Source organism: Rhizobium sp. C4 (assembly GCF_021026315.1).
Lineage (GTDB): Bacteria > Pseudomonadota > Alphaproteobacteria > Rhizobiales > Rhizobiaceae > Ensifer_A.
The window spans coordinates 103018-159435 of sequence record NZ_JAJNCX010000011.1; the positions used below are offsets into that span (position 1 = coordinate 103018).

Here is a 56418-nt window from a genome sequence, read left to right on the forward strand (position 1 = left end):
AATTACGGCCCCGGCGGCCATGTCACCAGCTGGCGAGACCTGATGTCGGCGGCGATCGTGGTCCGCTCCATGCTGGGCGTCTCGCCCTCTGCCTATGAGGAGGCCTGCGGCATCCTCGGACCGGAAAACGCCGCCACCGTGATTGCCTGCATTCTCGAACGCGCCGGGCATATCAACTCGGCCGGCGGATACTTGCGCGATCTCTCGCGCCGGGCCGAACGCGGCGAGTTCTCGCTGGGACCGATGCTGATGGCGCAGATGCGGGGCCAGGTGGGGGAGAAGGCGAGGGCGGGTTGATGAATCTTTCGATCCGTTTGTTCTCCCTTTGCAGGGAGGCATCGGTGCGGGAAACGAAGTCAATGGGCTCCTCGACATGATGCTGCATATTTGTCAGCCTTGTTGCCTGAATCTTTCTGAACAAGGTTTTCCAGTCGCAGCGCGGCCGAAGTGAGCGATGAGCGAACGAAGCATGGCGGAGGAACCCCGCGCTTCCCACAGCGCCGTAGGGTTTTCCGGAGCCCTGTGGGAAACCTGGTCTGTCGTCTCAGGCGTCGTCCAGTAGATTGAGATATTGGCGCAGGGCCAATTCGACGATGGCGCTAGGTGAACGTTTTTGTCTCAGCGCCTCGAACTTCATGGCAAGTAGCACGTCATCCGATATCTTGACCTGCAGCCGCTCAAGCCTGGCAGAAGTCGGCTCTTCTCCCGCTTCTACCTCGGACGCTGGGTCATTGGAGATCGGCGAGACCATGGGTGGGGCCTTCGCGGTATTGTTTTCGTCCGTTTTGGCTTTGGACGTCACAATAGCGGTGTCGATCGTTTGCGTTCCAAGCGACTGATCGATCAGTGCATCGAGGTCGGCCAGATTACGATTGGATCTTGGGATAGTCGGAGCCTTGGTCATTACGCTTCTCTCTCCGTCTTGAGCAACTCACTGATGTCAGAGATCAGATTTACGATATTGGCGCGCGCCTTCTCGACTTGTTCTGCCTTGGAGGGGTCTTTTGCAATGGTCGCGAGCGAGCCCGCATTGTTTGAGAATTGCTCGTAGACTTTGCGCGAGCGGATGAAGGTGCTGAAGGCCGGCAGATTGTTTTTGCGTATGAGGTGGACGGCATCCTTGAACGCGATGGTGTTGACATCGATGCCATCGACGCGGGTCAGAACCAGACGTAAGGGCGCGCGCTTCAAATTGGCCTGCGCCCATTCGAATAGCTTTACGGTCTCGTTCATTTCCATGACATTGGCTTTCGACGGCACGATCGTCACGTCGCTGGCAACGATTGCGGCTATCAGCATCTTGTTCATGGAACCCTGAACATCGACGAGAACAATCTCCGCCGTGCTTTCCTGGAGGAGCGCCTTCAACTCTTCGGGCGTTGAAGCTCGACTGACGCTGATAGCGTCCAGCAATGTTCCTGCGTCCCGGCATCGCTTAGCCCATTGCGAGCAGGACTGCTGTTCGTCGGCGTCGATGATAAGGACGTTCGTGCCCGCATGCGCGAGCTCGGATGCAATGAGTAGGCAGAGGGTGGACTTGCCCGCGCCGCCTTTTGAGTTTGCAAACGAGATGATGGTCATAGGTGGCTGCTTTCTATTATGCACATATATGTGTTCATAATAGAAAGCCTGACGCATTGGAAAGCTGCAGCTTCGGTCCGTCAACAACATGTTCTTCGCAAAGCGCCTCACTTTTGGAAGTGAGGTTGCTGCACGCAGTGTCGAACTGCCTGCAGCAATCTCCTTCATACCGCAGCCTGGTGGGCACAGCACATTGCTTAGCAAAGTGATGTGCTTCGCGACGGCTTTGGCTGCGGTCGGTGTTTTGCTTCGTGGAGCAATGCGCTTAGCTCAGCACATTGCTTCAAGAAGTGGTGTTCGTACGGCAAGCGAAATACTTCATGAAGTACTATAAGTTATTGAAAATAATATATAAAATTGAATTATCTGGCTGGCAGGATAGCAGTCTTCGTGATACGAAAACTGCCAGTGCCCGAAGCGGGCGAAGAGGTCATTCCGGCAGTCGCAAAGAGCGACCGGAATGACCAGACGAAGACGCGAGAGGATCATGATGGCAGGCGGACGACCGAAGCTTTCGCTGAGGACCAAGCGTGACCGGGTAGTCCATGTGCGGCTTTCTGAAGGTGAGTTGAGCGCGCTGACGTCATTTGCGACCTCTCATAACCTGACGACGAGCGAGGTTTTGCGCAGGTTGGTGCGTCAGGCCTCGGGTTTCGGTCCGACATTCGACGGCGATGCCGCAAAGGGAATTCGTGCCAATGTCGTGCAATTGCGCAAGGCGGGCGTGAACCTGAACCAGATCACGCGCGCGCTGAACTCTGGCCGGGCCCCTGGTTATGCGGATCTGACTGGTGGCGTCGAACGTCTCGCGCGGATCGTCGCCGGCCAGATCGACATGCTGGAAGGGCTGTGCGCGAGGGCCCGTGAGCGGGCATCTCAGAAGGTCGTGCGGGATGTTTGACCGAGCGGGCTTTCTCACGCTGCTGGATGAGATGGAAGAGAAGCGCAGGATCTCATCCGTGCCGATCCTTCGGCAGCAGTCAGAGATCGGCTTGGTCGGATTGAAGTCGCGGCAAAAGCCCGGTCCGAAGCCACGTGGTGGAAAGCCGCTTAGTTCAGGCAAGCCGCAGACGGGCGGCAAGCCCTTTACTGGCCGGCCGCCAGTGGGAGCGCGGGACGACGAATGGCGTAAACGTCGTGGCGGCCCCGGGGGCGGCGGAGCGGGTGGGGCAGGGGGTGCACCTGGTCCGACGCTGGCACCCTCTACCAAGAACAAGAACGCGCGACCGTATTCTTCGCCAGCGTCATCAGGGGCGGGGCCGGCTTTTGGTATCACGCCGGCTGCCAAGGCTGCACGTTTGGCAATCGCTTCCGGTTCACAACCGGCTGTCGTCAAGCTCGTGAGCTTTGCGGCGGGGGGCTCGCGGATCGGTGCCTTGTTGACCTATCAGAGCCGCGGCGGAGAGGTGCCCGCGGAGGACGAGGCGGGCTTCACGCATCAGGGGAACGCGTGGGTGCAGGAGATCGCTGACCAGTGGAGTGCGGAGGATGGAAGGCAGCCGTCCAAGGATGTGATGCGGCTATCGATTGCCCTGCCGGCTGATACGTTTCCGTCTGAGGTGACTGTAAGCGCATCGCTCAAACAGGCCTTGCCCGGTCATCGCATGGCATGGCGGATCTCGGAGGCGGGTGAGATTGCGGAAGACGGACGCCGTTTCGTCGACGTCGTGGTCAGTACAGCGCATCGTTCTGTGGGCCACGAGAAAGCTGGACGGATTTACGATAACCGCAAATCTCGGGATGGGCTTGAACGGTCGCTCAAGACAGCGTTCGGTGAGGATGCCCATGTTGATGTTCAAGGCTTTGCCCATGGCGTTGAAGGCGTGGCGCGTTATCTCGGCCAGATTCGCAAAGGCGGCCGTCACGACTTACGGGCCGCTCGTCTGGAGAGCGACGGTTGCTTTGCCGGCGATGTGGTTCTTAGCGGACCCAAGGCAGCGATCGAGGAGGCGCGCGCGTGGAAACGCGATCTGCGCTCGCAGGAACGTCGCGATGTCGCTCATATCGTTCTGAGCGCCAAGCCGGGGACGCCGAAGGAGGCGTTCGTGTCGGCCTCGAGGGCGATGCTGGCGCGCGAGTTTGCCGGCCACCAATATGTCTTCGCGCTACATGAGGACCGCGACCATCTGCATGTTCATGCGGTCGTCAAGATGCGAGCGGAGACGGGAGAGCGGATGCATCCGGGTATCCGCGACTTCAAAAGGTGGCGCGAGACGCTGGCTGAGGAAGCCCGTCAACGTGACATTCCCATGGATGCAGTCAGCCGTTTCGAGCGCGCCAATCCACCTGGCTACAAGATGAAGGATATCCGGCGCGTCGAGCGCGGTGAGGCATCCGAGACTATTCGCCGCCGGGTGGCAGCCGTGCGTGATGGCGAGATCCATGTTCCGACGCGCGAAGAGGGAAGGCGGCGTGCAGAGGCAACGGTGCGTGCCTGGTCGGATATGTCGAGAACCGCCTTCTCGTCCGACCTTCCTCTGGAGCCATTGCAACGACCGGGGATGGTGAGGCTCTATCGTGCTGAGCGTTCTGGCCCCCGGTCGTCATCGGCGCCATTGTTCACGCTGGATCGTGCATCCGCTGCGCAGGTTGTTGTCCGTGACGGTGGCTCGCTGCGCTTTCTTGATATCCCCTCGACTGAGATTCACCAGCTTATCCCATCGCGAAAGCATCCCGGCACTGTGTTTGTCGTTCCCCGCGATATTGCCAGCCGAGCAGAATTCATCAGCCCCATTCTACCGGCCGAAATCATCCGCTTCACTGAGCACGCGGCATTGGCTGCCGGCATTGAGAAACAAAACCCCGAAATCACATTCGCTTGGAATCAAAAGGACAACGATATGGCAGACCTCCGCCTCATGAAATCCAGCTTCAAGGACATGGATGAGAGCCTCGAAGCGATTGCTTCGAACCTGCCCAAGCAGAAGGCCGAGGAGTTCAAGGCCCTCAGGGACAAGGTCAAGACCAATCAGCGCGTCATGCTGGAGGCCCAGGAAGAGATCGAGAAGAAGCGCGGCAAGATCGAGGGTGAGACCTTCGTCAAACCGCAGCCGGTCGAGTTGCAGAACTTCGTTGCCGAAGAGCGCGGCGAGACGATGCGATACAGCCACCGCAAGTCGGAGGGCCGTGTCGGCGCGGTCGCCTTCACCGATCATGGTGACAAGGTCGAGATCTCGAACTGGAATGACCGGGAAATCGTGCTGGCTGCCATGCAGGTCGCCTCAACAAAATGGGGCTCGCTGACCATCACCGGCACGGATCGCTACAAGGCGCTGGCGATTGAGCTGGCAGCAGAGCATGGATTCAAGATCACCAATCCGGAGCTTCAATCGGCCTTGAATGCGGCTCGCGACCATATTGCGTTGCGGCCGGATAAGGCGGGCATTGCAGCTGGGGTCTCCGATGAACGACTGGTGGATGTTCAGCCGGCGCCTCGAATTGCAAGCGAAACGCCGAAACCCTTGGAGAATGCTTCGCCGCTCAAGCCCATCGATGATGGCTTGAAGATAAGGCCGGCAGAGCGCGAGCGTGAGGCGATGCTCGCAGCGATGAGGCAGGCGGAGGCGAAGTGGGGCGCTATCGCTGTCAACGGGACAGCGAGTGACAAGGCTCTTGCGGTGGAACTTGCAGCCGAGCACGGCCTGACACTGACTAACCCGGAGCTTCAGGACAAGCTGGCGGAGGCGCGCTTGAAGGTCGAGGAGCGCCGCCAGAAACAGGCAGAACGAGAGAGCAAGCGTCTTGGCTTTGTCGAAGGTGCCGCTGATCAACCCGAGTTGCGCAGGACCGAGGCAGAAATCGAGATCGGGCTTGCAGCGGTGCGGGAGCGCACGGAGACTGAAGCGAGCAGGGAGGTGCGTCAGGCCACCAGGTCATCGGCGACGAATGAGCGTCCCTTCGACGGTGGTGGCGAGGATCATGCATACCGCACGAGTTCAGAAGCGGCTGCGGCCGTTCGCGCTGAGCGTTCGGTCGAGCAGAGCGTTGATAAGCCGATGGCTGCTGATATCAACCAGTCGCAGGAGATTGCGCAGCAGCGCCATGCGCAGGAGGAATTGTTGGCGGAGAGACAGGCGAACAAGGACGTCGAAGTGAAAAAGCAAGCGGAGCGGCAAAAGCCGAAGCAGCGTCAGTGACTGTTGATTCCATTCCAATGGTACCGTTCCAGGAAGAACGCGATGGCTTTATTGGCCACTTCTTAGACGAAACGTAACGGTTTCCGGCTGGTATGGGCGATTGTGATGATTTCCACTGCCTCCGACTTAAGTCGGTAATGAATACGGTAGGGTAAACCAGAGACAGTCAGCGCCCGGGTGGGTCCGCCGTCCCATTCCGGCGCAATCTCAGGGAAGTCAGCCAGCATTTCCGCACTCTGGCGGATGCGCAAAACGACCCCTAACGCGATATGCAGGTTTGCCTCAAGGGCGATATGAGCTTGAATTTCCCGCAACCTTCTGGCAGCGCGGGGTGAGACTATCAGCTTCATTCGAGACCGAGAGCCTGCCAGATCTCGGTCGCAGGGATACCCTTGCCAGCATCAAGTTCGGCAATGCCCGCCTCAATTTCCTCTGCAAGCCATTCAGAATAGCCGGGTTCCGGCTTTTCTTCGGCCTTTGCCGTTTTGGTCCAGCGTTCAATTTCGGTGCGTTTTTCGATGCGCATGGCGTTTTGCACTCCTTAAGTCAATATAGCTATAGTGCCGTGATCAGGCAAGGTTGCCGAGTTCTAAGAGGTTGAGCGGTCGGGGGCGGACCGTCGGCAGACCTCCTGGGGCAATGGCAAGCTCGGCGCGTGCGGATAACCTATGACCTATTCCATGAAATTCGATGTCACATTTTCACAGGCTGCCTTCTCAGCTCGTACCTTTTCCCAAACCCGAACCTGTTTTTGAAGCAGCGCCTTCAACTCCGGATATGCGACCGCCGTTTCCAATCGCTGAAAAGCTACATAGGTGAATGCCAAACCCGCGGTAACACCGGTTATGGCAGCGTATAGCGCCAGCGCCGGGATGTTTCCTTTGGTCAAGAACAACTGAATGCCGGAACGAATGACCGCTTTGCGCCTCCTTATCGGCCGCTCCTGAAAGCAACTAGTTGACCGTACACGGAAGTTCTGCGCGAACATATGGACTGAATGACGGGGGCGGCGGTTCGAGCCCCTTCAAGACGAGGCTATGACCGCTTTGCGCCTTCATTCCAGACGTAGGGGGCGGCGAGAAGTTGCGCTGAAAGCTGACGTTCAATTTGTTGCTATTGGTCAAGTTTGGCATTTCGCGTAAGAACCTGCTCCGCGAACTGCGTGGATGCTCGCGCCTTGGCGCTCGCCAGTCGTCCGTCGGAAAGACGGCCCAGAGAGGTGGATGGGCGGGAGCTCCTAATCTTCGAGGACGCGCAACTTCGCCGCATCATGACTTCTGGCAGAACATCCAACGTGAATTACCTGCGAGCCAGATGTCGGCCTTTACGGCCGTGCATATTCCGAAATGTCGAAAACAGGACCCATCGCGATCCTGGCGTCCTCTTCGTCATGCGTCACCAGGAGCACAGGAATATGCTGCTCCGCCGCTTGCATGAAGACGAAATCGCGAATGTCGTCGCGCATGGTGGCATCGAGTTTTGAGAACGGCTCATCAAGGAGGAGAGCCCTGGGTTCGGAAAGCAGTGTCCGTAACAGTGCCACACGGGCGCGCTGACCGCCGGAGAGACTTGCAGGATCCCGGCCGGCGAAACCGTCCAGTCCTGACCTCGAGAGGGCGGCTTCTATTCTCTGCATTCTTTCGCGCCTTCCTCTGACGGTGGCGCTCAGGCCGAAGTTGAGATTGCCGCCGACGGTCAAGTGCGGAAACAGCATATCGTCCTGAAAGAGAATGCCGATTTTCCGCAGTTCTGGCGGCAGGCCGGATATCTCGGTCTCGCCGCATATCGCAGTTCCGGAGCCACGCAATGGTGGTTCGAGATGCCCGGCAATGAATGCAAGGAGGGATGATTTTCCAGAACCACTCGGTCCCATGATCGTGGTGACGGAGCCTGCTTCGACTTTCAGGTTCAAGTCAGCGACGAGCCTGCGGCCGGTGTCTGCAATCGAGATCGAGACGTCCTTGAGTTCAAGTGCGGTCATGCGCGGGCTCCTGCCATGCCCTTCTTTTTTGCGAAGACGAACGCCGGCACGGTCCGGGCAATGATGTAGACGACAAGCGGTAAGAGTGCCTGCAGCGTGCCGAACACCCCGATGACCCGTCTGTCTCCGCCGCTCGACAACGCAACGGCTTCCGTCGTCAAAGTATCAATCCGTCCCTCGCCGATCACCAGCGTCGGCAAATATTGCGCGACACTGACGGCGAAGCCTATGGCAAAGGCGGTGAGCACGGGTCTCATCATGATAGGCAGTTTCACATGCAGCAATATCTGCTTCGGTGTATGGCCAAGCGACGCCGCAGCCCTCGCGAATCTGGGATCGAGCGCCAGCCAGGGGTCTGTGAGCGCGAGCATGATATAGGGAAAGACGAAGAGCATGTGCGACCAGGCGACAGCCGGCATTGTACCCGCTAAATCGGACTGCAGGAACGCCACATGCAGGCCGAAGATGAAAGCCGCCTGAGGCAGAATGAGCGGTAGATAGATGAAAATTGTCAGGGCACGCATGCCTTTGCGACCTGAACGATCAAGCGTTTCCAGAACGGCAATCGCTGCGACGAGGGAAGCAAGGCTTGAAGATACGGCAATCCATAGTGTCGCCATGAAGGCCGAACTCCAGTCGCCCATGGATCGAGACCAGATGGCGAGCGACCAGCTTTCGGGTAGAGCGAAGGGGAAATTCCACCGCCAGGTCATGGACCAGACGAGAAGGCCCACCAACGACAAACCGCCTGTGAGCAGCATAACCGACCCGAAAGCCGAATGTGCTTTGGCGACGAAATTCAGCCAATGATGGCGGGCTCCGCACGCGAGCAGCCAGGTCGAAGAAAAGACGATCACACGTTCCGCCAGCCACCACAGAAGGATTGCTCCGATCACCAGCGCCGTCAGGAAGACGGCAGAGGCTGAAGCGGTCAGAAGCATTTCGCTGTCTGCCGCAGAATACCACCGGAGCGTCTGAACCGCGATGGTCGGCGGCGTTCCCGGCCCAAGGATCACGGAGACATCGACGACCGAAAGCGAAAAGGCAAGAACGGCATAAACGGCGAGCCGAATCTGCGGGTAGATCTGCGGGAACACCACCAAGACCCAGGCTGCTCCAGGACCGTAGCCGAGCGAGCGAGCGCTCGCGCGATAGAATTGGTGCGGCAACTGGTTGAGTGCCGCGCCGATCACAAGAATGAGAAAGGGCGTTTCCTTCACCACAAGGCCGAAAATGAGGGCCAGCCCCGCTGCATCGTTGACTATCGTTACATCGGGCGGGACGGAGAGGCCACTCAGTTCAGGGCTGACCAGGCGAAACAGCCAGCCCGAAGGGGCAATCAGGAAAGCAAGGCCGATCGCGATGGCTGCATGCGGACTTGCAAGCAAAGGCGTCGCAAATAGACTGTCGAAACGCGTCCAACTCCGCACTCGCGGATGCGCATGAAACGCAATGGCCGCGACCAGCGCAAGAAAAGTGGCCGAAAAGCCGACGAAAACGGTCACGCCGACGCTCGTCCCGAAGCCTGGCGTCGAGAAGAGATTGCGCCAGGCATCGAGATTGACATTCGTCGCGCCGATCGCCGGAAGATATCCGAACGCCGGCAGCACTGTCTGCCAGAGCCCGGCGAGGATCGGCAACAGGAAGCCGCCGCACAGCAGCGCCGCAACGACGATGGCCTGCTTTTGAGTACCCCTCCGCTTCATTTCACATAGCGCTTGGCCCACGCTTCCGTCAGCCTTGTCATCCAGGACGGATGTGGCTCCAGCAGGGTCTTCCCGAGCGCGTCGTTGCCGGGCAGTGAGGCCGACTTGGGCAAGTCGTCAAACGCCTTTCGTTGTGCATCGTCCAGCTTCGACCAATCCAGAACCGAATAGCTGCCCAATACGCGGATGTCCTGCATATGAGCCTGCGTGGAGGGCGCAAGCAGGAAATTCGCCAACACTTCCGCCGCCTCCTTGTGCGCGGCATTGAAGGGGATGGCCACGAAGCTCACATTACCGATCGAGCCTCCGGACAGGGCATAGGTGCGAACGCTCTTCGGCAGTCTGCCGTCTTCGACCGCCGATGCGGCGCTTGCCGGATCGAATGACATGGAAATGTCGATCGCACCATCGCCCAGAAGCTGGTCCTGCACAGCCTCATTCGCAGGAAAGTCTGCGCCTCCATGCCAGAGATTCGGTTTCAGCAGGTCATACCAGCGCCAAAGGGGGGCAACGGCAGCGTCAAAATTTGCGTCCGTTGCTGGAGACTGCAAGATCTGCGGATCGGGCGTCAAGGCGATCAGAGCCTGCTTGAGGAAAGTGGCTCCCATGAAGTTGCTGACGGCGGGATGCGTAAAGCGACCGGGATGCGCCTTCGCCCAGTCGACAAACGCCTCAATGGTCTTTGGAGGGTCGGAGACCTTGGCGCTATCGTAGTTGAAGACGAATTTAGCAAGCCTCCAGGGCGATTCGTAGCCGTCCACCGGCACGGTGAAATCGACCACGTTTGCGGAGCCCGGCGTCAGATCGAGAAACCTTGCATTGGGCAGCGTCTGTGCGAAGGGACCGTAGAGAAGTCCCTTTTCCTTCATCGACAGGAAGTTCGGTCCGTTGATCCAGATCAGATCGACGGAGCCATTCTCGGTTTTGCCTGCCTGCTTTTCAGCAATCACGCGGTTCACCGCCTCAGCCGTATCGGAAAGCTTCACCTGCTTGACCTTCACGCCGTAGAGCTTTTCAGTCTCCTGACCTACCCAGGCGATAAAGGCGTTCGTCCGCTCATCCCCGCCCCAGGCATTCCAGTAGACCGTTTGGCCCTTCGCCTTTGCCAGCGTTGCGTTCCAGTCATCGGCCGCAAAGCCATGCTGCGCGGCCAAAGCGAGCGCTGCCGCAAGAAGGAGTGGTCGTTTCATGAAGGCTCCCTTAGAGAATTTTGATCTTCCCGTGTTGGTCGAGTGCCGGCTGCGTTCCTTACATTCTTTTCCGGCTCTTTCTCAGAAAAGACGACCCAGCCCTGCCGCCAGCGCGTCACGGTCGTCACCATGCAGATCGCCGCGTAGCTCCAGGCGATCGCGGCAAAATGGTCGGGCCAGATGCACATGGCCGCAAAGGCAGCAATTGTCTCCGCACCTTCGGCCAGGCCTCCGAGATAATAGATGCCCTTCTGGGGATAGGCATCCGCCGAAATGCCGCGTTTCGCGGCGATCGTGGCAAAGGCCAGGAAGCTTGATCCGGTGCCCATGAAAGCGGCGACAAGTGCGCTCGCCGCCAAGGCATTCTGCTCCGGATTGGCAAGCGCGAAGCCGAATGGAATGGTCGCGTAGAAAAAGAAGTCAAAGGCTATGTCGATATAGGCCCCGCGATCCGTCGGCCCTGACGTCCGCGCGACCGCGCCATCCAGCCCGTCGAAGATCCGATTGATCAGGATGACAGCCAGCGCGGCACCGTAATGACCGAAGGCTAGCAGCGGCGCGGCGGCAAGCCCCACGAGGAAGCCGACCACCGTGATATTGTCTGCGGAAACCCGCGATCTTACGAGCAGGTTTGCAAGCGGTTGCAGGAACCTCTTCTGGGTTGGCAGGATGTAGCTATCGATCATGACGAAGCGCCCCGCATGAAACGATGATAGATGTCCAATATGGCCAACAGCCGCCGGGACACATGCGCCCGCCGCCATTCGCCGGCCACCATCTTGTTCGCTTCCGCGAATGTCGGATAGGCGTGTATGGTTCCGAGGATCTTGTTGAGGCCGAGGCCGTGCTTCATCGCCAACACGAATTCCGCGATGATATCGCCGGCATGCTCGCCGACAATCGTCACGCCGAGGATCCGGTCGTGGCCCGGCGCGGTCAGAACCTTGATGAAACCGTGTCCCGCGCTCTCGGCGATGGCGCGATCAAGATCGTCGATGGCGAAACGGGTGACCTCGTAAGCGATGCCCTGTTGCCGGGCCTCCTGTTCATTGATCCCGACGCGAGCAACCTCGGGATCGGTAAAGGTCGTCCAGGGGATTACTCTATAATCCGCCTTGAACCTCTTGAAGGTACCGAAGAGCGCGTTAACCGTCGCAAACCACGCCTGATGCGCAGCGGTATGGGTAAACTGGTAAGGGCCCGCGACATCGCCCGCCGCCAGAATATTGGGCAGGATCGTTTCCAGATAGGCGTTGGTCGTGACAGTGCGCTCGGTGGGGATGGCAAGCTCTTCGAGACCAAATCCCGTCAAGCGCGCGCTGCGTCCGACCGCGCAGACGAGTTCATCGAAGGGGATATGCATCTCCCGCTTTCCGTCGCTTACAAGGATGTGTTTCTGGTCGCCATCCCTGCCGCAGGCTAGCGCCTTGTGCGATGTCAGAACCCGAACGCCGTCTGCCTCAAGCGCGTTGCGGACATAGTCGGAGACGTCCGAATCCTCCCGCACCAGAAGGCGATCGGCCATCTCGATCTGGGTCACCTCAGAACCAAGTCGCGCAAAGCTTTGCGCAAGCTCGCAACCGATGGGTCCGCCGCCAAGGACGACGAGCCGCCTCGGCGGTTCGCTCAAATTCGCAAATCGGTCCCAAAGCGTATCGGAGGTGACATAGCCCGAATCCTCTATGCCAGGCAGCGGCGGCACGAAGGGGCGCGCTCCTGTGGCTATGATAATCGAACGGGTGGTCAAATGCCGATCGGTTCCATCGGCCAGTCGAACGGAGACGGTCCAGGGGTCCTTGATGCGCGCATAGCCCGAAAGGACCTCGACGCCGAGACCTTCATATCGCTCGACGCTGTCATGCGGTGCAATTTGCGCGATGACATCTCGAATGCGCTGCATGACCGAAGGAAATGAAAAATGCGGTTCCGAGCCTGAAAGCCCGAACCGGTCGGCCTTGCGTATCTGTGCGGCGAGCTTCGCGCTCCTGATGAGCGCCTTGGACGGTACGCAGCCGTAGTTCAGACAATCGCCGCCCATCTTGTTGGCTTCGACCAGCGTCACCTTTGCCTTCACAGCCGCCGCAATATACGCGCTGACGAGTCCTGCCGAACCTGCACCAATGACGATGAGGTTGCGGTCAAATCGCTTCGGGCGGGACCAGCGCGCGTAGACGTTTTTCCGTCTTTGCCAATCAACGAAGATCTTCGCAAACCACGGAAAAAGGCCGATCAGGACGAAGGATCCGATCAAAGCGGGCGAGAGAATTCCTTTAAGACTATCGATCTTTGCGATCTGTGTTCCCGCATTCACAAAGACCGCCGTCGCGGCCAACATTCCCACCTGACTGACCCAGTAGAAGGTCTTGGCCTTGATCGGCGTCAGGCCCATTGTGAGGTTGACCAGAAAGAACGGAACGATTGGCAGCAACCGCAGCGTGAACAGATAGAAGGCCCCGTCCTTCCGGAAACCCTCATTGATCGCGACAAGACGGTTCGAAAAGCGCTCCTGCACCGCATCGCGGAGCAAGAGCCGGGCGGCGAGAAAGGCGAGCGTCGCACCGAGGCTCGACGCAAATGAGACAAGCGCAAGCCCCTTCCAGAAACCGAAAAGCGCGCCTGCTGCCAAAGTCGCGACGGTCGCGAGGGGTACGGAAAGCGAGGCAATCACCACATACAAGACGAAAAAGACAAGCGCCGAACCTATCGGGCGGGCCGTTACCCATTCGGTCAATGGCTGAAGGTTTGCCTTCAAGTCGCCAATGTCGGGAAGAGCATGGCCCGCTAGAGCATAGACAGCCAGCAGAACAACGGCCAGCACGATGAAAACCAGCGCTCGTTTCAAGAGCCAAACTCCTATTTTTGTTCGGTTACTTGGCCATTTGTCGGCGCATCTGAGCCTTTCTTACAGTCACCGCTCGCTGTCCGTTTCGGAAGGCCTGGAGAGGTCGTCCGGAACGGAACAGTAATGCCTCGACAATTGGCGCAGATCCGCGGCCTGACGCGAAAAGCGACGGCAGGCGGGACACATGGCAAGATGCGTTCCCAGCCGCATCCGCTCCACGAGCGTCAGCTTCCGGTCCAGGGAATCCGAAGCAAGCTTCGTCGCGCTCCAGCAGTTCAGCATGCCCGCTTCTCCCCTTGGAACCAGTGTTTCTCGAGACAATTGCGCAGCCGAAGCCGCGCGCGGTGAAGAAGCACGTTGAGGTTAGAGACAGAAACGCCTGCATCAACGCATATGTCCGCAGTCGCCATGTCCATGAACTCCCGCATCATGAAGACCTTGCCCTGCTGCGCGGGAAGATGATTGAGGCATGCATCGAAGACACGCCAGAAATCGCGCCCAAGGACGTTATCCTCGGGAGTACCCCAATCGGTCGGCCTGTTTTGCGCCTTCCATATGCCGCGCCTGTCGAACAGGGTATCCACATCATCTGCCTCGCCATCGAACGAGACCAAGGGCGCAAGCTGGGCAAGCTTCTGTCTCTGTCTGATCGTGTCGATGATCTTGTTTTTAAGGATGGCAAAGACCCAGGTCTTGATGGCAGCCTGACCGGCAAAGGTCGAAACGTTCTTGAGCGCTCCGGCCAAGGCCTCCTGAACGGCATCCTCCGCAACAACAGGATCAGAGAGTTGCAGGATCGCAAATTTGAGCATTTGCCCTCGCAGTTCCCTTAGGAACTCTGGATTATCGAAGGCAGGTTCCGGCTTCGTCATTATTGCCCCGTGCGGATGAGATGAAAAGGATTGGCTGGCAAGGTGTCACAGAAACCTAGTCGCGTCGTTCAAGTTCTCGTGAAAGCGCGAGACCTGCGCCATGGTGAGCGGTATGTTCCTGCGGAATCGACCTTCCCCTTTACCTCGATCGGCGCTCCCGTAAATGTGATCATACTTTGAGGCGATTGATGAAGTTTCGATCGATGCGGTCCTTCCAACGCCATGCCCATCTTCCCTCAGCGCTCAGCGCACCCCAGGAGGCGATTGCAGTTCCGGGTCCGCTCGCCAGAATGTAGAGGGATCTCTTCCTCGGGAAGTAGGGTTGCAGGCTTTCGCCTTTTGATGCCGCGATCAGGTTTCGTGCCAGCACGGGTCCGGCGCGAACTGCGTGAACGCCCGATTTCTCCATGGTCACATCCGTTCTTGCCGCGACATCGCCCACCGCAAACACGTTGGGATGGGAAGCACTCCTGTGCGCGGCGTCGACCAGAACAAAACCGTGTTCATCGAGCGACAGCCTGGACAGTTCGAGCCATGAAGCGGGGCGGGCACCCGTCGCGGCAATCACATAGTCGGCGTCCAAGGTTTGGCCATTCGATAGGTGCACACCATTCGCGCTGCCGGCCGCGCGCTCCTGGATGACCATGATCCCGCTTCGAGCGAGCGCATGTGTGGCCAGCCTGCGTGCTCTCGCACCATGGCTGGAAAGGACGCTGGAGCGGCCGGCAATAAGGAAAACCTCTGCCGTGACTGAAGCTGAGTCGAGCGCCCGTTTCGTTGCGAGCGCCAGTTCGACCCCGGCCGCGCCGCCGCCGACAACGACGAGGCGAACCTGTGCTTCGGCCTTCGCGCGGTCAAGCAGTTGATGCCACTGAGCCACGAAGCCATCAATCGGCTTGGGGAGCAGAAGCTTGTCTGAAAGGCTGGCAAGCCATCCAGCATTGATCTCGCTACCGATGTCGAGAGACATCAAATCATAACCCAAATCCCGTCCGTCAGCAAAGCACACCATGTTGCGATCGGCATCGATGGCAGCGACAGGCTCAAGGATCAGTCGAACACCCGCCTTCGCGGCAAGGGGCCGGATATCGATCCTGCAGTCATCTTCTGCATAGCGGCCTGATATCAGCCCCGGCAACATTCCCGAATAATACTGCCAAGGCGAAGGCGTCGCCATTACGACCTCAAGATCATCGCGGCGCTTCTTCGCAAGCTCCTCCATGACAATCAGATGAGCATGTCCACCACCCACCAGAAAAATCCGCGTCATGGTTCGCTCGATGGCTCTGTCAGATCAGCCACGCTGCCAACCGCAGCTAAACCAAAAACTCGAATGACATTTCTCCTGGAATATTCCATCGCCATGGTGCCGTAGCTCTTAAACAGGTGAACTTACCAACGCTAGTCGTCCGCAAACGCCAAATCTTACACCCTTTCCTGACGCGCTGCGCCGGGCAGACACAATCCACTGCCCGCCAGTCGTCAAAACAGAAATAATTTCCGGCTCAGACCGTGCCGACGATTTGCAATCGGCCCCGCCATGGAGCAAAAACCGTTCATTCTCCCTCTGGCCAATGTGGCCGTAGGAGAACTAAAATGGGTATCTCACAATATGATCCTGCTGCACTGGGTAAACCGGCTTGGAACGCAGGAAAGCAAGTTGGCGTCAAGAAGCCCCTGAAACAACGCCAGATTTGGGCAGTCCGCTTCTACCTCGACCGAGAAGGAAGGATGAGAGATCGTGCGCTTTTCGATCTTGCGATCGACAGTAAGCTCCGCGGCTGCGATCTGGTAAAACTCAAAATCGGGACCCTCGTCACTGGCCATGAAATCCGAACTCGAGCGATAGTCGTCCAGCAGAAGACCGGCCGGCCGGTGCAGTTCGAAATTACGACTGAGGTCCGAGCCAGTCTGCTTGCTTGGCTTCAACGAAGGGGAGGAACAGTCGACGACTATGCCTTTCCCAGTCGTGTCGACCATACCGATCATCTTAGCACTCGACAGTATGCCAGACTGGTGGATGAATGGGTGACAGCGATTGGGCTGCGTCGGGAGGACTATGGCACGCATTCCCTTCGACGAACAAAGGCTGCCATGATTTACAAAGCCACCGGCAACCTCCGAGCGATCCAGATCCTGCTTGGCCATACCAAGATCGAGAACACAGTGAGGTATCTCGGCGTCGACATTGAGGATGCCTTGGAACTCGCCGAACGAACCGAAATCTGAATTATTCCGTTGGCGATGATATATGTCCGCTTCTGTGCTTCATCCGTCAGAAGCGGACAGTCCCCTCACGGCCCCTTATCGGCCATACAGCGGCGCAAATCTTGCTCGAGTCGCGACATCAATCCGACCAATGCTTTTGAGCAACTGAAGCGTTACTCCACATCCTTTCGACTATTAAAAGCTAACACCAGGGTCGCGGCGGCGTCTCGTACGGTCGTGCTTGGTGGCTATCCATCATCATCTTCCCTAAGTCCCGCCCACCAGCCGTCACGAACGCGATGGATCGCGCATCCTTTCGTCCTGCCACGCGCGCCAGGACGAAAGTTCGACCTTCAAACAAAGCCACCAACTGACGTTTCGCCGATTGGGCGGCGACCACTTCTGCCGCGCATGGGGCATGAACATCAGCTGCATCGATATTGGCGATGGTGACTAACTCGTGGTGTTGCCCCAATCGGTCCATGGAGAACGTGTCGCCGCTCCAGATCCGAAGCGTCACGAGCTCACATGCTGTGTCTTCGCAGTATCGGGCCCGCACGGTTGCAGGCATGTTCTGGGGTGCATTCTTCGCTTCCAAACTGGCCTTGGCCGCGTTCAGCAGGTCGGCTGCCCAGGTGGAGGCGCCCACTCCCACCGCAATTGCGGCAACTGTGATGGCGGTGGCAACTCTGCCCATTTTGTGTCTCGACCTCGTCAGTCCCATGGGATCACCGCCATCAGGTTCGTGTCGCTTTGTCCCGGGAAGCGGCCAAGATTGGCGTGGAACTTCCCGTATCCCGTCGTAATCGTCATCTGATAGTATTGCCCGCCCGTGGACTGGCTTTCCTTCAGCCAGAGCCCGCCGATTTCGACGGTCCTGCCGCGAGGCGATTTTGCGTAGAGCCTGAACTGCGGCGCTTTCGGATTATCGCTGACGAAGCGCTGGCCAAGGATGTCGACGTCATAGGAAATGGAGGCGATATTTCCGGTGAGCCCCATCTGGTCGCCGTCGAATTCGATGAAGTTTGATATGTCGTTTCTGTTCACGCGCCATTACTCCGTGATGTCTGGCTGTTGATTAGTCGCGTCTAGGGTAGGAGGACCCACGTCTTCGTTGTCCGCCTGGATCGCGTCTGGAAGTTGGTCGTCGTCCAGAATGGCGGCGGCGGTGGAAAGCTTCAGCCGCGCCACTGCGGCGTCAATCGCCCGCGATCTGTCGTTGATCGGCTCTGCATTGGGGGATGCCTGAGTCTCCTTCGTTACCATTTCAGTAATCTCGTCAATCACGCCCGACAGCTGCGCATGGCCGATCTCCAGCTGATTGCTTTCCGCAGCAACATCGGAATGAGCAGGAAGGACATCGACTGGATCGCTGGCAAAGGTGCCGTTGCCCTCAGACTGTACGAAGCCTTGAACGAAGGACCATGTGAACGCGGCGACGTGAGCATTCATCGCGTCTGCAATTCTTGCCCATCTGGCTGCTGTGACGACCTCGCGAAGTCGCCACACCGCCTCCATGGCTGCCTTTCGTTCGCGCCGGCCCTTTCGGTCGAAGCGTACCGACGTGCCACGGAGGCCCCCAAGAGTTTCAGGTGCTGTTCGCAACCGAAACAGAAGGTCGGCAATGGCCTGGTCATCGATCGCGTTCATGGCGTTGCGGAACTGGTGTATGAACCGTGTCGTGTCCGCAAAAACCTCCATAGCGGCGGCCAGAATTTCAAAGTCGTGATCAGTGCTCGAATTGCTCGTGCCCGTGATGTTGGCATCATTGTCGAATTGCCGCTGAGCATCGGATCCCGCTTTGTACGAGTTGAGCGATGCTGCGGGCGCTTCGAACAACGGCCATTCTGGCTGGATGGCTAGGTCCGGAATGGCCAGATGTCGCGTAAAACTCTCGACCTCGCGGCGTCTTTGAAGGAAGCGGCTATCGGTATAGAAGTTCAACTTGTTCAGGATCGCGCCGTAGCCGCTGCGAACCTGCAGGATGGTCTTTGTATCATCGAGGCGCTGAATGGCTCCCGGATCCATGAGGGGGACGAGTTCGAAGCGACCTGTGGAGGCCCTCTTTCCGGCGAGAAGACTTGTCTGCTTCCCCCAGCCTTCGCGCTCCTCATATTTCCGGCCGAGATTATCGGAGACGATCCTGGCGGTTGCGTCGTCGCCAACTGCGATACATAGCTTGATATCCATATTGCCGAGCAGCGCGTCGCGCGTCTTTTGGCCATAGCGCTCGTCGATCTGTGGAATGTTTTGCGCGACAAGTGCGATCGTGAGGCCATAGCCGGCAACCAGTGGCGCGCGCTTGATGATTTCGGGCAATCGTTCGAACTGATAGAATTCATCGAGCATCATCAGAATTTTGTGCGGTTCGTCCTTGCCCGGAAGGCTTCGTAACATGACGTCATGAATTTGCTGGATGAGTAGGCGGATGATCGGTTCAACCGTCCCGAAATCTGAAACGGGAGCCGCGATAAACAGCGAGAAAGGTGCACGCCGCAGGTCGCGAATATCGAAGTCACTCTGAGCGCAGGCCTCAGCGATCAGGAGATTGTTGAATGGCGCAAGGGCCGTGACAATGTGCCCTTCGAAGCTTGGGCGTTGTTCCTCGTCGCGTCCAAGATGCTGGCGGAAGCTACCGAGGATGAAGTCGTTCAACTCTGGTTCGGTATCGATGATCTCGGTGAGCACATCCGAAAAAGAACGTCCCGTCGAGAACATCCGCAAGACCGAGCGAAAGTTGCGTCGGCCCTCCATCGACTTGGCTTCCATGACATAGCCTAGAACGCCGGCAAGCAGCCCGCGCGCGGTCTGTTTCCAGTAACCATCTTCCCTCTCACCGATGGGGAGGAGGGAAGCAGACAGGTTGATCAAGTCGGTGGATCGCTCAGGCCATCCACGCACGAAATCCAGAGGGTTCCAGCGGTGCGTTTTCACAGATCCCGGTGCGAAGACGAAACACGTCTGGCCCATGGCAAGGCGGGCTGCACCCGTGTTCAGGTAGTTTTCGAGCTTGACGTCCAGAACGACCACCGACCCCTCATATTCGAGGAGGTTGGTCATCACGAACCCACGGCCCTTGCCGGCGCGTGATGGTCCGTTGACGAAGAAATGGCTGTCACCGCTATAGCGGACATCAACCGTTTGTCGGCCCTTGCCGAATGTCCCGAGCAGAACTGATTTTCCCGGATGCCCATCGATGAGGCCGGCCTTCTTCAGATCTTCAAGTGTCGCAAAGCGTGAACCGTCCGATGGTGGACGAACCTCCCAGGGCCGAATGATGGCGAGCGCTACCGCACCGGCGACAACCGCTGCTTCGGCAAAGGTTGCGGTTGTTGCTGCTTTCACCAGCCTCATGACCGACGGGTTATCGATATAGGTGCTGGCTTGCCTGATCGGCATGAAAATCTCGCCGCCCGAAAAGCCCTTCCACATGGTCGAGCTCTTCAAGATCACAAAGGACGCAACGCTATAATTGAGCGACCAGGCGTAAATGGTCGCGCCAACAGCTGCGATGGGTCCCACGGTAGAAAGGGCGATCTTTTCGAAGCGCTTCATTGAACGCCGCCCGAGCAACATTGTATCTTTTTAGAATACAACGCCTTGACATTTGTATTCTCTTGAGATACGTTCGCACGATGATCAAGACGTCTAAAGACAAGCGGCTGGATGCGGTGCGCGCTGGTAAAGCGCCCAAGGGATTTCCAGCCGATATTGTTTCGCGAGCGCAACGTCGGCTCGCCCAACTTGACGCCGCATCGACGCTGGACGACTTGCGCGTTCCGCCGTCCAATAACCTTGAGTCTCTTCAGGGTGATCGTAAAGGGCAATACAGCATACGCATCAACGGGCAATGGCGGATTTGCTTTGAATGGAAAGACGGCGATGCGTTTGAGGTCGAGATCGTCGACTATCATTGAAGGAGTAGAACAATGAACAATGACCGGCCGCGACCTGTTCATCCCGGTGAGATTCTTAGAGAGGATTTCCTGCCGGACTATGGGCTGACACCTGGTGCGCTTGCCAAGGCGCTGCTTATTCCTCGTGATCGCATGGAAAAGATCGTGCGGGAGCAGCGTGACATCACGGCCGATACGGCTTTGCGTCTTGGGCGCTATTTCGGAACGTCGGCGCAGTTCTGGGTCAACCTTCAGTCCAATTACGATCTGTTGGTCGCCGAGAACAAGTTTCATGATGCGATCGACCAAATCGTGCCGTTGGAGGCAGCTGCGTGAGATAGCGAATGCGGCGTGACGGTGCTGCTTTGACGTCATTGCGGGCCGCCCCATCTATTGAAATATATCTCGCGCACGCCGCGCTTCATGGTGACTGGATCGCGGCTGATCTGAATGATGATCGGCACGACGTAGCGAACGAACTCGACAAGCTCTGTTTTGCTGAGGCCCAAGCCTGCCTGCATCGTTGCCATGGCGAGGCGCTCATAAGCGCCATGTGGATTGTCGGCATGGAGAGTAGACATGGATCCTGGATGGCCGGTATTGACGGCCTGAAGGAAGGAATAGGCTTCCGCACCGCGGATTTCGCCCATGAAGATCCGGTCTGGACGAAGGCGCAGCGCGGCTTCGAGGCAGTCCTGGATCGTGGTTTTCGCACGGCCCTGGCCGCCCTTTGATGCCACGAGCGCCAGATAGTTCGGCTGTGGCGGCTTCAGTTCGCGCGTGTCTTCGATGGAGATGAGCCTTTCCCATTCTGGAATGTCCTTCAGAAGACCGTTGAAGAAGGTGGTCTTCCCGCTCGACGTCCCTCCGGAGATCAACATCGTGACCCGGTTCTCAACGGCGTAGCGCAGCCAGGCCCTTCGACCTTGCGGGGAGGGGTCCTTCAGCCCCTCGACAAGATCCTGATCAAGGGTGCTCGTGTCCTCATCGACCATTTTCGGACCGGAGACCCGCACATGATCGAGGCCGCCCAGTGCCACGTAATCGTCGATCGACATATCGCGGATCACCTGCTTGCGGATGGCAAAAGCCCCGCCGGCGGTGGCAACAGGCGAAAGCACCCCCTGAAACCGTTCCCCATTTGGCATGGCAGCCGAAAGCAGAGGCGTTTCCTCATTCACGCTCTGTTGCGTTGAGCCTGCGACCTGTTGAGCAAGTCCTCGAATGGCACGGGTATCGAGCCCTGGCACCTCGTGGCGCAGCATGCGAGCTTGATCGATGCGCTCGACCCAAATCTCGCCGGGCCTGTTACACATGATCTCGATGACGGCCGGGTCTTCAAGCCAGGCCCGAAGAGGGGTCGCAGCCTGGCGCAGGTAGACCGGAAGGCCGTCCCAAAGGGAGCGGTCAATGACCGGCGGCACGCTGGCGACGAAGTTCATTGACAGCCTCTTTGACAGGATCGGGGTAAAGCGAGGAGAAGTCGAGATCACGTCGAACGAAGACCATGATCTGACTTCCCTGATCGACACGGACCGTCGGCGGGATCTTGATGGAATCCGCAAGCGCCGTGTTCGCCATGTCGGCCATGGTCTGCGAGATCGTCTGCTGTGCCTGCGTCTGCGCGCTAGTGCCAGATGACGACGCGGTCGAGCTGGTCCCATTCGCGTTCAGCCCGGCAACGAAGGACGAAACGCCACCGACGATGCTGAGAACGGCCGATGCTCCAAAACGTTCGAGGTAATGTTTGTCGACTACACCGGTCACACCTGAGCGACCGAGATCATCAGTTCCGTAGGAGCCGAGCGCAACGGAGGTCCCATCCGAGCGTAGCGCACGTGTCCAGACGATGAGGATCCGGCTCTGGCCGCGGGCAATACCGCTCCGGTATTCGCCAACCAGCAACGTACCCTTTGGAAGCAGGATGCGCCTGCCATCGAAGGAATAGACATCGGTCGAGGTGACGGCACGAACCATACCCGGAAGATCAGATTGGATCGCCGTTTCTAGAACACCGCGAATGAGCGTTCCTTGTGCAATCAGCGCGTCGATCCGGTCATTGCGGGTCGCCTTGACGGTCTCGATGTTTTGGGACGATACCGAGGCGACAAATTTGCGGTTTGGATCTTCATCGGCAGCAGAGCTCTGTGACGAAGGGCTGTTGGCGGCTCCGGCCATGTTTGAAGCGGTTGCGCTCATAGCGCCCTGATCGACAACAATCATATTCGATTGAAGCCTTGCAAGGCGCAATTCTTCCTCGCGTTTGCGGCGTGCCACCTCCTCTGCCGCTCGTCGCGCCGCGTCCTCATCGATCATGGGTGGAGCCTGAATGACGATCGGGGCGGGTGGCGGCACCTGGACAGGTGGGGGCGGGGTCATGACCAGCTTGTTTTCCGGCGGCCCCGGCGGGCTCATCGGGTCGAGATCAAGATTGACGGACTTGCTCGCTGTCTTGAACTCTTCGTGATCCTGCTTGTCGCGCTTCTTCGGCTGCAAGTACGAGACATAGCCGGCATAGGCGAGAACGACCAAGGCGGCAGAGGCGAGCAGGATCGGGATCAGCTTTCCGGTCTTGGGCGATTGCGTTCGCGCCACCGTCTCGGTGATGCGGGACTCTTCTTCAAAATCAATGGTCATTTTGCGCTCCCACCATCTGCGGCGCATCAGCGATCTTGATGGCGTTTGATGCTTCATGTTTCAGGTTGAAGACGCAGGTGGCGATATCGCCGTTTCGAAGGGTCCATTGGCGCGCGACCTTGTCGACGACGACGTAATCGCCTTCGCGCCGGAAATTGACGAGTGTTTCCGAGCCATCCGATTTGACGGCGAAGAAGGCGGGGACTTCGCCTGAAAACTGGAAAAACGTCTTCTTTCCGTCGTCAAACATCGAGGTTGGACGGTTTTCGACGGCGCCCTTATAGCCATAATCGTAGTTGAGCCGGCCAGGGTTGGCCAAAGCGTCTCGAACGTTGGGCATCGCCGCGTATTGTCTGGCCTGCGCCAAGAGCTTCGCATCGCCGACATCTTCCGGATAGGCGAAACGGAGCTTGATGACCGCCTGTTTCGTATTGCCTGGCTTTGCCCCATTCAGCACGAAATTATAGACCCGCTTGGTAGTCACGACATTCATGTTGGTCTGGGCATCGGGCTGAAGCGGCTTGATGAAGAGGAACTGCTTCGACTGATCTGGTACTGCCTGCCATGCCACGCTATCGCCCATGGCGACGGTTGCGATCTTCTCGTCTTCGTTGAAGACAATCATGGTCGAAACGCCCATCATCCCGGCGAGATAGATGATATTATCCTTCTGGAACGGGACGGTTCGGATCCGCTGGTCGGTCGGCACAGCCCGCGGCGTGCTTTCGGCGCGGACGGTTGTCACAAGCGCCGATGCGAGGACCACGCTGAGGAAGAGGGAACGGATTAACGCGTTCACTTGCCGTCCTCCTTCGTCACCGTTTCCTGATCACGGCGATATTCGGTCACTTGGAAACCGAGCGGATTATCGAAGCGCCAGTCGTTGCGCATCGGTTCGGACGTGTAGCGGAATCGGACATTTGCGACCCAGTGTTCGGTTATTGAGGGGCCGCTCGCGCTGACGCGCGTCGTCGAAAATCGGACGGCGGCGGTTTTCTCGTTCAGGAAAATCACGCTTTTGACGGCCACCGTGACCGTCGTATCCGAACCATAGATCTTGACCGGGTTTTGCGGGTTGGCGCCGGAAAAGGTGAAGGCGAGATTGTCTGCTGCCTTGCCGGTCGAATAGAGGGAGGCTAGGTCGTAATTGTCGCGCAGTCCCTTCGGATCATAGGTCTCACGGGTGCGAATGAACCTGACGATATTGGCGCGTGTGACCGCTTCGTTCTGAGTGAGATCGCCGGCTTCCGAGAGTGGTCGGCTTGCTTCGACAAAGCCGGTCGTCTTATCGACCTCAAGCACGACGACATCGAAATTCTTGAGCGGCACGAGTGCCCAGAGCAGACCGAGTGCGGCGAGAAGCGCCATGGCAAGGACGACGGCGAGGGTACGCCAGACGTTGCGCGAAGCAGCAGTCCATCGATAGACGGACGCCTCCCACCGTTCGCCTTGGTGGTAATAATCGGCATCAACCACGGTTGATGCGGGAGGGCGTGCCTCCGCACCGCTGATATCAGTCATGGAAAAGCTTCCCTCGAATATTGAGCTTCGGATTATTTGCGGCTGTTGAGCGTTGCGGCGCGCACTTGGGCTGCGGCGGCATCGCCATCCCCGATCGTTGCTGATGGGCGTTGCGGTCGGTTTTGGAAGATCTTTCGGCTTCCCCAAAGCAGCCCTTTCGCAGTGGTCAAACCGGCGAGTTGGGCGGCGCTCAACGCGCTTTGCCCGGTTGCGTCGATGCGCGGCGCGCCACCGGCGATGCCTGCCGCTAGTCCCACCAGTTCCTTGAGAAGATATGCGGTGGCTGCGCACATGAAGCAGAAGGCGCCGAGCGTAGAGAAGACCGCTGATCCGCTTTTCATGTCGTCTATGGTGGTGCTGAGGATCGTCGTCATGAGGCCGAGCACCGTATAGACAAGGATGGGCAGGAGCGCGTAGGCGGCAAGTGTCCGCACCCATCCATCGACCACGACGGATGTGAGATTGAAGAGGGCGGCGCATAGGATCATGGGGCCGATGGCAAGCAGGATGAACATGGTCATCTTGCCAATGATAAGAATGACGGCTCCAACGGCACAGATGATGATTGCGAAGATCATCACGACGAGAGCGGCAAGAAAGAATTGTGGGGCGGTGACACCGCCTTTTGCGGCGATTGCTTTTGCGCCCGCCACGGCGGCGGTCCAGATATCCTTGAGACCTGAGCCCATCGAGGCGCTGTCATTACCGCAATTGGCGCCGCCGGATGCCTTACAAACAATTGTCGCCACAGCTTGTGGCGCCTTGAGCAGCGGTTCGGCTATCAGCGGGGAATAGGCCGACCAAGAGACAATCAGCGTGTAGCAGATAAAGGCGCGTCCAAACCTCCACACGAATTCGCCAGCGGTCATCGGTGCGCGCCCAAAGAGCATCTCATAGCCCCACCAGATGACGTAGAGTGTGAGCGCCGAGATAAAGATTGGCCCGAGATAGGCGGCCAGCTGCTGATAAATGCCTTGAACCGCCGTCAATCCGAGCGCATCGACCTTGGCAAGCATGTCGATGATGAACTGGCCGGAGGCGTTCGCGAGTTCGTCCATGGTGATCCTCAAAACATGCTGACTCCGCTCTGGCGAACGAGCGGGCCGCAAGAGACGGAGGAGGCGAAGGCGGACGAGGAAAAGAGCGAGGTCATTGCACTCTCGGGTGTGGCGCAGGGCGCACGCAGGTCCTTATGGCCGGCGCAGCCGGAAAACACAGTCAGCGCCATCGAGACACAGAAGACGGTCAACAGCTTCAACATTCGCTCACCCTTACTTCATGAATTCGGCAAGCGCGGCCTCAGCGGCGAGCTGACGCATCTGTTCTGTATTCATCGCGGCGTTACCGGCATTTACCGCACCGACCAGCTCGTTCACGGTCTGGGCGGTTTGCGTCTGGACTTGCGAATTCTGATCGATCGATCCCTTGATGTCAGGCGCTGTCCCGATCTGCATCTGGACACCTTGGAATGCTGAACTGCGCTGTTGCACAGCGGCCTGCGTTCCAGAGACCGTTGCGGTCAAAGCCGTCGCTGTGTTGACCAGCTGCTGATAGGATTTGTCCGCGCGCGTAAAGTCCGAGCTTGAGGTGGCACCAGAGATGGTTCTCACGAGATTGAGACCGTTCAGGATTGCAGCGGCGTTGTTGCCGAACTGTCCTAGATTGCCCCAGACCATCTGGCCGTTGAGCAGGGTCGAAAAGTCGGGCGCATTGCCGAGCGAAAACCCGGAACCGAGTGCGGTGCTGGCAATCTCGGCGGTCGAACGATTGCCTGTAACGGCGGCCAGCGTCTTGTTGACGGTTTGCAGGATATCGCTGTTCGAGCTCATGATCTGAGCCGTGTTGCTCGCGGTCTCTTTCGCCTGTGACAGTGTTGCTTCGTCAATCACCGGCACCTGAGCTTGAGTTGTAGACGATGCAAACAGGAAGGCGGCCGTTAGGCGAGAGAGGATGTTCATAGCATGCATTATTTCGCCTTTCAGTTCAGTTCTGGCCGCGCATAAAATCGGAAAGCGCACTTTCGCCAGCGGCCTGATCGAGCAGCTTCTGATTGCGAATGGCGTTTCTGGTGTTCACGGCCTCGATCGCCTGGTTCCAAACCTGTGCTGCCGACAGACGCGCGACCGTGTTCTGGTCGAATGCCCCCTGCTGGGTGGATGAAGCGCCGATGGTTGTTGATTGTGCCCTTAGCGCTGACTGGTTTGCAGCGATTGCGGAGGCGACGGCCGCAAGAGAATTGAGCACCTGACCCGCGTTCTCAGTTTTGACGGCCGCGATACTGCCGACGACGGCGGCGATGATTTGAAACTCGCTTCCCGCAATCGTAGTGCCGCTGAATGTCGCTCCGAAAACGCTCTGACCTGCGACAACCGATATTCCAGCCGTGTCATGACTGCTGGTCACAGATAGCGTCACGCCGCGCGACGGAGACACGCTCGCCTGCTTGAAGGTCCGCGCACGGGTCATGCAAACGCGCGTCCGGGTTTCCGTATCGGTGCGCGCAGCATCGTTGACAGGAACCTGAGCAACGGCGGGAGCGACTGCTATGACAGTTACGAGAAGGAGAGCCAGAGACGTCGTCACTTTGGTGATCATAGGTCTGCCTCCACTTTCCAGCCACAGAAGAAGGGGAGCCACTTGGCGGGCTCTTCGCCATAGATGGCGCGAACGCGCTCGCATTCGGCCACGGTTTCCGCGCGACCCGACAGAACCTTGATAAGGTCCGGCATGGAAGACAGATCGAGCTTGGCGATCACGCTGTCATGGTCGTGCTTGACGAGGAACTGCCGGCTCGTTGAGGAGGTCGACTTGATCCATTCGAACTCGGTTTCGGAAAGCCCGAAGCGCTCGACATAGCTTTCGCGATCAGCCTTCGGGTTTGGGAAGAAGATGTTGGTGGGGCTCTGTTCCAGCAGCGTATGGGCAATCTTCGCCGTCACCACATCGCGGGGCGACTGCGTGCCGAGACCAATAATGCCGTTCTTCTTGCGGATCGTCTTCAGCTGGTCATTGAGGAATGCGCCGGCCTTCTCGTCGCCAAGAACCTTCCAGCCTTCGTCGATGAACATCATCATCGGGCGAAACCCGTCGAGCATTCCTCCAATGCGAAAGAAGATATAGGCAAGTGCGGCCGTGCGGATATCGGGGTCGTCGAGGATCGATGTCAGATCAAAGCCAAAGATGCCCTTCTCGCCATCCCAAAGGTCTTCGTCGTTGTCGAAGAGCCAGCCATGGGCATCGCACCAGACCTCGAAGCGGCTGGCAAGGTCATCGTGGCCGGCGACTTCTGCGCCGCGCAGCAATTGGATCACATCGCGAAACCGTCGCTCACGGATCGGTACGCTGAAGATGCGCTCGACCGCGGAAGCGAGGATTTTCTCTTGCTCTGCACCGAGCTTGTCGCCCACGGTGCGTGGCCGAACGAGAAAGGCGAGAAGCTCGAACAGGAATGCCCGCGCCTCCGGTGTATCCTCGAGCTGGAGCGGATTGAAGCCGGTTGGGACACCAGGTCGCAATACTTCATATTGCCCGCCGCAGGCGCGGACGAAGATTTCGGCACCACGATCCTTGTCGAAGATCGCGAAACGCGGCTGCGGTCGAACCCGCATGGCTTGCGCGAAAAGGAAAAGGAGCCCTGCGGTCTTGCCTGATCCGGTCGGTCCGGTGACGATGAAGTTGCCGACTTCGCCCTTATGGAAATTGAAATAATACGGCGTGAGCGATGTCGTCTGCAGCAGCGAAATCGCCGGTCCCCATCGATTTCCGTTCGGTTTTCCGAGTGCGAAGTTGTGAAACGACGCCATGCCGCAGAAATTGCGTGATGAAATCAACGCGCGGCGCGCGATATAGGGGAAGTTGCCAGGAAGCTGAGCCCAGAAGGCAGGTTCCGCATTCAGGTCTTCGCGCACCACCACAAGCCCGCTGTCCTGAAGCTCCTTGGTGACGGCTTGCGTGCAGGCCTCCGTCTCCTTGATGGAGTTGCCGAGCGCCATGACGGTCAGATGATGATAGCCCATCACGGCGCGACCATTGACCAATTCATCCTTGGCCGTGTTGATGGCGGCTTCCAGGCTCGTGCCGCGTTCGTCGGACACGCTGATCTGCCGCTCAACACGATCCATTTCGGATAGTATCGGCGCGCGGTCCTGGAGGGCAAAGCTTTGGCTGAGGATGAATTCGCCGGGGACCTTTAAAAGACCATCGAGCATGCCAGCCGCCGTATAGGGCGTATATTCGCGGATCGACAGCATGGTGCCGAAACGGCATTCGGCGTCATTCGTGCCTCGCAGTTCCAGCATGCGTCGCCCAAAGGTGATCCGGCGTTGCGGGATATAGGTGTCGAGTGGCATGCGAGGGAGAAGCATGTTTGCCGCCACGCCCCCATTGACGAGCTGTGCCAGAAACTCGATGGGCTCTGAAAACACCGACCCTTCGCGTGAGACCGTCTTGAGGACACGGGCACCATAGCGATCAAAGCCTTTGACGATATTGGCGACATGATCGCGAAGCTCCTGGCGTGCTTCAAGCTCCAAGGCTTTTTCCGAGATACCGCTCACCTTGCGGAACTTCGAAAACAGCGTATCCGCCAGACCAACCTTGCCCTGATAGCCACGACGGATCACGGTCAGGCAGAGCGCGTTGCTGTACATTCGCGCGTCGCCGAGGCTTTGCATGTAGCGCTCATTCAATTGCCGGCAGAACTCGACGTCGAAGTTTCCTTCGATCTTTGGTGGGATGCGACGGCGCACGATATGAGAATAGACGGCGAAGCGGCTATCGGCCAAAGCACGCAGTAGGGTGTTGCGGCTCGCCGCCTCCATATCGATATCGTCTTGATCGGCGGTTTGGTGGCAGAAACCGTCGATCTTGATGATCGACAGAAACATCCCATCCTTGGTGCGTAGTGTCTCTTCATCGACATGACGCGTGTAAGGCACATGATGTGACACAGCCTTTTCCCGGCCCATCTGGCTAGCAAAACGCATGTCTTGTCGCACGGCGCGCTGCATCATCAATTCCTTACGGTTGGTAGGAGTTGCCGCCCCAGAAGTGGCGGTTCCGGGTGAGGGGGCATTTGGCGATCCGCACCCTGAAGATTGATGCCATGTGCGGGTCGCGGATCGTCATCGTGAAGGCGATCGCATGGAAGGGCAGAAAGAGCAGGAAGGCCCCGAGGTTTTTCGTGTTGAGGAAGATCATCACGACAAGCATCAGCTCGCCGACGAAGAGGCCGATCGGCACCCCCCACATCATGCGGGGGCGTGTCAGGCCAATGACGAGCGGAGCGACCACGGGCTGCGAGATATCAGCCATCAGCCGCTTAATCCTGCCGACATGGATTGCACGAGTTGCGCGCCGCCAAAAATGAAGGCGATGCCAACGATGATCGAGAAGCACCAGGCCCATGGGATCCGGCTGGTAAGCGCCATGTAACCGACGGCAGCACAAGCAATCGTCGCGGCGGTCGTTGCAAACGTGCCCGTCATGAATTGCAGAAGCGTCGTGAAGACATTGTTGATCGGCTGAAACACATCCCCGGCTGCATGGGCGAGGCCACATTGGCATGCAACAGTTGCGGCAATCAGCAGGCCTTTTCCGGATAGCGACATCGCACTTTTGATCTTTAGGTTTGTGGTGGTCATCATCTTGGATATCTCTCCTTACTGCTGGACATAGAGAACCGAGCCGCCAAGCCAGGTATTGGACCCGTTCTTTGCGGTCGTCGGTTCAGCTGGTGCGTTCATTGGAATAGGTGCGTCTGCAGACGTCACGGCGGTCACGATCTGGACGGCGGCAGGGGCGATTTTGACTTCTGCCCGCCCGCCACGGTTTCGGCCAGCATCGACGACGGACCCGAATCCGAAATAGGTATTGGTGACGAGAGCGGTGTAGTTGACCGTTTCTGCGATCGCTGGGATGCCACCAGCGCTGATCACACGAGTTTCGCCCGCGTTATACGCTGCGGCAACCAGCATGACCTGGCCGTGGAAGCGTTGCGTGAGGTCTTTGATATAGGCGACACCACCGCGAATATTGTCTTCCGCGTCGCAGACATCTTTGACGTCATATCGATCAGCAGTTGCGGGCATCAATTGCATGACGCCCCTCGCGCCCGCAGGCGAATTCGTCTTGGCGCCGTCGGCGGATTCCTGTTCCGCAATAGCCAGAGCGAGCCTGACGTCAGCGCCTTGCCGCTCAGCTTCCTGAGCAATCAGTGCCCGGATTTGTTCTCGGGGGAGGGCGCCGTCCTTGCAAAGGCTTGGTGTAGAAGCCCTTTCCTGCGGTAGAGCTGGGGCCGCCAAGGTCCAGAGACCGCATGCTGTGACTGCAAAAGCGCTTTTGGAAAATGATCTGGGCACGGTCGCGTTGAACTCTCATCGGCACTTGAATGCACTTATATATGTGCATATAAGGCCGTCTATCGGTTTCGCGAATGGACTGTCAACAATGATAAGTACAACCCACAGGAATGTTTCCACTGTCGTCGTGGCGATCTCCATCGCGGCGCTGTCGCTGGGAAAAGGCCAGGCTGAAGCCGCAGGCTCCGATTGGGGGTGTGAGGTGCTTCTTTGTGCGGCATCCGAAAATCCGAGCTGGCACGGCGTGCCCTATTGTTTCCCGCCGATGCGCAAGCTGATCGCCGCTATGGCGACGCCCTTCTTCTCCTGGCCGATCTGCGTTGGAGCGGGCACTGGGGCGCCCGGTCACGAGCCCTATGATGATTGCCCCTCGGGCTTTACACCGACACGTTCCAGCGACGGTTCGGATGGGCGACAACCGTCAGATTATGATCGGTGCTTTCGAAGGGTCGATACCGGGCTCATATGCCATAGCCCACGTGGCGGCATTGTCGATTGCAGCCAGGTTGAGATCGTGGACAGGCCGCAGCGCGCAAAGCCTTACTTTTTCGACATCCGGCAGCTGTCGGGAGAGATGCGACGCTTCTGGTTCGATCTTCATGACTGAGCGTGGAGCGAACGCAGATAAAAGGGACAAGAGGGATGCCTGAGCACCGTGTGATCGTTTACGACACGATCAAGATGAAGCCGCCAAAGCCTACGGATCCGCGCTTATGGGGCGGCCTCATCCTGCTGTGTGGCTTCCTTCTTTTCCAGACCTGGGCGAGCATTGAGTTTCAGTCGGTCATGAGGGCGCCTTATGCCAACGTCCCATATACGGTCCTGATCAGCGTTCTCTTCGGTCTAACTTGCTTGGTCGAGATTGCCGCGGTGCTGGCCATTCTTTTCGTGGTCCTTGCCGGCATCTTTCTCGTTGGCCGCGCCGTGTTCCACTTTCTGTCCAGAATCTATCACGTGGTGTTTCGTCGATGAAGAAATCCATTCTGACCTATTGGGCCGCACTGGCGGTCGGTTGTTCGCTCGCCTTTGCCGCATTTGGGGGAGACGTCGCTACGCAGGGATATGTCTTTAGTTTGAAGCTGACCACCGCCGACGCTCGCTATGATCCGGACGGCATTTGGTCGGATGCCGATCTCAATGGCGTCCGGGAAGCCGGCATAGTGCCCAAGATCTATACCGCCAGGATCACGACACCCTCTGGAGAATGGATACTCAGCCAACTGGCGGGTCTCTGCAATATGCAGGGCATGTGCGACACGGTGCTCGCGAAAATCAGGCCCGGCAATTCGCTGACGGTCTACGCTAACCCACAAGTATCCCAAGGCGGCAAAGCAGAGCTCTCCCTCAACTACAAGAAGCTGACGACCGAGGAAATCGACGAGAACGGTCACCCCTTCAAAGGCTCCTACAATCTGGCTCCCCTTAAATGACCTCCCTGAAATTCAAAACCCGACATTTCATCGCCCCGCGACGAAAAGACTTGGCCGCCAACCTTGGCCTGTCCCTGGCGTTCGTCGCAATGACGGCCTTCGCTGGGGAATCGGCCGTTGCGATGATCAATGCGGGCATGGCGGCAGAATGTGCTGAATATGCTTCCAATGTCTCGAGCAGCGAGGGGAATTTCGGGTCGACTTCGCCTGTGGTCAATGGGACGACCTGCTATGGTGCTTTCCAGTTCTGCGATAGCGGAACTTTGCAAGCATACTGGAGCGGCAGCCCTTCCGAGTTCCTGGCAAGCCCCTCCGCCCAGATCAACGCTTGGGTCAAATTGCAGAAGAATGAATGGGCTTCGGCGCAACGGCTCGGGATGTCCGGTCTGGTCGGGCAGCAGGTTTGTTATCTCGGGACCTGCGCAACGATCACACAATCCTCAGTACTCAAGGCCTGTCAATTCGGGTGCCAAGGAACACGGTCCAAACTCTATCAGCTCATGAAGTCGGGTCTTGATTGCAACGCACCTGGCACCACCGATGGCGCAGGCACGAGTGTCTGCAAATACCTTGTCTCTGGCGCGGGGTACAATGTCGGCTGCATCACCAACAGTAATGACGGGATCGATTGTTCGCCGGTCAGCGCTGCAGCGCGTCCAGAGTAGACCATGACAGGCAGTTGCAAGTCTTTACGCAAGATGGCGGTGATGGCTGCGTTGGCTGGATCTGTTTTGCTGATCCCTTCGGAGCAGGTTCTGGCAGACGAAGCATTCCGTATTCCGCGCGAACACGTTCAATTCCTGACCGGCGACAGCTGGCGCGACGGGCAAAAGACGATGCGACTTTATGGGATACAGTCCTGTCTGCGGGGGAAGGTCTACAGCGATCATCTTGGCCGCAAGCAGGATTGTGGAGTGGTTTCGGCCGCGGTCCTGGCTGCAATTGTTCACGACACCAATCCCGTTTGCCGCCCGGTTGCATCCGTTCTCGACCGGTCAGAGGACACAAAATCCACCGTCATCGTCGTCTGCACGTTACGTCTGGGAGATCGAGAACTCGATCTCGGCTCGCTGTTGATCACGCAAGGCTTCGCCTTTGCCGCCTTGGCAAATGGCGGGAAACCTGTCTACATGCCGTATCGCATTCAGGAAATGATTGCGCGGCAGGCCAAGATGGGTCTTTGGGCATTCGATGAGGTGCCTCTTCCGTCGAAGGATCTGCTCGCCCAATAAGAGCAGAAACCTTCGAAGGACATGACGCAAACGCAGTTTCGGGATCTCGATAAGTTGCTGCGCCTGATCGCCGTTTCGCTCTTTCCGGACGAAACGGCCTCTACGCGCCTGAGACAAATTGCCTTCCTGAACCTCATCGATCTGGAGCACCGGCAGGGTGCAAAGCCGACAGCCCGCTCGATGTCCAGATTATTCAGCGCTCCACCGTCCCAAATGGACAGCTTGGCTATCTCGCTGGAGGCTAAAGGCGTGATCGAGCGCGTCCAGACGCCAGCGCTCACGAAGGGGAAGCCGGGAAAGGTGCTCTACATACGTGAGGACGCTATCGAAGCCCTCGCTGCGCAGTACTTCAAAATCACTGGCAACAGTTTGGATATACCCGCTGCGTTATAGAAGCTGGATCAACCTCAAGAACTCCTGCGCAGACGCGTCGTCGAGAAGATTATTCAATTCACCGAACGCGCTTAGATCGATCGGCTGCCCGTTGGCTCTTTGGAAGAGGAGCAAGCTATAGTAGCGTTCCAGTTGGGGAGATGATCTGGCTAAGACCAGAGCTTCCAGTGCGGACAACACGGCTTGTTCCGTCAAGTCTCTATTTGCCGCCTTCATCGACGCAGCTACTCGCCTGTTATTCAAGAATAAGTTTCCGTCTCCGTTGGAGACCAATCGGCCTTGGTGGTGGAGACTGAACCCAGAAATTGAAAATGTTCTGCCCGGGCGGGCTCGCAACCTTTGAGAGTTGTTGCGATGCAATAAGTCACTAATTGTGATATGTCAAATACGCGGTGAAATATTTCTACGTCTGCAATTCTGGGATGAGGACCGCCAAAATCGAATTCGCTGCTTCGGCTCAAATCTTGATCAAATCGGGGTAATTCCAGTGGCTGTTATCACATCAGATTCGGCCGGAGACAGGCTTGCATTTTCCTGGCGCTGCGGTGTTCAGCGCAGTCTTTTCGAACGGCCTCCGCAGATGGAATTCTAAAAATTCGATCTAGAAGAGTCAAAGTAGTCAAATTAAATCAATAATTTAGAAGAAATTTGATAATGTAATTTATGGAACTGCGGCATCGGCGGTCGAAAATGAGACGCGCCTTCATCCGCCCCTCTGGGATGAGCGGTAGCCGTAGAAGATACACCACGTCCTGGTGCAAGATCGGGATTGGGCCCAGCGCACTCACCGAAGTTATTGCAAAAACCCGCGTGAGGGCTGCGGACGCCCGAAATCCGTTCGTTGCCAAGCCTCGACGGGAGCAATCAAATAAGCCAACCCAACAAAGACCAAACTCCGCACATTCGCTGATTGCTGCACCAACGCGACGGAGGTAGCCACCGGGTGCCCCATCAAAAGCTTGCGCACCGGGATTTTCGTAGTCTTACCCGCAAGCGGCTCAGTTCTGCCTGGACCCGGATAAGTTTGCGAACGAACGTTCTTTTATTCTTGCTTTCATGAACGAACGTTCGTAAATAAAGAGCGCATCGAACGGTGACGGCGAAATGATACCTGTCCAGACACAGAGACCCGCCTCGTCGATCATTCGTCGCCGCTCGATCAACGCCCGGAGGAGTCAGTAGAAAATCATCATTTTCGAATGGAGTTTCATCCGGGTAGGGCGTCGCAACCAGGCGCGCAGATTATTGAACCCAGCAACAGTGGGAGGAGTGAAAACATGAGTGGCAATGGCGAATTGTATGGGAAGGTGGCAATCGTTACCGGCGCAGGCATCTCCGGCAATATCGGCTACGAAACAGCCGAAGTCTTGGCCAGAGAGGGTGCCCGGGTTGTCCTCACCGACATGGCGGAAGACGTTCTCGCCGAGGCGACTCGAACGTTGAGTCAGAAGGGCTATGACGCTGCTTCATATGTCGCCGACGTGTCGGATGAAGACGCTGTGAAAGCCCTGGTCCAATTCACGGTGAAGAAGTACGGTCGGCTCGATGTCCTTGACAACAACGCGGCCCGCACCTCTGCCGAACGTGACTTGATGGTCGGCGACATGGATGTCGACTGGTGGGATACCACCTTTGCTGTGAACACGCGCGGAACAATGCTCATGTGCAAGCACGCCATCCCCGCAATGATCAAGGGAGGCGGCGGATCGATTATCAATATCAGTTCCGGCACTGCAGTCGGAGGTAGTTTCTTCGCGACCGCGTATGCCAGTTCAAAAGGCGCGGTCGAAACACTCACGCGTTATATCGCCACCCAATACGGCCCGCAGAAAATCCGCTGCAATGCCATCGCTCCCGGCCCAATCATGACGTCCTCGTTGAAACGCGGACTGTCGGATGATCTGCAGGAGATCTACAGGCGGCACACAGTGATCGGCAGCTATGGCAAGCCTTCCGAGATCGGGGAAGTCGTCTCGTTCCTCGCTTCGGAAAGAGCGAGCTTCGTTACCGGGCAGATCATCCAGGTCGATGGCGGAATTAGCGTACACCAGACGACGTCGGTGGAGATTTCCCAGTTGATGAGCCACGCCGCAGCGCATCAATAGTCGCGGCGTGCACGATCCGCAGCCAGATATGAACGGCATGAGAACAAAAGATGATGACTCGATGAGGTGCACTCATCGGGTCATCGTTTTGACGCTTGGTTGATGAGCCGGCTTACGGCAAAGCTGGCCCTCCGGTGCCGCCTTCGCAACCTCAATCGTTGGATCGTGGCCCCACGTCAAACTGGAAATAGGTCAAAGCTGTCTGGCAGTTGCTAGCCGAATACACGTCGATGTTGGAAATCTTGTCGAGCCATCGCGCGTTGATCTCGCTCTCGCACTGGGCGACCTGGCTGTCTGTCACCGCACGCGCAAGCGCATAGCCGTTGTCCTTCCCGTATTTTGCGATGGCCTGACCCACAACTGCTTTCGTGTCCGCGGCGCTCGCCCGCTTGGCGGTCTCGTAGACATCCTTGACGAATTTCTGCATCTGGATCACGTCATCACGGTTCGCAGGATTGCTGCGATGGCCGGTTACCAGCACGTCGAAATCATAGGCCAGGAGTTGATCGAAGACCTTGGAATACTCATCCATATTCTGGGTCAGATTAAAGCCGGAGAATGTCGTCTGGCCCGGCGTAATCGTATCAATTGCCATCAGAACTTTTTGATTGGGGAAGTAAATGAACAGGTCGCCGGCGGCAGAATGCCAGTGTCCGACCTTCAGTTCGACCGAGGCCGCGCCGGAATTCAGAGTCATCTTGCCTTGGAAAACCTTCGTTGGAACAGGTCGGTTGGGGTCCTTCTGCTCCTGCAGGAATTGAGCGACGCCCTCTTCCGCAACGATTTCAAGTTGCGGATTGCCGCGCAGAATTGTGCCGGCACCACCGATATGGTCAACGTGACCATGGGAATAGACTAGGCTCACGATCGGCTGCTTCGTGACCTCCGATACCGCTGCCTGAAGATATTTCGTCAGGGATGGCGGTGCATCAAACAGAATGACACCTTGCTCTGTCGTCATGAACACCGACTGATAGCGGCCATCTGTGATCATAAAGACGGTCGGCTTCAGCTCCCGAACCACATATCCCTTCGCGGGATCAACCGGCCAGGCACGGGCCTTCACTTCCGGCGACACCGGAGCGAGATCCGGCAGCACGGTTTCATGGGCGCTGACCGCGACCGGAATGGCAACAAGCGCAAGCCAAGTTATTATCAGATGGAATACTCTCATGTGACCCTCCTCCAATTGGTCATTTATAAATACTAACATTTTAGAATATGACAAGAGGCCTCTAGGGGTTTGTATTGTCCACGGCCGCTCCCGTTGAAGTGCCAAGATGGGAGAACAAGCGGTACCGCGGGTCGCATGGCAGGGATTGAAGTGGAAAAGCGTGTCAGGGATGCGCTAAGAAGAACGGCCTTGAATTGCAAATTAGGCACGATAAGAGTTATACTAGTGTTTTAGAAGGCGAGCTGCGGGATAGGTAATGCTGCGACGAGAAAAGACGGGCCTGGGCGTTCAAGTATATCAGCACGTAAGGCAGATGCTTCTGGACGGAACGCTCCCCGTGGACAGCATGGTTCCAATCGACGCAATCGCGAGTGATCTCGGCGTCAGCCGTCAGCCGGTCATGGATTCTGTGCGGCGACTTGCGCTTGAAGGCTTCATCAGCATCATTCCGCAGGTCGGCAGCTATCCTCGCCAGTACAGTGTTCAGGAGATGGTCGACTTCTATCGGCTGTTCGCTGAGGCGGAATGTGTCTGCGTCGCGCTTGCCTGCGAGCGTGCCGAGCCCGCCCATATCAGGCAACTTAAATCCATTTCGTCAGAAATCGCCCAGCTGGTGAAGAAGCCCCCGAGCGGAAGCGAACTGGCGCGGGAGTATCGCAGGCTGAACCAGAGATTTCATTCTGAAATCCACAGCATGATCGGATCCGCCCCGCTTGCGGACTCCACCGAAATCATGGGCGACCTCGGCGACTTCATGGTTGCCACGGCGAAGGCACCTATTTTCATGGAGCGTCTCAAGATCGCTCATAAGGAGCATCAGGAGTTGATCGCTGCGATCGAGTCCCGCGACGCGACGCGTGCCACCACAGTCATGAGGCAGCATGTTCTGGCGGTCGCCGAGCGAATCGCGAAGGTGGGCGGGCAGCAGCCCGTCAAATGATCAGGCCAAAACGAAACGGACCGGGACTACAGCGTTAGTCGGCGAAGCAAGCAAGCGACAGGAAATTACGCGAATTTTGCTGGCTCGCAAAACACCTTCGGGCGGGCTTAGAGGCTCGTTTCCGTCGGATGAGACGCTGAAAGGCATCATGTTCCGTGCCCTGATTGAACCGACGCCATCCGAGGATTCAGGGAGACTAGGTCACGGACTCATAAGAACGAAGCCAAATCCGAATTGAAGCAAGCTGGACGGATGCGAGGAAATTGTCGTCGCGTTTGTCATAACGAGTTGCGATGGCTCGGAAGTGTTTGAGTTTGTTGAAGAACCTCTCTACCGCATTGCGCTGTTTGTAAAGCCACGGGCTGAAGACGGGAATATTGACCCTGTTGGGCATGGGGCGAATGCATCCCCATGCTCCACGGGATTTAAGGGTGTCACGCAGAGCGTCGCTATCATAGGCTCGATCAGCAAGAAGAATGTTGCCGGGTTTGACGGTGTCGAACATAGTCGCCGCCGAGCGTCCATCATGCGCTTGGCCTGCTGTCAGCTTCAACATGATTGGACGCCCGTTGGCATCGACAAGGGCATGGATTTTGGTTGTCAGTCCGCCGCGCGAACGACCCATGCAACCGGATCGTTCCTCTTTTTTTGACCGTTGGCGGCGTGTTGATGCACGCGGAGCGACGAACTGTCGATCATTTGAATGTCGCCCTCGTAAGCTTCTGAAATTGCGGTGAGAATGCGAGCCCAGTGACCGGCGTGGCGCCACCGGTTGAAGCGATTGACGCAGGTCGTATACGGCCCATATCGCGCTGGAATATCGGCCCAGGGCGCACCGGTCCGCAACCGCCAGAAGATTCCGTTCAATACGCGCCGGTCATCAACCCGCGCCTTGCCTCGCACCTTCGTGGGAAGAAGCGGCTCGATCACCGACCATTCGAAATCCGTCAAATCAAAGCGCGCCATCTCTGCCTCCAAATCAACAGAGGCAGTGAATCACAATCCTTTCAAATCAAAAACTAGTTTATGGGTATGTGACCTAACGTGCGTGCGTCTGCGCGCGCAAAACACATAACCCCATCGCAAAATCCAGACCCGCCATGGGAGTTTAGACGAGCTCGCATCCTTGAGCTCTCAGTGGCTGGTCCGCACAAAATTTCTCCCCAAGCTCGGATCGCATGACGAAAGGCCTGGATGTGAACCAGCTCTAAAACGTTGACCGAACAAAAATACTAGAATATATACGAGACGCAAGCGTCGCGGTTCCTCGGTATGAGCCGTGGACAACCGGGCTAATATGCCGCTCTTTCAGATCGGAGAACTCGGTCAACAGAAGGCGGCAGAGCCAAGTCTTTCGGGAGGTAGACATGACTTCGAGAACCACTCTCAGCGAAATCCCTGCCGGATGCCCCATGCATCAGGCCGGAGAGCGTTTTCAGCCCTTCGAACACAAAGGTATGACAGACTTCTATGCGTCCGTGCGACCTGAGGTGCCGATCTTCTACGCCCCGAGCATCGACTGCTGGGTCGTTACCCGGCGGGAAGATGCGCTGGCGGTCCTGCGGGATCACGAACGCTTCTCGGCCTCGAACGCCACGGCACCGATCGTACCCTGGCCCGAAGAAATGCATCAATTCCTGCGGGATCAGCATTTCACCAATGAGAGCGTACAGGTTGCCTGCGACCCCCCCAGGCATACGCGCGGTCGCAATGCGGCGATGACATTTCTAAACATGAAGAAGTTTCAGAACTATGAGGCCGATGTCAGAGCTCTTGCCCGCTCATATATCAATGAAATCAGCAATAGCGGCAAAGACGTCGTCGATCTTGTGGAATCCTTCACCTACGAATACCCCGCAAAGGTGGCCTTTCTTGTCCTCGGCGAAAAGCAACTTGACGCCCGCAAGCTGAAACAGTGGGCCGATCTGCGCATCAAGCTGATCTTTGGTACACTCACCCATGAACAGCAAATGGAGGCAGCGCGCGATCTGGCTGACTTCTGGCATTTTGCCAGTGCATTGGTCGAGCAGCGCAAGAAGCATCCTGGCGACGACTATCCAAGCGCATTGCTCGCCGCACGCGCCGGCGACGATTCCATTCTCACAGAAAACGAGGTCAAGAGCCTCGTGTTCGGGCTGCTTCTTGCAGCGCATGAGACGACAACGAACGCCGCCGGAAATCTGCTTTTCGAACTACTCAAGCGACCGATAACCTGGCAAGCGATCGTCGAAGATCAATCCCTGATCCCAAACGCGGTCGAGGAAGGCCTGCGATACGCGACATCGACCATTGCCTGGCGCCGTCGAGCCAAAGTGGATGTGGAGATTGCGGGAGTCCAGCTTCCTCAGGGATCACAGATCCTGCTTTCACTAACTTCGGCCAACCGTGATGAGAAGCAGTTTACCGATGGAGAGATTTTCGACATTGGACGCAGCAATGCCCGATCCCACATCGCGTTCGGAAACGGCATTCATCACTGCCTGGGCGCACCGCTGGCGCGGATGGAATTGCGCATCCTGCTTGAGGAGTTGACCACCGCTTTCCCGAAGATGCGGCTGGAGGACGAGGAGTCGATCAGCTTTCTCCCGACATTGTCGTTCCGCGGGCCAGATCGTCTACCGGTTCGGCTGAACGGATAAGATGAGAGTAAACCGGTGAGAATAAAACCGCCCGGCTGATCATTCTTGCCGGGCACATGCATCCTATCCATTACCCTTCAGCGCCTATCTGTGGAAACACGGGACATTTCATGCCAAAACTCACCTTCATATCCTCCTCCGGAGATCGACACGAAATTGCCGCCTCTAATGGCGCGTCCGTCATGGAATGCGCCATAGAACATGGGATCGAAGGCATCGTTGCCGAATGCGGTGGCTCCATGTCGTGCGGAACGTGCCACGTCTATCTTGATCGGGAAACTTACGAGCGTCTGGGCACCCCACCCACAGCTGAAAACGATCTGCTCGACTTCGTGAATGCGCCTCGTCGCCCGACCAGCCGCCTCAGCTGCCAAATCAAGGTGGACGAACATCTTGACGGCGCGGTCATTTCAGTTCCGCAAAGCCAATACTAGCCAGCAAAAGGTAGACACCGGCTTCGCGACCAAGAGGAAAAGCAGAAACAGCCTCCGTCGGACTTTGGCGCCCGACGGAGGCCTTCAGTGCCGCCGCTCTCCTCTTTCCACGCATCATATATCAATCAGCATGCGCAGGACCTGCGGGCCCTGCCTGATTTGCTCTGCGGTCGGTTTTGCCGAAGCAGCCAGCAGCCTGCGCGCCAGCACGTGCTCGGCCGGATTGTTGATGGTCTCGACTGCCACCAGATCTGCACCACGCAGATGATAGACCGCGAGGCGGCCCGGTTCGTCGCGCACGATCCGTTCTGTTGAACCGGACGATAATCCGGCGATCTGCAATTTTGCAGGCCCTATGTCAGACCAGAACCATGGGATTGACTGATAGGGTTCTACTCGCGAAGTAGCGATACATCTGGCGACGTGACGAGCCTGGTCGGTGGCGTTCTGGACGCTTTCAATCCTCAATCGTGTTCCGTCTTCGCGAGACGTCACATTTGCGACGTCGCCGATTGCCCAAACGCCGGGCGATGTTGTCCGTAGAGCGGGATCGACCAAAATGCCATTGTCAGTGGCGAGAGACGGGGAATGCGCGAGCCTCACCTCCGCGTCCGCACCGATACCGACCACGACGAGATCGGAAGCAACTCTGCCGCGATTGGTCTCAATCCCGATGACGCGCCCTTCTTTGCAATCCACATTGATGATTTGAGTGTTGCTCAGGATCTCGACATTCATTTCTTCAAGAACAGCCTCAACCGCCGCAGAGATTTCTGCAGCGGCTACGCGCTTGAGCACGCGATCGGCGGCTTCCAGCACGACAACGTCCCGCCCGGTTGATCGAAGCGACGCAGCAAGCTCGAGACCAATGAATCCTCCGCCAACGATCACGACGCGGCGGGTCTCCATCATCGCCGCTCGCAGCGCATAAGCATCCGCCAGGGATCGCAGGGAAAATACGTTGCTGGCCTTCGGCCAGGCTGTGAAACTGCGGTTGCGCGATCCGGTCGCAAGAACCATGTGCTCATAGGAGAGACGCTGTCCACTCTCCAAAGCGACCTTCCGACCGACAATATCGACATGCGATGCGCGCCCGGCAATTCTCTCGATCTTGCGATCGTCATAGGCGGATGCGGGACGAAGCGGCATTGGTCTCGCGTCGCTCTGCTTGAGAAACGTCTTCGATAGCGGCGGTTTGTGATAAGGAAGCTCGCCTTCCGCGTCGATCAGGGTGATGGCCCCATCATAACCCTCATCGCGCAAGCTGATAGCGAGTTGGCTTCCGCCGTGGCCGGCACCGATGATGACGACACCGCTCATGAGCGCCTCCCTGCGCAACCCGCTCAATACACGAACTGGATATGAGCACGATGTCGGCTCGGTCTTTCAATCTCGGCCGCAACGGCAGCGGCAAAATCTTCGCCGCCAATGGCCGATTTTCCTTCCGGGTCAAAAAGCGCCACCTCGTCACCCACACGATAGGTGCCTCGACGCTCGCCCGGGGCGAAGCCACCAAAGACGCGACCAGGGCTCATATAAAGCCAGTCAAGATCGCCTGGCGCCTCGGAAAGCAGGCATTCTAGTACGTCTGCTGTTTCTCGTGCTGCGACGGCAAACTCCGGCGCAACTGTGCCTGTATCTATGAATCGTTGGGCGTCGGGGCTGGGACGAAGCGCCGTGAAGCCGCCTACGACCAGCAAACGGGCCTTAGCCTGTGTCGCCAAACCGATGACGCCGCGATAAGCTCCGACCATTGCGCCCGCGAGCTCACCGCGCGGGGAGAGCGCACCGACAACAACATCGGCGCCCTGCAAAAGGGGTTTGACGGCCTCGATGTCGGTGATGTTCCCATGCCGATAATCAACGCCTGCTACAGGCTCTGCCGTTCTCGAACGGCTGAAGGAGGTGACATGATGGCCGCGGGCAACAGCCTCGCGCGCGATGTGTCGACCTGCATAACCGGTTCCACCGATAACAACTATTCTAGCCATTTTGCCATTCCTCCCGGTCGTGTGTTTGTGGTGAGCAACGCCGCATCAGGGTTCGAGCGCGAAAGGTATGCCGGCCGCCCGGTATTCCGGGCCTTCCAGCGGTCCCCAGAGGTTGCGCACCCGGCTTTCGGGACCGAGGGACCATGTGCGGGGCATATAGATGTCGTCGGAATCGATGCGCTCCATTTCAATCGAGTTCTCGACCACGCAGCCGTTCGGGTCGGCGTAATAGGTGAAGATATTGTCCCCGGCCCCATGCCGCCCCGGTCCCCACAGCATCGCGCGACCCTTGAGTGCAAGCGTGTCCGCGATCGTCGCGAGATCCTCGAAGCAGCGAACGTCGAATCCGTAGTGGTGAAGTTTCGCTTCCCCGGTGCCGATCGCGATCGTGTGATGGAAGCCGTCGGCAGCCCTGAACCATTGCAACTCATCATGCGTGGTGCGATCGGAAAGCTTCATCCCGAACACGGTCTTGCAAAAGGTGCCGAACTCTTTCGCGTCCGTAACGCGAATATTGACATGCTCCAGACGAACAGGATGCGCGCCGTGTCCCCCATATCGGGCGGTTTGGTCACGCGGCACGGGCGTATGCACTTCGAATATCGGCCCCTGCGGCGTGACAAAACGCACGGCCTTGTCGATATGGGGGAAATAAGACCGGTCGGACAGAATTTCACAGCCGTTCTCGATCGCCCGCCGCCTCACTTCATCGACCGCGCCTGGATCAATTGCCTCAAGACCGAGGGCCAGAACGGCCTTGCGATTGCTTCTGAAATAGCCGACCTCATGCTTGCGGGTGTTGCTCGACAGGGTAACCAGACCTGGCGTCCGATCTACGATGCGAGGGCCGGAAATCTCGGCGAGATCCTGCGCCGAGCCTTCGGGATCGGGCGTGGCGAGCGCAATGTGGCCCATCTGACGAATAAGGTAGCTCACGATGAATCTCCTCCTGCTGCAGATCTGGATCAGATTGCAAAATCTGCGGGTTCTTTGACGATCCCGTTCCTCAGGATGCCGATCCCGGAAATCTCGATCTCGACCTTGTCGCCAGCCTTCATCCAGAGCGGCGGCTTGTGGAATGCACCGACGCCACCGGTCGTCCCGGTGATGATCACGTCGCCCGGCTCAAGCGTGATGAAGCTGGAGCAATAGGAGACCAATTCCGGCACGTTGAAGATGAGATCATCGAGCGTAGCGTTCTGCACCTCCTCGCCGTTCAGCCGCGTTTTCAAGGTCTGCGCGGAGATATCCGGCAGTTCATCGGTGGTGACCAACCAGGGGCCAAATGCGCCCGTCTTGGGGAAATTCTTGCCCGGCGCAAATTGCTGAGAGTGGCGCTGCCAGTCGCGGACGCTGCCGTCATTGTAACAGGAATAGCCTGCAACGCGGTGCATGGCCTGCTCTGGCGTGACATAGCGACTGCGCTTGCCGATAATGACCGCAAGCTCACCTTCATAGTCGAACTGCTCCGACACTTTCGGGCACAGCATATCCTCATTTGCTCCGACTTGCGTCTCGGCAAAACGGTTGAAAATCATCGGCTTTGTTGGGGTCTCGCGACCGGTTTCCTTGATGTGGCTGGCATAATTGACACCCACGCAAAGGATCTTCGAGGGGTCCGTGATTACGGGCAGCAGACGGACATCGCCCCACGCGGCGGAGGGCTGCCCATTTGCGCGGGATCTGGCATACTCAAGCCCGGAGGGATCGGCAAGCAGCGCTCGAAGCGAGGTATAACGATCGCCGAGATCAATGATACCGGTCGGTTTGGCGGCATCTCCCGTCACGAGACCGCAGCTCTCGCGACCACTCTTTTCAAGGTAGCTGATCAGTTTCATTGGCGTTTCAATCCTCTCAAATCCCTATTGTGTCACTTGCCGCCCAGAATGGTGACGACGGTTGCGGCTTCCTCGAAGCCCAGAAAGCCACCGCCGTTCTCGGCGATCGCCCATCTCGCACCCGGCACCTGCCGCGCTCCGGCCTCACCGCGCAATTGAGTGACGAGTTCGTGAACCTGAATGACGCCGGTGGCCCCGATCGGGTGCCCCTTGGAAAGGAGACCGCCCGAAGGGTTGACGGGAATGCGCCCGCCGAGCCGGGTGACTCCCTCTTCCGTCAGCCGCCCGCCATCGCCGCGGGCAGCAAATCCGAGGTTCTCTACCTGCAGGATTTCGGCAAAAGCCGTGGCATCATGCACCTCCGCCAGCGACATGTCCGAAGGGCCGACGCCCGCCTGTTCGTAAGCCTTCATCGCTGCCCGCCTCCCCAGATGATTGTCAAAATCGTCGGCCAGGCGCGGACTGGAGGATGTCAGCGAACAGGCCGCGATACGAACGGCGCGTCTCGTCTCGAAACGATGAAGCGCGCTTCCGGTGCACAGAACCAACGCTCCCGCGCCGTCGCTGATGGGCGCACACATCGCCCGCGTGAAAGGCCATGACACTGGCTTATCGGCCAGAACTTCCTCAATCGTCATGTCGAAGCGGTATTGCGCGTCCGGGTTCAGCGTCGAATTGTGGTGGTTCTTGGCGGCTACGGCCGCGATCTGGCGCTGAGTTGTGCCAAAGCTTGCCATGTGGTGACGGGCAAAGGCCGCATATATGTCCATGAACACACTGCGTTCGGCCGCAGGTTCAACATCATCCGGAATGGGCGTTCCGTGGGCCAGAGCCAGTAATTGCTCAAGCTGCTGATCGAATTGCTGGACGTCGGTGCTCCCCTTGAAGGCGGCAAACATGCCTTGGCGATTGTCCGGGAAAAACATCTTCTCCGCCCCGACAACCAGCGCCACTTCGCCGAATCCCGCCTTGAGATACGCCATCGCATTGAGCAAGGCGGTGCTACCGCTGGCACAGGCGTTTTCAACGTTTGTCACGGGGATGCCAGCAATGCCGCTGGAACGCAGAGCCACCTCGCCGCGAATGCCGTTTTGCCCCTCAAGAAGAGCCTGACGTGTATTGGAAAACCAAGCCGCCTCGATAGCGGTCGGGTCTGCGAGGCCTGCGTCGGCGAGCGCCTTCCCCAAGGCAATGGCCGACAATTGTCGAACCGATCGATCCGGCTGTTTTCCAAGAGACGTAATGCCGGATCCGACAATATAGACTTGTTCCGCTTGCGACATCATGCGCCCTCTCTCTCCAAGGCTTCGACCGCACTCAGCACGTCGCGGCGTGTCACCTTTCCCACCGGGTTGGTAGGCATTTCGCTCAGGAAATGGATGGCTTTTGGCGAGCGGACCGGCCCGACCTGCTCTCTGGCGAAGGCGATCAGTTCAGCCGGGGTAAGCCGGCTGTATTCTGCCTTGACCACCGCCGCTTCGACGCGCTCGCCCCAATAGTCGTCCTCGCGCGCAATCACCGTCACCTGCCGCACGTCTGGATGCCGGGCAATGGCCGCCTCCACATCTGCGGGATACACATTGAACCCGCCGGAGATGATCACGTCGCGCGAGCGCCCTTTCAGGGTGAGATATCCCCGTTCATCGAACGAGCCGAGGTCGCCTGTGTGCAGCCAGCCATTCACGATGGTTGATGCAGTCAAGTCGGGCCTGTTCAGATAGCCCCGCATGACGAGGTCCCCTTTCACCACCACTTCACCTGTCTCGCCGACCGGCAAAATATGGCCTCCCGGTCCCATGATCTGTACATCGTTATAGGGACAGGGCCGGCCGACCGATCCGATGTTTTGCGCGTCGCACAACTCGCTGGCCGTCATCGCCGTGATCATGGTCGGCGCTTCGGTCTGACCGTATATGGCCGCCAGGCAGGGACCGAATACTTCTTGCGCTTGCCGGACCTTGGAGGATGGCATCGGCGCAGCCCCATAGATGAGGTGGCGAAGCGCCGGAAATTGCACCCCATTCTCGATCGCGTGATCCATCAGTGAATAGATCAATGTCGGGGGCATGAAGCTCGCGGTGATCCGTTGTTCAATCATCACATCGGATATGCGCGGCGCCTTGGCTCCATCCAGAAGGACGATGCATCCTCCGACAGCCAGAACCGGCAAGATGAATGTGCCCGCGCCGTGGGTCAGGGGAGCGACCGTCAGCATGCGCTCATCCTGACCAAATCCGAAGACTGTCAGCATGCTCGCAATGCAGTTCATGAAGGCCCGATAGGGCTGCATCACGCCCTTTGGACTCCCTGTCGTGCCACCGGTAAACTTGATCGCCATGATCCCTTCATCGGGGTTCAAGACCTCGGTCGGATGACAGCCGGCATGTCGCTCGCATAGGGCTGCGATGCTGTCTCTGTCTTGTGCTCCACCAGCCGCAAGCACCAAAGGCAATTCAAGCTTCTCAAACAGCGGAAGGAACTCGTGATCCGTTACGACGAGCGACAGTTCGGACGCGGACGCGATGCCCTCAAGCTCCGCGCGCGAATTGCGGGGGTTAAGCGGAACCCAGGTGTGTCCCGAGGCAAAGATTCCCAGCATGGCGACGACGTGCTGCCAATTATTGTGCGCACAGAGGCCAATTCGCGCCTGTGGCTCAGGCAGCGTTTTCTGAAGATAGTCAGCGAAGGCATCGACATGCCGAGCAAGTTCTGAATAGGTAAGCGACAACTCACCATCCACAAGCGCCACGCCTTGCGCGTTTATCCTCAGCCCGCGTTGGAGCATCTTGATCGGTATCATTTCATTCCCGCTAAATTTGGCTAGCCGACATTCTTATATTCTAGAATCTAACAATGTCAATCACGGCTGCCGGACATGCGGCGGATGATTTTCTATTTCTCAGATGTCTGCAGCGCGAAGCGCGTCTCGCACATCGTAACCGTACAGCCACTCGCCCTTGTGAAGCGTCGCCTTCGGGTTGCCATGTTGCCGGATTTTGAACTTCAGGTTCCGTATGAAGCGCTGCACGGGAGACTTCAGATGATTTTCGGTCGCGCGCATGCGTGATCCGATCTGGGCCCGGGCCGTCCGTGGCAGACGCAGCCTCTCATACAGGGACAAACGATCTGCGATCGTGCGATGATCCTGCGACAGCAGCAGTCCGAGCATCAGGCCGTCCTCAAGCGCCATGGCGGCACCCTGACCGAGAAATGGAAGCATGGGATGAGCGGCATCGCCGAGAAGCGTGACCCTCCCCTTCGACCATCGGGCAAGCGGAGGCCGATCAAACAATCCCCACTTGAAGCAGGTGTCGGCCTGCGCGAGCAGGCTCCGAAGGTCAGTGTTCCAGCCGTCAAAGGCATGAACCATCTCTTCCCGATCGGCTTTGAGAGCCCAGGACTCTGCGGTCCATTGAGCGGTCTCGCGAACGGCAACGACGTTTACCAACTGCCCGCGACGCACATAGTAATGAACCACATGCCCCCCGGGGCCCAGCCAATTTGTCACGGCGGGCTCTATCGGGAGCGGCAGCGCCTCGATCGGAAGGGTGACACGCCAGGCGACATTGCCCGTGAACTCCGGTTCATCCTTGCCATACAGGCTCTCGCGAACGGCGGACTTGATACCATCCGCACCAATAACCACGTCGGCCTCAACCTCTTCCCCATTGTCGAGATGAACGACTGCGGACCCTTCGCTCTGGGTGACGGACACGCAACGAGATTGAAAGCGAACCTCACATTTCGGCAGGGCAGCCGCCAAAATTTCATGGAGATCGGCGCGGTGGACGCTGAGATGCGGGGCACCAAAACTTGTCTCGTATTCGGAACGGATATCGGCGCTTAAAAGTGTCCGCCCGCTTCTCCAGTCACGGAAAACATGGCGTTCTGGCTGAAAGGCGCAACGTCGCAACGGCTCTTCCAGTCCAAGCTCTCTCAGGACCTTGAAGGCATTGGGGGACATGTTGATGCCCGCCCCGACCTCGCCGAAGCGAGACCCCTGCTCGAGGATCACAATCTCCGCATTCCCGCGCAGAGCCTGAGCGACCGCAAGACCTCCCAGGCCACCGCCGACAATTGCGACGCGCAACCGTCTGCTCATGATTTCCGGCTCCTCCGCTTCTGGGCCGTAAGCGACGTAATCCGTCTACGGGCGACCGGCACGGGCCGCCCGCGCATCGTTAAGACTGCCCCCGCGTTCCCGACGGCGCGGATTTAGAGCGGCTTAAGCTCGGGGCGGTCGATCAGACCGCGAATTGCCCAGATCTTGTCGCGAGCCTGCCCCAACAGGTCCTGCGCACAATCCTTCGCGAACGAATTGGAGACGATGCGATGTTGGGAGGCGGTGAACATATCTCTGAAGCAGCGCTGCAGGGCGGTATTTCGAATAGAAATGCCGCCTGCCGCCTTGTGAGCGAACACGCAGACATCGGCAGCCGTATTCGTGACATGGACTAAAGCAAGCCGCGCCAGTGTATATTGACGCGTCTGCACCGGGTTGCCGTTGTCCAGAGTTTGAGAGATATCGCGCCATACTTCGTAGCAAAGCGCGCGCGCCGCTCTCAACTGCCCTTCGGCAAGCCCGTAATTTTCCTGAAACTGATCGTCTCCACCCTGTACGGCGAGCCGCGATGGCCGGCCATCGGGAGACTCCGCAAGCGCCGCAAGCTCCGTCAGCGCCCTTCGCGCAATCCCCAGTGCTGCGCCCGTATGTCCCAACGGGGACATACCGACGATCCCGAGGCGAAACAGATTGCCGCCCTGCTGGGCAACATTGGCGTCCGGGAAATGCGTGAACTCCTCCGGAACAAAAACATCATTGAACTCGTAATCGATGCTGCCCGTCCCACGAAGGCCGACGACGTCCCAGTTTCCGAGCATTTTTGCCTGCTCCGTGGGTACGATGAATGTCCGCACCTCGGGCTGACCCGTCACCGGATTGACGCGCGGCTTTCCATTCTCGAACACGCGGCCACCGCTGTGGATCCATTGAGAGTGGAGAACGCCGCTGCCATAGCTCCAACGTCCTGACAAGCGGAAGCCTTTTCCGTCCACATCGGCTCTGCCGAATGGTCCGCCATTACCGGCGATAATGGGAATACCCCCGCCAAATATCTTGCGTGCGCCTTCAGCCGGCAAATAACCGGATGCGGAGCCGATGGCCACATTGGAAGCCATCACGACCCACCCCGCAGCTGCATCGGCCTCACACAGGGTTTCGTAGACCTCCAGTGCTTCCACGGGACTGACCTCCGCCCCGCCGAACGGCCGCGCCGCCAGCATGGTGAAAAAGCCGCTTTCGCGCAGCGTATCCAGGGTAGGAGACGTAAGGCAGCCGGCAGCCTCGTTCTCTGCCGCATGCGGACGCAGAGCGGGCGCAGCCTCCCGCGCCTTGTCGACCCAGCTTGAAGATTGCGTGGTATTCACCTTCTCGGCGCTCGCCTTTGGCATCGGATTCTCCTCGATCCATGAATGCAGCAATATCCAGCCGCCAAGCCATTGTCGGCAGGCTGCCTTCCGGTGTCTGCCTGACGCCGGATAATCCCGTTTTGTTCTAGACGGTCGTCAACCTTCAGGTGGCTGTCCAGCCACCGTCCTGTACCAGCAGCTGACCCGTCATATAGGCCGATGCGGGCGACGCAAGATAAAGGGCAACGCCCAGGATTTCCTCCGCCTGGCCGCGTCGCTTCATCGGAATGCGACTGTGGATCGCGGAATAAAACCGCTCCTCGTCTCCACTCGAAGCCTGCTGCCGGCGAGCCGCTCCCAGCCTCGTACCTCCGTGCCAGCCCGGCGCGATCGTGTTCGCGCGAATGTTGTATTCAGCGTATTCAACGGCAACCTGCTTTGTGAAGCCGATGATGGCGGCTTTCGAAGCTGCATAATCCACCCCCGCTGACACGAAGCCTGGATAGTAGCCACCCATGCCCAGTATCGAGGCCAGATTGATGATGGAGCCGCCCGCCTCAAACATCATCGGAAGTGCGGCGCGCGTGACGAGAAAAGTCCCGGTCAGGTTGATGTCGATGACGCGACGCCAGTCCTCAAGGCGGGTTTCGTGAGCGCGCGCGGGCACGGCCGAAATGCCGGCACTGTTAACGAGCACATGCAATTTCCCATGCGGTATGCATGCGACGGCTTCTGCGACGGATGCCTCGTCCGACACATCGATCCGGCAGGCATTTGCCTGCCCGCCGGCGGACGTGATCGCCTGCACGACCTCTGCGCAACGATCCTCGAAAATATCCGCGCAGATCACCGATGCGCCCGCCTTGGCAAAGCCTTCTGCCATCACCCGGCCCAATCCGCTGCCGGCCCCCGTCACCAAGGCTACTTTGCCATCCAGTCTGAAAAGCTCGTCCAAAACCATCCTCCCTTCACTCAACCGCTTCGTTTCAGCCTGACCGAACCTGGCCGCCATCGACGTAGAGCGTCTGCGCCGTCATGAACGCGGCGTCGTCGCTCATCAGGAAGGACAGAGCACCGGCCAGATCCTTGGGCTCAGACGGGCGTGGAATGGCCTGTCGATTGGCGTGCGCCTCGAAGAGCTGCTCGGATGTCATGCCGTTGAAGTTGGGCTTGCGCGCCAGAGTGCCGGGCGTCCGCGTAAAGCCGGGCGCAATCGCATTGACCGTGATCCCGTCGGCGCCCAGCTCACTGGCGAGCGCACGCGTAAACCCGATAACGCCGGCCTTGCTGGCGATATAGTGCGTAAGCCCGGGGGCAACCTGCGCATAGGAATTGGAGGTCATGTTGACCACACGGCCCCATTTGCGCTGACGCATGCCTGGTACAAACTGCTTCGCCATCAGGAACATGGAATCGAGATTGACCGTGATCATCTGGCGCCATTGTTCATAGGACAGGTCCTCGAAACGGCAGCTCGGAAAGATGCCGGCATTGTTGACGAGGACGTCGCATCGGCCGAATCCTTCGAGGATGGTCACGCCAAGCTGCCTGACTGCTTCGGGATCCCCCACGTCGCATGCATGCGCCACGGCCTTGCCATTCTCCTTCGTGATCTCAGCAACCACTTCGTCGGCCGGAATACGGTCGACGATGACCACGTTCGCACCTTCCTGTGCGACACGCTGGGCAAAAGCGCGCCCAATTCCGGCAGCTCCGCCAGTGATGACAACCACTTTGTTTTGATGACGCTTTTCCATGACGAGTTCCATTAACTCCAATTGCATAACGCCTTCTTATATTCTAGAGTTTCAGTTGTCAACGGGCAGTCCCTTAGGTTCGGAATGCACTCGGCCCCTCGGCTGACGAGGAAAACTCCGCGCGTAACCGCAACACGACGATCAGTTGGATGCCCGTTCTCCCGACCTCCGCTCATCCCGTAAGGAACCATCCATGACGTTGAAATCATCCCCTCCGCTCCGGGCCTCTCTTGGTGAAATGGACCCGGAATCCATAGCTTTCATGGCGGCGCTGCCCGGAACGGCTGCGCCGCCGACGGTGGAGACAATGCGTGAAGGTCTGCGGCGCGCACGGCCTGGAAATCAGCCTGAATTGCCGCATGTTGCCTCGACACGAGAGTTTACCCTTGTCGGCGCACACGGTGAGTTTCAGGTGCGCTACCATCGAGGAATGCAGACTGCGAAGGAGGCGGACCTGCCCGTCCTTGTCTGGTTTCATGGCGGCGGCTGGGTCGTCGGAGATTTGGACAGTCACGATTGGGTCTGCCGCGTGATTGCAAATGCCGCCAACTGCGCGATCATCAGCGTCGATTACCATCTCGCGCCGGAACATCCCTTTCCCGCGGCATTCGATGACGCCGTGACAGCAACGCGCTGGGTTTTTTCAAGCGCGGCAGTCTTGAAGATCGACTCTTCACGCATTTTCGTCGGCGGGGACAGTGCCGGCGGCAATCTTGCGACCGCGACGGCGATTGCGCTGAACGGCGACTCGCAAGTCAAGTTGCACGGGCAGGTCCTCGCCTACCCGATAACGGATCTGACATTCGACTACGACCCGCGGTTCGGAAGCGGGGTTGCTCTCACAAACGGTGATATGCACAGGTTCATGGACCTCTATGTGCCCGACACTGCGAAACGGCGGGATTGGCGATGTTCACCGCTTCTGGCTCCCAGCCACAAGGGCCTCCCACCGGCGAAGATCATTCTGGCCGGCTTTGATCCACTTTATGATGAAGGCGAAGCCTATGCGACGCGGCTGGCTTCTGAAGGTGTAGAGACACAGGTTTCACGTTTTCCCGGCCAGATGCACGGCTTCATGTCGCGGCCAAAGCCGATGCCGAAGGCGTATGAAGCCATCTCCGAGATCGCCGAGTTTCTGAGAACGCGCTCTTGAGCCATATTGTCGGAGGCGTGATGCGAGAATCCTGCCGGGCGATCGAACACGAATCGCCCGGTTCGCTTGCCACCTGCAACGGAAATATCTTGATCCCGAACTGGCATCCGAACCGGGCCAGATCCAACGCCTTTTTTGCGCGAGAGCGCAGCCGCAGGGGGGTGCCAACGGCTAACACTTGACGAACCGCCTTCTTTTATACTAGAATTTATGAAGATGGAAATCGCTGCTGTCGAAGGAGCCTCATGTCCATGCCTCTGATTGATACGGTCGAACCTTCTCCAAGCGCAGCTTTCGACATGCGCGAATTGAGGGATTGCTTTGGCGCATTCTACACGGGCGTCACGGTCGTCACGACAACCGACGATGCGGGGCGTTTTTACGGGACCACCGTCAATTCCTTCAGTTCTCTGTCGCTGGATCCGCCCTTGATCTTGTGGAGTCAGCGCCGTGTCGCGGCCACGTTTCCTGTTTTTGGCGCCGCACGATACTTCGCCGTCAATATCCTGTCCGAGGACCAGGTCGAGATATCGCGGGTCTTTTCCAGCAGCAGCCCGGACAGGTTTGCCGGTGTGAAGACGCAACCGGGGTTGGGCGGCGTGCCCCTCATCCTCGGCTGCTCGGCCTATCTCCAATGTTCAAGGGAGACGAGCTATCCAGGTGGCGACCATGAGATTTTTGTTGGTCGCGTCGAGCAGATCGAGACCATGAAACGCGCGCCGCTGTTGTTCGGTGCGGGAAGCTACCGGACATCTCAGCCCTTGCAAGCGAGCATCAGTCAATAAGTTCCTCCCGAGAGAAAGGCCTGTCAGCTCCTCACGGAACTGACAGACCTTTCATATTTTCTATCCGCTTAACACGCTTTCGCGGACATCAAGCTTCGGCAGGGCGACGAAGACCATCCAACGTCCAACTGCCCCCGCCTGCGAAGGCGATATAGAGAAAAATGAAGCAAAAAAAGATCGCGGATTCGCCCATGTTCAATGTCGGCCAGAAACTGGAAGGCATGTGGCCCTTGAAATACGCGATAGCCATTTCACCGGATGCGATGAAGGCCGCTATGCGGGTCTGGTATCCAACCAGAACAAGGATCGACGTGACGGCCTCAATGAGGCCGGCAGCCATCAGGATCGTTGGCAGGGGGTGGCCCACTCCCGGTATCGCTGCTGGAAACTGCAGAAATTTCATCGTCGCATGTTCCAGGAAAAGAAGTGCGGTCACAATCCGAAGAATGGCCAGGATATTGGGTGTCCAATTGTTGAAGTTCGGCATGCTGTTGGCTCCAGTTATTTCTCGTTTCCCTCTGGCAGCAGGCGCTGCCGTTGCTTTCGTTATGCTTGAGACGGACTCCAGCCCGCCGGCTTGTGGACCGGCAGTCAGCCTTTGCTGCCTGGAAAGGCTGCTCCTGCGGGTGAGGAGCAATTTGAAGGGTTGTGAGACCCTCATGCTGGAAAGACGAGAACGCCATGCCACTGATGCGCATGCATTCGGTGGATACTCTGCGGCGCCCACCGAAAAGCTCCATTCCTACAATGTGTTCAGTGACATTCGGATCCTTTGCGACAGCAAGCGTGTGCGGTATCTCGTGCTAAGGCCTGGTGCTCCATTCTCCCAACCGACGCCGCGTCCTCCCGCCTTTTATATATTCTAGTATTTAACATGGGTCAATTCAGAGCCGGATTTTCATGCGGATGTCGGTAAAGCCGGCAGCCGGCCGACCTTCCTGCGTTTGACAATTGTAAGATGCTAGAATATATCAATGTCAGCGGCCCACTCCGAGACGGCTTTGTTTTGGGTTGGATTTCGCCGGACCGAAACGGATGCGGAGTGTTGGCTGGAGATGGAGAGCCAGCTAGCCCTGGGGTCATATCCTCGGCCGCATGAACCACATCAGGGAGGAACCTAATGAACCAATTTTCAAGACTCGCTTTCGGCGCCTGCATCGGCACGGTAGTGAGCGTAATAGCAGCCCTACAGGCTCAAGCCGAGATTGTCGTTGGCGGGACATTTTCGCTGACTGGCCCGGCCGCCGCGCTTGGAACGTCTTTTCAGCGGACGCTTCCTCTTCTGCCAAAGGAGATTGCTGGAGAACCGGTCCGCTATGTGATCGTCGATGACGGCTCGGACCCGTCGGCAGCCGTCCGAAACGTCCGGAAGCTCATTAACGAAAACCATGTCGATGTTCTGATCGGCCCCACCAATGCGGCGACCGGTTATGCCATCGCTCCCGTCCTCGGGGAGCTGAAGGTGCCTCTGATCTCCGGAACTGCGCTCGATCTTTTCGGCGACAAGAGCGAATGGTTCATCAATTTGTCCACGCCGATCACCATGTGGGTGGCACAGATCGTCAATCACATGAAGGACAGCGGGCTAAAGAAGGTCGCCTTCGTCGGCTACAATGACGTCTACGGCGATACGGCGTTTGCAGCGTTTAAGAAGGATTGCGCCGAGGCCGGCCTCGAAATTGTCGCCGATGAACGTTTTGCCCGATCCGACACGAGCTTCGTTGGTCAGGCTCTTCGCATCTCGACAACCAAGCCTGACGGCGTCTTCATCGCAGCCTCTGGCAGCCCGGCCGTATTGCCCAACGCCACGCTGCGCGAACGTGGATATAACAAGCCCCTCTATAACGCGCCCGTCGCGGTGAGCCAGGATTTTCTCCGTTTGGGCGGCTCGAAGGTGGAAGGGGTTATTTCAGCGGCATACCTGATCGCAGTTCCTCATCAGATCCCCGACAGCAATCCATCGAAGAAGGCGGTCACCGAACTCTTCGACGAGTTCACAAAAATGTATCCCAACATGCAACCCGACACGCAGAACCCGACCGCATATGACTCCGGCGTGGTCCTCAAGATGGTTGCAACCGAGGCGCTCAAGGTCGCAAAGCCTGGCACCGAAGAATTCCGGGTGGCCATTCGCGATCGCCTGCACACGATTAACGGTCTTGTCGGCAGCGTGGGCGTATACCAGTTCAAACCCGGCCAACCCTACGGT

59 protein-coding genes (1 of these 59 only partly in view) are annotated in these 56418 nt (G+C 58.0%); 19 read left to right on the plus strand and 40 right to left on the minus strand.

Going from position 1 to position 56418, the window contains the following annotated elements; translation table 11 throughout:
• Positions 1-297, plus strand: a 297-nt coding sequence (gene repC, locus LQK84_RS18280) for a replication initiation protein RepC (RefSeq protein WP_269072174.1), incomplete at its 5' end; no start/stop codon positions are given.
• 247 nt (positions 298-544) lie between these two features.
• Here the strand turns inward: repC and LQK84_RS18285 are convergent.
• Entirely contained in the window at positions 545-904 is a 360-nt protein-coding gene (locus tag LQK84_RS18285) for a CopG family transcriptional regulator (protein ID WP_230830172.1), read from the minus strand.
• The gene (locus LQK84_RS18290; RefSeq protein ID WP_230830173.1) at positions 904-1581 is read right to left on the minus strand and encodes a ParA family protein; all 678 of its coding nucleotides are present in this window, start codon (positions 1579-1581) and stop codon (positions 904-906) included. Before LQK84_RS18290 ends, LQK84_RS18285 begins: the two co-directional genes overlap by 1 nt.
• A gap of 487 nt (positions 1582-2068) precedes the next feature.
• On the opposite strand from LQK84_RS18290, the gene mobC reads away from it, so the two are divergent.
• Together mobC and LQK84_RS18300 are read left to right on the plus strand one after the other, a co-directional pair.
• A complete protein-coding gene (gene mobC / locus LQK84_RS18295; RefSeq protein WP_230830174.1) occupies positions 2069-2482 on the plus strand; it encodes a plasmid mobilization relaxosome protein MobC in 414 nt (137 codons plus the stop codon).
• The gene (locus LQK84_RS18300) at positions 2475-5717 is read left to right on the plus strand and encodes an LPD7 domain-containing protein (RefSeq protein ID WP_230830175.1); all 3243 of its coding nucleotides are present in this window, start codon (positions 2475-2477) and stop codon (positions 5715-5717) included. The genes mobC and LQK84_RS18300 overlap by 8 nt, the downstream gene beginning before the upstream one ends.
• 62 nt (positions 5718-5779) lie before the next feature.
• Here the strand turns inward: LQK84_RS18300 and LQK84_RS18305 are convergent, their stop codons facing one another.
• From LQK84_RS18305 to LQK84_RS18350, 10 genes are all read right to left on the minus strand, one after another.
• Positions 5780-6067, minus strand: a complete 288-nt coding sequence (locus LQK84_RS18305) for a type II toxin-antitoxin system RelE/ParE family toxin (RefSeq protein WP_230830176.1) — start codon at positions 6065-6067, stop codon at positions 5780-5782.
• Positions 6064-6243: a hypothetical protein gene (locus tag LQK84_RS18310; RefSeq protein WP_230830177.1), complete on the minus strand. Its 180-nt coding sequence runs from the start codon at positions 6241-6243 to the stop codon at positions 6064-6066. The genes LQK84_RS18305 and LQK84_RS18310 overlap by 4 nt, the downstream gene beginning before the upstream one ends.
• 798 nt (positions 6244-7041) lie before the next feature.
• Positions 7042-7698 (minus strand): ATP-binding cassette domain-containing protein, encoded by a 657-nt coding sequence (locus tag LQK84_RS18315; protein WP_230830178.1) that lies wholly within the window; start codon positions 7696-7698, stop codon positions 7042-7044.
• The gene (locus LQK84_RS25260) at positions 7695-9425 is read right to left on the minus strand and encodes an ABC transporter permease (RefSeq protein WP_230830179.1); all 1731 of its coding nucleotides are present in this window, start codon (positions 9423-9425) and stop codon (positions 7695-7697) included. The genes LQK84_RS18315 and LQK84_RS25260 overlap by 4 nt, the downstream gene beginning before the upstream one ends.
• Entirely contained in the window at positions 9401-10594 is a 1194-nt protein-coding gene (locus LQK84_RS18325) for an ABC transporter substrate-binding protein (RefSeq protein WP_230830180.1), read from the minus strand. The genes LQK84_RS25260 and LQK84_RS18325 overlap by 25 nt, the downstream gene beginning before the upstream one ends.
• Positions 10591-11280 carry a CDP-alcohol phosphatidyltransferase family protein gene (locus LQK84_RS18330; RefSeq protein ID WP_230830181.1) on the minus strand — a complete coding sequence of 230 codons (690 nt, stop codon included), beginning with the start codon at positions 11278-11280 and terminating at the stop codon, positions 10591-10593. Before LQK84_RS18330 ends, LQK84_RS18325 begins: the two co-directional genes overlap by 4 nt.
• Positions 11277-13436 carry an FAD-dependent oxidoreductase gene (locus LQK84_RS18335; RefSeq protein WP_230830182.1) on the minus strand — a complete coding sequence of 720 codons (2160 nt, stop codon included), beginning with the start codon at positions 13434-13436 and terminating at the stop codon, positions 11277-11279. The genes LQK84_RS18330 and LQK84_RS18335 overlap by 4 nt, the downstream gene beginning before the upstream one ends.
• Positions 13437-13502: 66 nt before the next feature.
• Entirely contained in the window at positions 13503-13718 is a 216-nt protein-coding gene (locus LQK84_RS18340; protein ID WP_230830183.1) for a zf-HC2 domain-containing protein, read from the minus strand.
• Complete coding sequence (locus tag LQK84_RS18345; RefSeq protein WP_230830184.1) at positions 13712-14308, minus strand: sigma-70 family RNA polymerase sigma factor; 597 nt, start codon at positions 14306-14308, stop codon at positions 13712-13714. Before LQK84_RS18345 ends, LQK84_RS18340 begins: the two co-directional genes overlap by 7 nt.
• A 169-nt stretch (positions 14309-14477) precedes the next feature.
• Positions 14478-15578, minus strand: coding sequence for an FAD-dependent oxidoreductase (locus LQK84_RS18350; RefSeq protein WP_230830185.1), 1101 nt, complete (start codon positions 15576-15578; stop codon positions 14478-14480).
• Between the two features lie 326 nt (positions 15579-15904).
• On the opposite strand from LQK84_RS18350, the gene LQK84_RS18355 reads away from it, so the two are divergent.
• Positions 15905-16537: a tyrosine-type recombinase/integrase gene (locus LQK84_RS18355; protein WP_230830186.1), complete on the plus strand. Its 633-nt coding sequence runs from the start codon at positions 15905-15907 to the stop codon at positions 16535-16537.
• Between the two features lie 181 nt (positions 16538-16718).
• On the opposite strand, the gene LQK84_RS18360 is transcribed toward LQK84_RS18355, so the two are convergent.
• From LQK84_RS18360 to LQK84_RS18370, 3 genes are read right to left on the minus strand one after another with little or no spacing between them, the layout of a single operon-like run.
• Entirely contained in the window at positions 16719-17213 is a 495-nt protein-coding gene (locus LQK84_RS18360; RefSeq protein WP_230830187.1) for a thermonuclease family protein, read from the minus strand.
• Positions 17214-17230: 17 nt separating this feature from the next.
• The gene (locus tag LQK84_RS18365; RefSeq protein ID WP_330166422.1) at positions 17231-17563 is read right to left on the minus strand and encodes a DUF736 family protein; all 333 of its coding nucleotides are present in this window, start codon (positions 17561-17563) and stop codon (positions 17231-17233) included.
• A 6-nt stretch (positions 17564-17569) separates the two neighbouring features.
• Positions 17570-20071, minus strand: a complete 2502-nt coding sequence (locus LQK84_RS18370) for a type IV secretory system conjugative DNA transfer family protein (protein WP_230830188.1) — start codon at positions 20069-20071, stop codon at positions 17570-17572.
• Positions 20072-20151: 80 nt separating this feature from the next.
• Between LQK84_RS18370 and LQK84_RS18375 the strand changes: the two genes are divergently transcribed.
• Together LQK84_RS18375 and LQK84_RS18380 are read left to right on the plus strand one after the other, a co-directional pair.
• Complete coding sequence (locus LQK84_RS18375; RefSeq protein WP_230830189.1) at positions 20152-20433, plus strand: type II toxin-antitoxin system RelE/ParE family toxin; 282 nt, start codon at positions 20152-20154, stop codon at positions 20431-20433.
• A gap of 12 nt (positions 20434-20445) precedes the next feature.
• The gene (locus LQK84_RS18380; RefSeq protein ID WP_230830190.1) at positions 20446-20748 is read left to right on the plus strand and encodes a HigA family addiction module antitoxin; all 303 of its coding nucleotides are present in this window, start codon (positions 20446-20448) and stop codon (positions 20746-20748) included.
• 35 nt (positions 20749-20783) lie between these two features.
• Here LQK84_RS18380 and virB11 read toward each other — a convergent pair whose 3' ends face one another.
• The 12 genes from virB11 to LQK84_RS18440 all read right to left on the minus strand — a co-directional run bounded on the left by virB11 (position 20784) and on the right by LQK84_RS18440 (position 30929).
• Positions 20784-21854, minus strand: a complete 1071-nt coding sequence (gene virB11, locus LQK84_RS18385) for a P-type DNA transfer ATPase VirB11 (protein ID WP_230830191.1) — start codon at positions 21852-21854, stop codon at positions 20784-20786.
• Positions 21820-23049, minus strand: a complete 1230-nt coding sequence (gene virB10, locus LQK84_RS18390; RefSeq protein ID WP_230830192.1) for a type IV secretion system protein VirB10 — start codon at positions 23047-23049, stop codon at positions 21820-21822. Before virB10 ends, virB11 begins: the two co-directional genes overlap by 35 nt.
• A complete protein-coding gene (locus tag LQK84_RS18395) occupies positions 23039-23848 on the minus strand; it encodes a TrbG/VirB9 family P-type conjugative transfer protein (protein WP_230830193.1) in 810 nt (269 codons plus the stop codon). Before LQK84_RS18395 ends, virB10 begins: the two co-directional genes overlap by 11 nt.
• A complete protein-coding gene (locus tag LQK84_RS18400; protein ID WP_230830194.1) occupies positions 23845-24570 on the minus strand; it encodes a virB8 family protein in 726 nt (241 codons plus the stop codon). The genes LQK84_RS18395 and LQK84_RS18400 overlap by 4 nt, the downstream gene beginning before the upstream one ends.
• A 32-nt stretch (positions 24571-24602) precedes the next feature.
• Positions 24603-25628: a type IV secretion system protein gene (locus LQK84_RS18405; RefSeq protein WP_230830195.1), complete on the minus strand. Its 1026-nt coding sequence runs from the start codon at positions 25626-25628 to the stop codon at positions 24603-24605.
• Between the two features lie 8 nt (positions 25629-25636).
• A complete protein-coding gene (locus tag LQK84_RS18410; protein WP_230830196.1) occupies positions 25637-25831 on the minus strand; it encodes a hypothetical protein in 195 nt (64 codons plus the stop codon).
• A 10-nt stretch (positions 25832-25841) separates the two neighbouring features.
• Positions 25842-26528, minus strand: coding sequence for a type IV secretion system protein (locus LQK84_RS18415; RefSeq protein ID WP_230830197.1), 687 nt, complete (start codon positions 26526-26528; stop codon positions 25842-25844).
• Between the two features lie 25 nt (positions 26529-26553).
• Positions 26554-27165, minus strand: coding sequence for a hypothetical protein (locus tag LQK84_RS18420; protein ID WP_230830198.1), 612 nt, complete (start codon positions 27163-27165; stop codon positions 26554-26556).
• A complete protein-coding gene (locus LQK84_RS18425; RefSeq protein ID WP_330166423.1) occupies positions 27162-29519 on the minus strand; it encodes a VirB4 family type IV secretion/conjugal transfer ATPase in 2358 nt (785 codons plus the stop codon). The genes LQK84_RS18420 and LQK84_RS18425 overlap by 4 nt, the downstream gene beginning before the upstream one ends.
• 70 nt (positions 29520-29589) lie before the next feature.
• Positions 29590-29883 (minus strand): type IV secretion system protein VirB3, encoded by a 294-nt coding sequence (locus LQK84_RS18430; protein WP_230830199.1) that lies wholly within the window; start codon positions 29881-29883, stop codon positions 29590-29592.
• A complete protein-coding gene (locus LQK84_RS18435) occupies positions 29883-30215 on the minus strand; it encodes a TrbC/VirB2 family protein (protein WP_230830200.1) in 333 nt (110 codons plus the stop codon). The genes LQK84_RS18430 and LQK84_RS18435 overlap by 1 nt, the downstream gene beginning before the upstream one ends.
• Positions 30216-30230: 15 nt before the next feature.
• Entirely contained in the window at positions 30231-30929 is a 699-nt protein-coding gene (locus LQK84_RS18440; protein ID WP_230830201.1) for a lytic transglycosylase domain-containing protein, read from the minus strand.
• Here LQK84_RS18440 and LQK84_RS18445 point away from each other — a divergent pair.
• The 7 genes from LQK84_RS18445 to LQK84_RS18475 all read left to right on the plus strand — a co-directional run bounded on the left by LQK84_RS18445 (position 30892) and on the right by LQK84_RS18475 (position 36089).
• Positions 30892-31536 carry a hypothetical protein gene (locus LQK84_RS18445; protein WP_230830266.1) on the plus strand — a complete coding sequence of 215 codons (645 nt, stop codon included), beginning with the start codon at positions 30892-30894 and terminating at the stop codon, positions 31534-31536. The two genes, LQK84_RS18440 and LQK84_RS18445, sit on opposite strands and share 38 nt — an antisense overlap.
• Before the next feature lie 35 nt (positions 31537-31571).
• Complete coding sequence (locus LQK84_RS18450) at positions 31572-31901, plus strand: hypothetical protein (RefSeq protein ID WP_230830202.1); 330 nt, start codon at positions 31572-31574, stop codon at positions 31899-31901.
• Positions 31898-32359, plus strand: coding sequence for a hypothetical protein (locus LQK84_RS18455; RefSeq protein WP_230830203.1), 462 nt, complete (start codon positions 31898-31900; stop codon positions 32357-32359). Before LQK84_RS18450 ends, LQK84_RS18455 begins: the two co-directional genes overlap by 4 nt.
• On the plus strand, positions 32356-33024 hold the full coding sequence (locus tag LQK84_RS18460; protein ID WP_230830204.1) for an acyltransferase: 669 nt from the start codon (positions 32356-32358) through the stop codon (positions 33022-33024). The genes LQK84_RS18455 and LQK84_RS18460 overlap by 4 nt, the downstream gene beginning before the upstream one ends.
• A 3-nt stretch (positions 33025-33027) precedes the next feature.
• Entirely contained in the window at positions 33028-33591 is a 564-nt protein-coding gene (locus LQK84_RS18465; protein ID WP_230830205.1) for a thermonuclease family protein, read from the plus strand.
• Between the two features lie 21 nt (positions 33592-33612).
• On the plus strand, positions 33613-33984 hold the full coding sequence (locus LQK84_RS18470; protein ID WP_230830206.1) for a hypothetical protein: 372 nt from the start codon (positions 33613-33615) through the stop codon (positions 33982-33984).
• A gap of 1277 nt (positions 33985-35261) precedes the next feature.
• Complete coding sequence (locus LQK84_RS18475; protein ID WP_230830207.1) at positions 35262-36089, plus strand: SDR family NAD(P)-dependent oxidoreductase; 828 nt, start codon at positions 35262-35264, stop codon at positions 36087-36089.
• 151 nt (positions 36090-36240) lie between these two features.
• Here LQK84_RS18475 and LQK84_RS18480 read toward each other — a convergent pair whose 3' ends face one another.
• Positions 36241-37263 (minus strand): MBL fold metallo-hydrolase, encoded by a 1023-nt coding sequence (locus LQK84_RS18480; RefSeq protein WP_230830208.1) that lies wholly within the window; start codon positions 37261-37263, stop codon positions 36241-36243.
• 256 nt (positions 37264-37519) lie between these two features.
• On the opposite strand from LQK84_RS18480, the gene LQK84_RS18485 reads away from it, so the two are divergent.
• Positions 37520-38203 carry a GntR family transcriptional regulator gene (locus LQK84_RS18485; protein WP_269072176.1) on the plus strand — a complete coding sequence of 228 codons (684 nt, stop codon included), beginning with the start codon at positions 37520-37522 and terminating at the stop codon, positions 38201-38203.
• A 196-nt stretch (positions 38204-38399) separates the two neighbouring features.
• Here the strand turns inward: LQK84_RS18485 and LQK84_RS18490 are convergent.
• Positions 38400-39169, minus strand: a protein-coding gene (locus LQK84_RS18490) for an IS5 family transposase (RefSeq protein ID WP_442966983.1) whose coding sequence is annotated in 2 segments (ribosomal slippage) — positions 38400-38855 and positions 38858-39169 — 768 coding nt in all. Because the reading frame shifts where the segments join, the coding sequence is not laid out codon by codon here.
• 401 nt (positions 39170-39570) lie between these two features.
• Here LQK84_RS18490 and LQK84_RS18500 point away from each other — a divergent pair.
• Both LQK84_RS18500 and LQK84_RS18505 read left to right on the plus strand, forming a co-directional pair.
• Positions 39571-40842, plus strand: a complete 1272-nt coding sequence (locus LQK84_RS18500) for a cytochrome P450 (protein WP_230830210.1) — start codon at positions 39571-39573, stop codon at positions 40840-40842.
• 110 nt (positions 40843-40952) lie between these two features.
• A complete protein-coding gene (locus LQK84_RS18505; protein ID WP_230830211.1) occupies positions 40953-41276 on the plus strand; it encodes a 2Fe-2S iron-sulfur cluster-binding protein in 324 nt (107 codons plus the stop codon).
• A 114-nt stretch (positions 41277-41390) separates the two neighbouring features.
• Here LQK84_RS18505 and LQK84_RS18510 read toward each other — a convergent pair whose 3' ends face one another.
• The 10 genes from LQK84_RS18510 to LQK84_RS18555 form a co-directional block, all read right to left on the minus strand.
• Entirely contained in the window at positions 41391-42596 is a 1206-nt protein-coding gene (locus tag LQK84_RS18510) for an NAD(P)/FAD-dependent oxidoreductase (protein ID WP_230830212.1), read from the minus strand.
• A gap of 23 nt (positions 42597-42619) precedes the next feature.
• On the minus strand, positions 42620-43267 hold the full coding sequence (locus tag LQK84_RS18515; RefSeq protein ID WP_230830213.1) for an NAD(P)-dependent oxidoreductase: 648 nt from the start codon (positions 43265-43267) through the stop codon (positions 42620-42622).
• A 45-nt stretch (positions 43268-43312) separates the two neighbouring features.
• Positions 43313-44182, minus strand: coding sequence for a VOC family protein (locus LQK84_RS18520; RefSeq protein WP_230830214.1), 870 nt, complete (start codon positions 44180-44182; stop codon positions 43313-43315).
• A 50-nt stretch (positions 44183-44232) separates the two neighbouring features.
• Positions 44233-45105, minus strand: coding sequence for a fumarylacetoacetate hydrolase family protein (locus LQK84_RS18525; protein ID WP_230830215.1), 873 nt, complete (start codon positions 45103-45105; stop codon positions 44233-44235).
• 32 nt (positions 45106-45137) lie between these two features.
• Positions 45138-46391 (minus strand): thiolase family protein, encoded by a 1254-nt coding sequence (locus LQK84_RS18530; RefSeq protein WP_230830216.1) that lies wholly within the window; start codon positions 46389-46391, stop codon positions 45138-45140.
• Positions 46388-47905, minus strand: coding sequence for a class I adenylate-forming enzyme family protein (locus LQK84_RS18535; protein ID WP_230830217.1), 1518 nt, complete (start codon positions 47903-47905; stop codon positions 46388-46390). Before LQK84_RS18535 ends, LQK84_RS18530 begins: the two co-directional genes overlap by 4 nt.
• A gap of 99 nt (positions 47906-48004) precedes the next feature.
• Positions 48005-49207: an FAD-dependent monooxygenase gene (locus LQK84_RS18540; RefSeq protein WP_230830218.1), complete on the minus strand. Its 1203-nt coding sequence runs from the start codon at positions 49205-49207 to the stop codon at positions 48005-48007.
• Between the two features lie 113 nt (positions 49208-49320).
• Positions 49321-50556 carry an acyl-CoA dehydrogenase family protein gene (locus LQK84_RS18545; protein ID WP_230830219.1) on the minus strand — a complete coding sequence of 412 codons (1236 nt, stop codon included), beginning with the start codon at positions 50554-50556 and terminating at the stop codon, positions 49321-49323.
• A gap of 121 nt (positions 50557-50677) precedes the next feature.
• Positions 50678-51469 carry an SDR family NAD(P)-dependent oxidoreductase gene (locus LQK84_RS18550; RefSeq protein WP_230830220.1) on the minus strand — a complete coding sequence of 264 codons (792 nt, stop codon included), beginning with the start codon at positions 51467-51469 and terminating at the stop codon, positions 50678-50680.
• Between the two features lie 31 nt (positions 51470-51500).
• A complete protein-coding gene (locus LQK84_RS18555; RefSeq protein WP_230830221.1) occupies positions 51501-52283 on the minus strand; it encodes an SDR family NAD(P)-dependent oxidoreductase in 783 nt (260 codons plus the stop codon).
• A gap of 181 nt (positions 52284-52464) precedes the next feature.
• Here LQK84_RS18555 and LQK84_RS18560 point away from each other — a divergent pair, with 181 nt between their 5' ends.
• Positions 52465-53424, plus strand: coding sequence for an alpha/beta hydrolase (locus LQK84_RS18560; protein WP_230830222.1), 960 nt, complete (start codon positions 52465-52467; stop codon positions 53422-53424).
• A gap of 251 nt (positions 53425-53675) precedes the next feature.
• Positions 53676-54209 carry a flavin reductase family protein gene (locus LQK84_RS18565; RefSeq protein ID WP_230830223.1) on the plus strand — a complete coding sequence of 178 codons (534 nt, stop codon included), beginning with the start codon at positions 53676-53678 and terminating at the stop codon, positions 54207-54209.
• 88 nt (positions 54210-54297) lie between these two features.
• Here the strand turns inward: LQK84_RS18565 and LQK84_RS18570 are convergent, their stop codons facing one another.
• Positions 54298-54696: a DoxX family protein gene (locus tag LQK84_RS18570; RefSeq protein WP_230830224.1), complete on the minus strand. Its 399-nt coding sequence runs from the start codon at positions 54694-54696 to the stop codon at positions 54298-54300.
• Positions 54697-55329: 633 nt separating this feature from the next.
• Between LQK84_RS18570 and LQK84_RS18575 the strand changes: the two genes are divergently transcribed.
• Positions 55330-56418, plus strand: the 5' portion of a protein-coding gene (locus LQK84_RS18575) for an ABC transporter substrate-binding protein (RefSeq protein WP_230830225.1). Its footprint extends 66 nt past the window's final position; the window shows 1089 of its 1155 coding nt (coding positions 1-1089); its start codon is at positions 55330-55332; its stop codon lies beyond the right edge, outside the window.

Coding starts and splice junctions, on each gene's coding strand:
- LQK84_RS18285 (WP_230830172.1), bottom strand. CDS start 904: ATGACCAAGGCTCCGACTATCCCAAGATCCAATCGTAATCTGGCCGAC.
- LQK84_RS18290 (WP_230830173.1), bottom strand. CDS start 1,581: ATGACCATCATCTCGTTTGCAAACTCAAAAGGCGGCGCGGGCAAGTCC.
- mobC (WP_230830174.1), top strand. CDS start 2,069: ATGATGGCAGGCGGACGACCGAAGCTTTCGCTGAGGACCAAGCGTGAC.
- LQK84_RS18300 (WP_230830175.1), top strand. CDS start 2,475: ATGTTTGACCGAGCGGGCTTTCTCACGCTGCTGGATGAGATGGAAGAG.
- LQK84_RS18305 (WP_230830176.1), bottom strand. CDS start 6,067: ATGAAGCTGATAGTCTCACCCCGCGCTGCCAGAAGGTTGCGGGAAATT.
- LQK84_RS18310 (WP_230830177.1), bottom strand. CDS start 6,243: ATGCGCATCGAAAAACGCACCGAAATTGAACGCTGGACCAAAACGGCA.
- LQK84_RS18315 (WP_230830178.1), bottom strand. CDS start 7,698: ATGACCGCACTTGAACTCAAGGACGTCTCGATCTCGATTGCAGACACC.
- LQK84_RS18325 (WP_230830180.1), bottom strand. CDS start 10,594: ATGAAACGACCACTCCTTCTTGCGGCAGCGCTCGCTTTGGCCGCGCAG.
- LQK84_RS18330 (WP_230830181.1), bottom strand. CDS start 11,280: ATGATCGATAGCTACATCCTGCCAACCCAGAAGAGGTTCCTGCAACCG.
- LQK84_RS18340 (WP_230830183.1), bottom strand. CDS start 13,718: ATGCTGAACTGCTGGAGCGCGACGAAGCTTGCTTCGGATTCCCTGGAC.
- LQK84_RS18345 (WP_230830184.1), bottom strand. CDS start 14,308: ATGACGAAGCCGGAACCTGCCTTCGATAATCCAGAGTTCCTAAGGGAA.
- LQK84_RS18350 (WP_230830185.1), bottom strand. CDS start 15,578: ATGACGCGGATTTTTCTGGTGGGTGGTGGACATGCTCATCTGATTGTC.
- LQK84_RS18355 (WP_230830186.1), top strand. CDS start 15,905: ATGGGTATCTCACAATATGATCCTGCTGCACTGGGTAAACCGGCTTGG.
- LQK84_RS18360 (WP_230830187.1), bottom strand. CDS start 17,213: ATGGGCAGAGTTGCCACCGCCATCACAGTTGCCGCAATTGCGGTGGGA.
- LQK84_RS18370 (WP_230830188.1), bottom strand. CDS start 20,071: ATGAAGCGCTTCGAAAAGATCGCCCTTTCTACCGTGGGACCCATCGCA.
- LQK84_RS18375 (WP_230830189.1), top strand. CDS start 20,152: ATGATCAAGACGTCTAAAGACAAGCGGCTGGATGCGGTGCGCGCTGGT.
- LQK84_RS18380 (WP_230830190.1), top strand. CDS start 20,446: ATGAACAATGACCGGCCGCGACCTGTTCATCCCGGTGAGATTCTTAGA.
- virB11 (WP_230830191.1), bottom strand. CDS start 21,854: ATGAACTTCGTCGCCAGCGTGCCGCCGGTCATTGACCGCTCCCTTTGG.
- virB10 (WP_230830192.1), bottom strand. CDS start 23,049: ATGACCATTGATTTTGAAGAAGAGTCCCGCATCACCGAGACGGTGGCG.
- LQK84_RS18400 (WP_230830194.1), bottom strand. CDS start 24,570: ATGACTGATATCAGCGGTGCGGAGGCACGCCCTCCCGCATCAACCGTG.
- LQK84_RS18405 (WP_230830195.1), bottom strand. CDS start 25,628: ATGGACGAACTCGCGAACGCCTCCGGCCAGTTCATCATCGACATGCTT.
- LQK84_RS18410 (WP_230830196.1), bottom strand. CDS start 25,831: ATGTTGAAGCTGTTGACCGTCTTCTGTGTCTCGATGGCGCTGACTGTG.
- LQK84_RS18415 (WP_230830197.1), bottom strand. CDS start 26,528: ATGAACATCCTCTCTCGCCTAACGGCCGCCTTCCTGTTTGCATCGTCT.
- LQK84_RS18420 (WP_230830198.1), bottom strand. CDS start 27,165: ATGATCACCAAAGTGACGACGTCTCTGGCTCTCCTTCTCGTAACTGTC.
- LQK84_RS18430 (WP_230830199.1), bottom strand. CDS start 29,883: ATGGCTGATATCTCGCAGCCCGTGGTCGCTCCGCTCGTCATTGGCCTG.
- LQK84_RS18435 (WP_230830200.1), bottom strand. CDS start 30,215: ATGATGACCACCACAAACCTAAAGATCAAAAGTGCGATGTCGCTATCC.
- LQK84_RS18450 (WP_230830202.1), top strand. CDS start 31,572: ATGCCTGAGCACCGTGTGATCGTTTACGACACGATCAAGATGAAGCCG.
- LQK84_RS18455 (WP_230830203.1), top strand. CDS start 31,898: ATGAAGAAATCCATTCTGACCTATTGGGCCGCACTGGCGGTCGGTTGT.
- LQK84_RS18460 (WP_230830204.1), top strand. CDS start 32,356: ATGACCTCCCTGAAATTCAAAACCCGACATTTCATCGCCCCGCGACGA.
- LQK84_RS18465 (WP_230830205.1), top strand. CDS start 33,028: ATGACAGGCAGTTGCAAGTCTTTACGCAAGATGGCGGTGATGGCTGCG.
- LQK84_RS18470 (WP_230830206.1), top strand. CDS start 33,613: ATGACGCAAACGCAGTTTCGGGATCTCGATAAGTTGCTGCGCCTGATC.
- LQK84_RS18475 (WP_230830207.1), top strand. CDS start 35,262: ATGAGTGGCAATGGCGAATTGTATGGGAAGGTGGCAATCGTTACCGGC.
- LQK84_RS18480 (WP_230830208.1), bottom strand. CDS start 37,263: ATGAGAGTATTCCATCTGATAATAACTTGGCTTGCGCTTGTTGCCATT.
- LQK84_RS18485 (WP_269072176.1), top strand. CDS start 37,520: ATGCTGCGACGAGAAAAGACGGGCCTGGGCGTTCAAGTATATCAGCAC.
- LQK84_RS18500 (WP_230830210.1), top strand. CDS start 39,571: ATGACTTCGAGAACCACTCTCAGCGAAATCCCTGCCGGATGCCCCATG.
- LQK84_RS18505 (WP_230830211.1), top strand. CDS start 40,953: ATGCCAAAACTCACCTTCATATCCTCCTCCGGAGATCGACACGAAATT.
- LQK84_RS18510 (WP_230830212.1), bottom strand. CDS start 42,596: ATGAGCGGTGTCGTCATCATCGGTGCCGGCCACGGCGGAAGCCAACTC.
- LQK84_RS18515 (WP_230830213.1), bottom strand. CDS start 43,267: ATGGCTAGAATAGTTGTTATCGGTGGAACCGGTTATGCAGGTCGACAC.
- LQK84_RS18520 (WP_230830214.1), bottom strand. CDS start 44,182: ATGGGCCACATTGCGCTCGCCACGCCCGATCCCGAAGGCTCGGCGCAG.
- LQK84_RS18525 (WP_230830215.1), bottom strand. CDS start 45,105: ATGAAACTGATCAGCTACCTTGAAAAGAGTGGTCGCGAGAGCTGCGGT.
- LQK84_RS18530 (WP_230830216.1), bottom strand. CDS start 46,391: ATGATGTCGCAAGCGGAACAAGTCTATATTGTCGGATCCGGCATTACG.
- LQK84_RS18535 (WP_230830217.1), bottom strand. CDS start 47,905: ATGATACCGATCAAGATGCTCCAACGCGGGCTGAGGATAAACGCGCAA.
- LQK84_RS18540 (WP_230830218.1), bottom strand. CDS start 49,207: ATGAGCAGACGGTTGCGCGTCGCAATTGTCGGCGGTGGCCTGGGAGGT.
- LQK84_RS18545 (WP_230830219.1), bottom strand. CDS start 50,556: ATGCCAAAGGCGAGCGCCGAGAAGGTGAATACCACGCAATCTTCAAGC.
- LQK84_RS18555 (WP_230830221.1), bottom strand. CDS start 52,283: ATGGAACTCGTCATGGAAAAGCGTCATCAAAACAAAGTGGTTGTCATC.
- LQK84_RS18560 (WP_230830222.1), top strand. CDS start 52,465: ATGACGTTGAAATCATCCCCTCCGCTCCGGGCCTCTCTTGGTGAAATG.
- LQK84_RS18565 (WP_230830223.1), top strand. CDS start 53,676: ATGCCTCTGATTGATACGGTCGAACCTTCTCCAAGCGCAGCTTTCGAC.
- LQK84_RS18570 (WP_230830224.1), bottom strand. CDS start 54,696: ATGCCGAACTTCAACAATTGGACACCCAATATCCTGGCCATTCTTCGG.